At 69.6% G+C, this 56,732-nt stretch carries 49 protein-coding genes and 1 pseudogene (1 of these 50 running past the window's edge); 27 read left to right on the plus strand and 23 right to left on the minus strand.

What is annotated here, in order from left to right; translation table 11 throughout:
* The 13 genes and pseudogenes from rfbD to rfaD form a co-directional block, all read left to right on the plus strand.
* The coding region (gene rfbD, locus HNQ01_RS13000) for a dTDP-4-dehydrorhamnose reductase (protein ID WP_173805877.1) at positions 1-738 on the plus strand (738 nt) is incomplete at its 5' end.
* Position 739: 1 nt separating this feature from the next.
* Positions 740-1,627: a glucose-1-phosphate thymidylyltransferase RfbA gene (rfbA, locus tag HNQ01_RS13005; protein WP_173805878.1), complete on the plus strand. Its 888-nt coding sequence runs from the start codon at positions 740-742 to the stop codon at positions 1,625-1,627.
* A gap of 22 nt (positions 1,628-1,649) precedes the next feature.
* Positions 1,650-2,201: a dTDP-4-dehydrorhamnose 3,5-epimerase gene (gene rfbC / locus HNQ01_RS13010; protein WP_173805879.1), complete on the plus strand. Its 552-nt coding sequence runs from the start codon at positions 1,650-1,652 to the stop codon at positions 2,199-2,201.
* 120 nt (positions 2,202-2,321) lie between these two features.
* Positions 2,322-4,328 (plus strand): SLBB domain-containing protein, encoded by a 2,007-nt coding sequence (locus HNQ01_RS13015; RefSeq protein WP_173805880.1) that lies wholly within the window; start codon positions 2,322-2,324, stop codon positions 4,326-4,328.
* Between the two features lie 14 nt (positions 4,329-4,342).
* A complete protein-coding gene (locus HNQ01_RS13020) occupies positions 4,343-5,485 on the plus strand; it encodes a GumC family protein (RefSeq protein ID WP_173805999.1) in 1,143 nt (380 codons plus the stop codon).
* A gap of 8 nt (positions 5,486-5,493) precedes the next feature.
* On the plus strand, positions 5,494-6,822 hold the full coding sequence (locus HNQ01_RS13025) for a flippase (RefSeq protein ID WP_173805881.1): 1,329 nt from the start codon (positions 5,494-5,496) through the stop codon (positions 6,820-6,822).
* Positions 6,819-7,481 (plus strand): acyltransferase, encoded by a 663-nt coding sequence (locus tag HNQ01_RS13030; RefSeq protein ID WP_217427534.1) that lies wholly within the window; start codon positions 6,819-6,821, stop codon positions 7,479-7,481. The genes HNQ01_RS13025 and HNQ01_RS13030 overlap by 4 nt, the downstream gene beginning before the upstream one ends.
* Entirely contained in the window at positions 7,478-8,518 is a 1,041-nt protein-coding gene (locus tag HNQ01_RS13035) for a glycosyltransferase family 2 protein (RefSeq protein ID WP_173805882.1), read from the plus strand. The genes HNQ01_RS13030 and HNQ01_RS13035 overlap by 4 nt, the downstream gene beginning before the upstream one ends.
* Positions 8,515-9,720 (plus strand): hypothetical protein, encoded by a 1,206-nt coding sequence (locus HNQ01_RS13040; protein ID WP_173805883.1) that lies wholly within the window; start codon positions 8,515-8,517, stop codon positions 9,718-9,720. The genes HNQ01_RS13035 and HNQ01_RS13040 overlap by 4 nt, the downstream gene beginning before the upstream one ends.
* The gene (locus tag HNQ01_RS13045) at positions 9,717-10,736 is read left to right on the plus strand and encodes a glycosyltransferase family 4 protein (RefSeq protein WP_173805884.1); all 1,020 of its coding nucleotides are present in this window, start codon (positions 9,717-9,719) and stop codon (positions 10,734-10,736) included. Before HNQ01_RS13040 ends, HNQ01_RS13045 begins: the two co-directional genes overlap by 4 nt.
* Positions 10,737-10,743: 7 nt before the next feature.
* Positions 10,744-11,847, plus strand: a pseudogene (locus HNQ01_RS13050) (glycosyltransferase family 4 protein); the annotation flags it as partial.
* Between the two features lie 48 nt (positions 11,848-11,895).
* Complete coding sequence (gene rfaE1, locus HNQ01_RS13055; protein ID WP_286180762.1) at positions 11,896-12,855, plus strand: D-glycero-beta-D-manno-heptose-7-phosphate kinase; 960 nt, start codon at positions 11,896-11,898, stop codon at positions 12,853-12,855.
* Positions 12,852-13,871, plus strand: coding sequence for an ADP-glyceromanno-heptose 6-epimerase (rfaD, locus tag HNQ01_RS13060; protein WP_173805887.1), 1,020 nt, complete (start codon positions 12,852-12,854; stop codon positions 13,869-13,871). The genes rfaE1 and rfaD overlap by 4 nt, the downstream gene beginning before the upstream one ends.
* A gap of 152 nt (positions 13,872-14,023) precedes the next feature.
* Here the strand turns inward: rfaD and HNQ01_RS13065 are convergent, their stop codons facing one another.
* The 4 genes from HNQ01_RS13065 to xdhA form a co-directional block, all read right to left on the minus strand.
* Positions 14,024-14,701: a sugar transferase gene (locus HNQ01_RS13065; protein ID WP_353621699.1), complete on the minus strand. Its 678-nt coding sequence runs from the start codon at positions 14,699-14,701 to the stop codon at positions 14,024-14,026.
* 567 nt (positions 14,702-15,268) lie between these two features.
* Entirely contained in the window at positions 15,269-16,069 is an 801-nt protein-coding gene (xdhC, locus tag HNQ01_RS13070) for a xanthine dehydrogenase accessory protein XdhC (RefSeq protein ID WP_286180763.1), read from the minus strand.
* A complete protein-coding gene (xdhB, locus tag HNQ01_RS13075) occupies positions 16,066-18,402 on the minus strand; it encodes a xanthine dehydrogenase molybdopterin binding subunit (RefSeq protein WP_173805889.1) in 2,337 nt (778 codons plus the stop codon). The genes xdhC and xdhB overlap by 4 nt, the downstream gene beginning before the upstream one ends.
* Positions 18,399-19,949 carry a xanthine dehydrogenase small subunit gene (gene xdhA / locus HNQ01_RS13080; RefSeq protein ID WP_173805890.1) on the minus strand — a complete coding sequence of 517 codons (1,551 nt, stop codon included), beginning with the start codon at positions 19,947-19,949 and terminating at the stop codon, positions 18,399-18,401. The genes xdhB and xdhA overlap by 4 nt, the downstream gene beginning before the upstream one ends.
* Positions 19,950-20,020: 71 nt before the next feature.
* On the opposite strand from xdhA, the gene HNQ01_RS13085 reads away from it, so the two are divergent.
* The 11 genes from HNQ01_RS13085 (at position 20,021) to erpA (ending at position 30,014) form a co-directional block, all read left to right on the plus strand.
* Complete coding sequence (locus tag HNQ01_RS13085; protein WP_173805891.1) at positions 20,021-21,028, plus strand: LysR family transcriptional regulator; 1,008 nt, start codon at positions 20,021-20,023, stop codon at positions 21,026-21,028.
* Positions 21,025-22,362: a guanine deaminase gene (gene guaD / locus HNQ01_RS13090; RefSeq protein WP_173805892.1), complete on the plus strand. Its 1,338-nt coding sequence runs from the start codon at positions 21,025-21,027 to the stop codon at positions 22,360-22,362. The genes HNQ01_RS13085 and guaD overlap by 4 nt, the downstream gene beginning before the upstream one ends.
* Positions 22,363-22,430: 68 nt before the next feature.
* On the plus strand, positions 22,431-23,972 hold the full coding sequence (locus tag HNQ01_RS13095) for an ABC transporter ATP-binding protein (RefSeq protein WP_173805893.1): 1,542 nt from the start codon (positions 22,431-22,433) through the stop codon (positions 23,970-23,972).
* The gene (locus HNQ01_RS13100; protein WP_173805894.1) at positions 23,959-25,032 is read left to right on the plus strand and encodes an ABC transporter permease; all 1,074 of its coding nucleotides are present in this window, start codon (positions 23,959-23,961) and stop codon (positions 25,030-25,032) included. Before HNQ01_RS13095 ends, HNQ01_RS13100 begins: the two co-directional genes overlap by 14 nt.
* Positions 25,029-25,949, plus strand: coding sequence for an ABC transporter permease (locus HNQ01_RS13105; protein ID WP_173805895.1), 921 nt, complete (start codon positions 25,029-25,031; stop codon positions 25,947-25,949). The genes HNQ01_RS13100 and HNQ01_RS13105 overlap by 4 nt, the downstream gene beginning before the upstream one ends.
* Before the next feature lie 71 nt (positions 25,950-26,020).
* Entirely contained in the window at positions 26,021-27,187 is a 1,167-nt protein-coding gene (locus HNQ01_RS13110) for a BMP family ABC transporter substrate-binding protein (protein ID WP_173805896.1), read from the plus strand.
* A 201-nt stretch (positions 27,188-27,388) separates the two neighbouring features.
* On the plus strand, positions 27,389-27,817 hold the full coding sequence (gene rplM, locus HNQ01_RS13115; protein WP_173805897.1) for a 50S ribosomal protein L13: 429 nt from the start codon (positions 27,389-27,391) through the stop codon (positions 27,815-27,817).
* 10 nt (positions 27,818-27,827) lie between these two features.
* On the plus strand, positions 27,828-28,220 hold the full coding sequence (gene rpsI / locus HNQ01_RS13120; RefSeq protein ID WP_173805898.1) for a 30S ribosomal protein S9: 393 nt from the start codon (positions 27,828-27,830) through the stop codon (positions 28,218-28,220).
* A 173-nt stretch (positions 28,221-28,393) separates the two neighbouring features.
* A complete protein-coding gene (locus tag HNQ01_RS13125; protein ID WP_173805899.1) occupies positions 28,394-29,107 on the plus strand; it encodes a DUF6776 family protein in 714 nt (237 codons plus the stop codon).
* Positions 29,108-29,165: 58 nt separating this feature from the next.
* The gene (locus HNQ01_RS13130) at positions 29,166-29,594 is read left to right on the plus strand and encodes a bactofilin family protein (protein ID WP_173805900.1); all 429 of its coding nucleotides are present in this window, start codon (positions 29,166-29,168) and stop codon (positions 29,592-29,594) included.
* A 42-nt stretch (positions 29,595-29,636) separates the two neighbouring features.
* The gene (gene erpA, locus HNQ01_RS13135) at positions 29,637-30,014 is read left to right on the plus strand and encodes an iron-sulfur cluster insertion protein ErpA (protein WP_173805901.1); all 378 of its coding nucleotides are present in this window, start codon (positions 29,637-29,639) and stop codon (positions 30,012-30,014) included.
* 54 nt (positions 30,015-30,068) lie between these two features.
* On the opposite strand, the gene HNQ01_RS13140 is transcribed toward erpA, so the two are convergent.
* Together HNQ01_RS13140 and HNQ01_RS13145 are read right to left on the minus strand one after the other, a co-directional pair.
* Positions 30,069-31,193: an anhydro-N-acetylmuramic acid kinase gene (locus tag HNQ01_RS13140; RefSeq protein ID WP_173805902.1), complete on the minus strand. Its 1,125-nt coding sequence runs from the start codon at positions 31,191-31,193 to the stop codon at positions 30,069-30,071.
* Positions 31,190-32,608, minus strand: coding sequence for a M23 family metallopeptidase (locus HNQ01_RS13145; protein ID WP_353621700.1), 1,419 nt, complete (start codon positions 32,606-32,608; stop codon positions 31,190-31,192). Before HNQ01_RS13145 ends, HNQ01_RS13140 begins: the two co-directional genes overlap by 4 nt.
* A 238-nt stretch (positions 32,609-32,846) precedes the next feature.
* On the opposite strand from HNQ01_RS13145, the gene tyrS reads away from it, so the two are divergent.
* Positions 32,847-34,070, plus strand: coding sequence for a tyrosine--tRNA ligase (gene tyrS / locus HNQ01_RS13150; RefSeq protein ID WP_173805904.1), 1,224 nt, complete (start codon positions 32,847-32,849; stop codon positions 34,068-34,070).
* Between the two features lie 107 nt (positions 34,071-34,177).
* On the opposite strand, the gene HNQ01_RS13155 is transcribed toward tyrS, so the two are convergent.
* The 8 genes from HNQ01_RS13155 to HNQ01_RS13190 form a co-directional block, all read right to left on the minus strand.
* The gene (locus HNQ01_RS13155; RefSeq protein ID WP_173805905.1) at positions 34,178-35,149 is read right to left on the minus strand and encodes a tripartite tricarboxylate transporter substrate-binding protein; all 972 of its coding nucleotides are present in this window, start codon (positions 35,147-35,149) and stop codon (positions 34,178-34,180) included.
* A gap of 202 nt (positions 35,150-35,351) precedes the next feature.
* Positions 35,352-36,620: a phenylacetate--CoA ligase family protein gene (locus tag HNQ01_RS13160; protein WP_173805906.1), complete on the minus strand. Its 1,269-nt coding sequence runs from the start codon at positions 36,618-36,620 to the stop codon at positions 35,352-35,354.
* Positions 36,621-36,701: 81 nt separating this feature from the next.
* Entirely contained in the window at positions 36,702-37,514 is an 813-nt protein-coding gene (locus HNQ01_RS13165; protein ID WP_173805907.1) for an ABC transporter ATP-binding protein, read from the minus strand.
* Positions 37,515-37,578: 64 nt separating this feature from the next.
* Complete coding sequence (locus HNQ01_RS13170) at positions 37,579-38,907, minus strand: ABC transporter substrate-binding protein (RefSeq protein ID WP_173805908.1); 1,329 nt, start codon at positions 38,905-38,907, stop codon at positions 37,579-37,581.
* Positions 38,908-38,961: 54 nt separating this feature from the next.
* The gene (locus HNQ01_RS13175; RefSeq protein ID WP_173805909.1) at positions 38,962-40,026 is read right to left on the minus strand and encodes a branched-chain amino acid ABC transporter permease; all 1,065 of its coding nucleotides are present in this window, start codon (positions 40,024-40,026) and stop codon (positions 38,962-38,964) included.
* Positions 40,027-40,050: 24 nt separating this feature from the next.
* Positions 40,051-40,980, minus strand: a complete 930-nt coding sequence (locus HNQ01_RS13180; protein ID WP_173805910.1) for a branched-chain amino acid ABC transporter permease — start codon at positions 40,978-40,980, stop codon at positions 40,051-40,053.
* A gap of 22 nt (positions 40,981-41,002) precedes the next feature.
* Positions 41,003-41,815 (minus strand): ABC transporter ATP-binding protein, encoded by an 813-nt coding sequence (locus HNQ01_RS13185; protein WP_434801503.1) that lies wholly within the window; start codon positions 41,813-41,815, stop codon positions 41,003-41,005.
* Positions 41,812-43,749, minus strand: coding sequence for an AMP-dependent synthetase/ligase (locus HNQ01_RS13190; RefSeq protein ID WP_173805911.1), 1,938 nt, complete (start codon positions 43,747-43,749; stop codon positions 41,812-41,814). Before HNQ01_RS13190 ends, HNQ01_RS13185 begins: the two co-directional genes overlap by 4 nt.
* A gap of 174 nt (positions 43,750-43,923) precedes the next feature.
* On the opposite strand from HNQ01_RS13190, the gene HNQ01_RS13195 reads away from it, so the two are divergent.
* The gene (locus tag HNQ01_RS13195) at positions 43,924-44,670 is read left to right on the plus strand and encodes a Crp/Fnr family transcriptional regulator (protein ID WP_173805912.1); all 747 of its coding nucleotides are present in this window, start codon (positions 43,924-43,926) and stop codon (positions 44,668-44,670) included.
* On the opposite strand, the gene HNQ01_RS13200 is transcribed toward HNQ01_RS13195, so the two are convergent.
* Entirely contained in the window at positions 44,647-45,663 is a 1,017-nt protein-coding gene (locus HNQ01_RS13200; RefSeq protein WP_173805913.1) for an AAA family ATPase, read from the minus strand. The two genes, HNQ01_RS13195 and HNQ01_RS13200, sit on opposite strands and share 24 nt — an antisense overlap.
* A 172-nt stretch (positions 45,664-45,835) precedes the next feature.
* Here HNQ01_RS13200 and HNQ01_RS13205 point away from each other — a divergent pair, with 172 nt between their 5' ends.
* Positions 45,836-47,620: a diguanylate cyclase domain-containing protein gene (locus HNQ01_RS13205; protein ID WP_173805914.1), complete on the plus strand. Its 1,785-nt coding sequence runs from the start codon at positions 45,836-45,838 to the stop codon at positions 47,618-47,620.
* On the opposite strand, the gene gspF is transcribed toward HNQ01_RS13205, so the two are convergent.
* The 8 genes from gspF to HNQ01_RS13245 all read right to left on the minus strand — a co-directional run.
* Positions 47,613-48,839, minus strand: coding sequence for a type II secretion system inner membrane protein GspF (gene gspF, locus HNQ01_RS13210; protein WP_173805915.1), 1,227 nt, complete (start codon positions 48,837-48,839; stop codon positions 47,613-47,615). The two genes, HNQ01_RS13205 and gspF, sit on opposite strands and share 8 nt — an antisense overlap.
* Positions 48,840-48,854: 15 nt before the next feature.
* On the minus strand, positions 48,855-50,270 hold the full coding sequence (gene gspE / locus HNQ01_RS13215) for a type II secretion system ATPase GspE (RefSeq protein ID WP_173805916.1): 1,416 nt from the start codon (positions 50,268-50,270) through the stop codon (positions 48,855-48,857).
* Positions 50,271-50,302: 32 nt separating this feature from the next.
* Positions 50,303-52,522, minus strand: coding sequence for a type II secretion system secretin GspD (gene gspD / locus HNQ01_RS13220; RefSeq protein ID WP_173805917.1), 2,220 nt, complete (start codon positions 52,520-52,522; stop codon positions 50,303-50,305).
* A gap of 2 nt (positions 52,523-52,524) precedes the next feature.
* Entirely contained in the window at positions 52,525-53,442 is a 918-nt protein-coding gene (gene gspN, locus HNQ01_RS13225) for a type II secretion system protein N (protein ID WP_286180764.1), read from the minus strand.
* 20 nt (positions 53,443-53,462) lie between these two features.
* Entirely contained in the window at positions 53,463-53,978 is a 516-nt protein-coding gene (gspM, locus tag HNQ01_RS13230) for a type II secretion system protein GspM (protein ID WP_173805918.1), read from the minus strand.
* Positions 53,979-54,004: 26 nt separating this feature from the next.
* A complete protein-coding gene (gspL, locus tag HNQ01_RS13235) occupies positions 54,005-55,234 on the minus strand; it encodes a type II secretion system protein GspL (protein ID WP_173805919.1) in 1,230 nt (409 codons plus the stop codon).
* A gap of 103 nt (positions 55,235-55,337) precedes the next feature.
* Positions 55,338-56,336 carry a type II secretion system minor pseudopilin GspK gene (gene gspK / locus HNQ01_RS13240; protein WP_286180765.1) on the minus strand — a complete coding sequence of 333 codons (999 nt, stop codon included), beginning with the start codon at positions 56,334-56,336 and terminating at the stop codon, positions 55,338-55,340.
* 20 nt (positions 56,337-56,356) lie between these two features.
* Positions 56,357-56,732, minus strand: the end of a protein-coding gene (locus HNQ01_RS13245) for a PulJ/GspJ family protein (RefSeq protein ID WP_173805920.1). It continues 395 nt past the right edge of the window; only the last 376 of its 771 coding nucleotides appear in the window; the start codon falls outside the window, past its right edge; its stop codon occupies positions 56,357-56,359.

Genomic DNA, 56,732 nt, shown 5'->3' on the forward strand with positions numbered 1-56,732 from the left:
GCTGCCGTCCGTCCGGACCTGATCGTCAACGCCGCGGCGCACACCGCGGTCGACAAGGCCGAGAGCGAGCCCGAGCTGGCGCGCGCGATCAACGCGACCGCCCCGGGCGTGCTGGCGCGCTGCGCGGCCGAGACCGGCGCCTGGCTGGTGCACTACAGCACCGACTACGTCTTCGACGGCTCGGGCGATGCTGCCCGCGACGAGGAGGCCGCTACCGGCCCCTTGAGCGTCTACGGCCAGACCAAGCTGGAGGGCGAGCAGCTCATCCGCGCCAGCGGCTGCCGGCACCTGATCCTGCGCACCAGCTGGGTCTTTGCGGCGCGCGGCGGCAACTTCGCCAGGACCATGCTGCGTCTGGCGGGCGAGCGCGAACGCCTGACCGTCATCGACGACCAGATCGGTGCGCCCACCGGCGCGGACCTGCTGGCCGACCTGACCGCGCAGATGGCGCGCCAGGCCATGAACAGCGAGATCGACCTCTCCGGCGTCTACCACGCGGTGGCCGCCGGCGAGACCAGCTGGCACGGCTACGCCAGCTTCGTCATCGAGCACGCCCGCCAGAAGGGACGCGAGCTCCAGGTCCGGACCATCGACCCGGTGCCCACCAGCGCCTTCCCGACGCCGGCCAGGCGCCCGCACAACTCGCGCCTGTCGACGCAGAAACTCCAGCAGGTCTTCGGCCTGCGGCTGCCGCCGTGGCAGCAGGGTGTCGACCGCATGCTCACCGAGATCCTCTGACATGAACACTCCTCGCAAGGGCATCATCCTGGCCGGCGGCTCCGGCACCCGGCTGCACCCGGCCACGCTGGCCATCAGCAAGCAGCTGCTGCCGGTGTACGACAAGCCGATGATCTACTACCCGCTGACCACGCTGATGCTGGCCGGGATCCGCGACATCCTGATCATCTCGACGCCGCAGGACACGCCGCGCTTCGAGGCGCTGCTGGGCGACGGCAGCCGCTGGGGCCTGAACCTGCAGTACTGCGTGCAGCCCAGCCCGGACGGCCTGGCGCAGGCCTTCATCCTGGGCCGCGAGTTCGTCGGCGGCGCGCCGAGCGCCTTGGTGCTGGGCGACAACATCTTCCACGGCCACGACCTGCAGCAGCTGCTCAACAGCGCCACCAGCCGCGAGACGGGCGCGAGCGTCTTCGCCTATCACGTGCATGACCCGGAGCGCTACGGCGTGGTCGCGTTCGACGACAAGAAGCGCGCGCTGAGCATCGAGGAAAAGCCCAAGGTCCCGAAGAGCAACTACGCGGTGACGGGCCTGTACTTCTACGACAGCCAGGTCTGCGACATCGCCGCGAACATCGCGCCCAGCCCGCGCGGCGAGCTGGAGATCACGGACGTCAACGCCGAGTACCTGCGCCAGGGCAGCCTGAGCGTGGAGATCATGGGCCGGGGCTACGCGTGGCTGGACACCGGCACGCACGACAGCCTGATGGAGGCGGGGCAGTTCATCGCCACGCTGGAGAAGCGCCAGGGTCTGAAGGTGGCGTGCCCGGAGGAGATCGCGTGGCGCCGCGGCTGGATCGATGCCGAGCAGCTGGAAAGGCTGGCCGCGCCGATGCTGAAGAACGGCTACGGGCAGTACCTGAAGAAGGTGCTCGCCGAGCAGGTCTTCTGAGCCGGGAAGGAAGGACCAGGACATGAACATCATCCGTACCGCCATTCCCGACGTGCTGATCCTCGAGCCGAAGGTGTTCGGCGACGCACGCGGCTTCTTCATGGAGAGCTGGAACCAGAAGGTCTTCGACGAGGTGGTGGGCCACCCGGTCCGCTTCGTGCAGGACAACCACTCGCGCTCGAGCCGCGGCGTGCTGCGCGGCCTGCACTACCAGCTGCCGCCGCATGCGCAGGGCAAGCTGGTGCGCGTGGTCTCCGGCTCGGTCTTCGACGTCGCGGTGGACCTGCGCCGCGGCAGCCCGACCTTCGGCCAGTGGGCCGGCGTCGAGCTGACCGGCGAGAACCACCGCCAGTTCTGGATCCCGCCGGGCTTCGCGCACGGCTTCGTCGTCACCAGCGAGACGGCCGACTTCCTCTACAAGACCACCGACCTGTACGCGCCGCAGTGCGAGGGCGCGGTGCGCTGGGACGACCCGACGGTCGGCATCGCCTGGCCCGAGCTCGGCATGGCGCCGCTGCTGTCGGCCAAGGATGCGGTGGCGCCGCTGCTGGCGGACGCGCGGCATTTCGACTGAGTCCGATTCGGCCTGCTGATGAGCGGACATCGGTACCGACTCGTATTTGCGACCTCCTACAATCTGCGCGCCCCCGGTGTTCGGCGGCGCGCAGATTTTTGTGTGACATCCCCCATGCACATGCCTGATTTCCGTCTGATCCCGCTTCGCGTCGGCGCCCTGGCGCTGGCCTGCGCGGCCCTGTCTCCTCTTGCCCAGGCGCAGCAGTCCGGTGGCGACACCGGCGCGGCGGCCTCCAGCGGCCCGATCCGGCTGCGCAGCACGCCGGCGAACGCGGGTGCGACCGCGCCGGCCCAGGAGCGTCTGGAGCGCCTGGAGGCGGACCAGATGGATGCGGCCGAGGCCTACTGGGCCACGGAGAACCCCGGCGAGTCGGCGTCCGGCCGCACGGGAGCGGGCAGCGCTTCGACCCGCGCGGGCACGTCGCTGCGCCAGCCGGCGGCGCCGGCTCCGCTCGACGAGTTCGAGCAGTACGTGCGCCGGCTCAACACCAGCATCGTGCAGCCGGCGGGCGAGTCGGGGACGGCGACCCCGCCGCCGCTGATCCGCCGCTTCGGCTCGGAGCTCTTCTCCGGGCGCAACAGCTTCGATGCGGCCGAGAACAACGCCCAGGTGCCGGCCGACTACGTGGTCGGCCCAGGGGACGAGCTGCAGATCAGCCTGTGGGGTTCGGTCGATGCGGACCTGAAGGTCGTCGTCGACCGCAGCGGGCGCATCAGCATTCCTCGCGTCGGCACGATGATGGTCTCGGGCACCCGCTATGCCGAGCTGCCGGAGGCGATCTCGCGCCGTGTCGGCCAGGTGTTCCGTAACTTCCAGCTCAGCGTCTCGCTGGGCCAGGTGCGCACCGTGCGTGTCTATGTCACCGGCTACGTCAAGCGGCCCGGGGCCTACACCGTCAGCAGCCTCTCCAGCCTGGCCAATGCGCTGATGCGCAGCGGCGGCCCCACCAGCTCCGGCACGATGCGCTCGATCGAGCTGCGCCGCGGCCAGGAGGTGGTCACCCGCTACGACCTGTACGACCTGCTGCTGCGGGGGGACCGCAGCGCCGACCGCACCGTCCAGGCCGGCGACGTGATCCATGTCGGTCCGATCGGCACGCAGGTGGCGATGATCGGCAGCGTCAACAAGCCGGCGATCTTCGAGCTGCGCAGCGGCGAGAAGATTGCCGACGTGATCACGCTGGCAGGCGGCTTCACGGCGGTCGCCGACCGCACGCGCCTGGCGATCGAGCGGCTCAACGATCGCGCCAGGAACCGCATCACCCAGCTCGCCCTGCCGGACGAGCAGTCCCAGGCACCGCAGAGCGGCGACGTGCTGCGCGCCTTCAGCGCCGTCGACGCGACCCAGCCGGTCGCGCGCCAGAACAAGCGCGTGCGCATCGAGGGCGAAGTGGCCAAGCCGGGCGAGTATGTGCTGCCGCCGGGCGTCACCACCCGCATGGCCCTGGGGCTGGCCGGTGGCGTCACGCCGAACGCCTACATGTTCGGCACCGAGTTCACCCGCGAAAGCGTGCGCCAGACGCAGCAGCAGAACTACGACCGTGCGCTGCGCGACATGGAGATCGAGTTCACCCGCGCATCGGCGACGCAGCGCGCCATCAACGCCGACGAGGCCGCGACCTTCGAGCAGCGCAGCGCCGCCACCGCCCGGCTGATCGAGAACCTGCGTCGCGTGCGTCCGACCGGCCGCATCGTGCTGCAGCTGCTGCCGGGTTCGACCGAGCTGCCCGACCTGCCGCTCGAGGACGGTGACCGCCTCTACATTCCGCCGCGCCCGACCACGGTCGGCGTCTTCGGATCGGTCTTCAACAGCGGCGCCTTCCTGCTCGAGCAGGGCCGCACCATCGGCGACTTCCTGAGCCAGGCGGGCGGACCGACCCGCGGCGCCGATGCCGGCAGCACCTTCGTGCTGCGCCCGAACGGCAGCGTGCTGAGCCAGCTGCAGCGCTCGTCGTTCTTCGGCATCGTCGGCGGAATCAACGGCACCAAGGCAGAACCCGGGGATACCATTTTCGTGCCGGAGATGATGAACAAGACCACCTGGGTCCAGGATCTGAAGGAATGGACGCAGATCATGTACCAGTTCGGCATCGGCGCCGCGGCGTTGAAGACGCTTCAGAATTGAGACCGATCGTGACGATGCAATCCCATTCTTCGGCGACCGGCGTGCCCGTGGTTCCCGATCAGCTGGCGGCCGAGACGGTGACGCTGCATGAGCTATTCCTCGCGGTGGCGCAACGCTGGCGGCTGATCGTCGTCACGACCGTGCTGTGTGCTGCCGCCGCGCTGGGCGTGGCTTGGTGGCTGCCGCCCGTGTTCACGGCGACCACCATCATCCTGCCGCCGCAGCAGCAGGGCAGTGCGGCCAGTGCCGCCTTGAGTTCGCTGGGTGCACTGGCCGGGCTGACGGGGGCCTCGATCCGCAACCCAGCTGAGCAGTACGTGGCCCTGATGACAAGCACGACCGTGATGGACCGCATCATCAAGCGCTTTGACTTGCTGAAGGTCTACGACGAGGAGTATCGCGTCGAGGCGCGCAAGGCGCTGGCCAAGAACCTCGCCATCAGTGTCGGCAAGAAAGACAACCTAATCACCATCGAGGTGGATGACCACAGCCCGCAGCGGGCCACGGACATGGCCAATGCGCTGGTCGAGGAGTTGCGCCACATGACCAATACGCTGGCCGTGACGGAAGCGCAGCAGCGTCGTGTTTTCTTCGAGAGTCGTCTCAATGAAGCCAAGGACAAGCTGACCCAGGCCCAGCAGGCGCTCCAGGCCAGTGGCTACAGCCCCGATGTGCTGCGTGCCGAACCCAAGGCGGCGGCTGAAGGCTATGGGCGCCTCAATGCCGAACTCATGGCGGCGGATATCAAGCTGCAGGCGCTGCGTCGCATGTGGACTGACAGTGCGCCGGAAGTGCAGCTGCAGCAGGCGGTGGTGGCCTCCCTGCGGCAGGAGTTGAGCAAGTACCAGCAGAGCAGCAGTGCCAATGCCGGCGCTGGTACCGGCTCAGGCGCCGGTGCTGACTACATCTCCAAGTTTCGGGAGTTCAAATACCATGAAACGCTGTTCGATCTGCTGTCGAGGCAGTACGAGGCCGCACGGGTGGACGAAAGCCGGGAAGGGGCGGTGATCCAGGTGGTGGATGTGGCAACCATCCCCGAGAAGAAGAGTAAGCCCAAGCGGGCCCTGATCACGGTCGGGGGAGCGCTGGCCGGTTTGCTGTTCAGCGTGCTCTGGGTGTTTGCTTGGCGGGTCGTCTCGCCTGCCCGTTCCGACTGAGACGTTCCGTGGCACGCCGCAAGCTCATCGAGAATGTGCTGTCGCTGGGGGCCGTGCAGCTCGCCAGCCACCTGCTGGCCTTCCTGACGCTGCCCTATCTGGCGCTGAGGCTGGGGGTGGATGGCCTGGGCCGCATGGCATTTGCCCTGTCCATCGCGCAGATCATGGTCGTGCTGACCGACTACGGCTTCAATCTGAGCGCCCCGAAAGAGGTGTCCATCCACCGCGACGATCCGGATCGGCTGGCCGAGATCTGGTGCTCTGTGACCCTGCTGCGCGTCCTGTTCGTGCTGGCCGGTCTGATGAGCATCATGCTGGCCAGTCTGGTGGTTGACCGGTTGAGCGCGGAGCTGGACCTGCTGTTGCTGGCCTATACCCTGGTCGTCGGCAACGTGCTGTTTCCTCAGTGGCTGTTTCAGGGTCTGGAGCAGCTCAAGCTGGTCAGCCTGATCCAGGTGATGTGCCGCATGGCCGTCCTGGCGGGTATCTTTGCGCTGGTCAAGGGGCCCGGTGACACCCACTGGGCGGTCTGGCTGCAATCCGCTGGTACCTTGCTGGGCGGGCTGCTGGTCATCCCGCACACCCGGCGTGCGCTTCGGTCGGGGCGCCTGCGGTGGCCGTCGCAGCAGACGCTCATGCACCATCTGCATGATGGTTGGCATGTCTTTCTGTCAACGGCGTCCATCAACCTCTACACCAGTTCGAACGCCTTCTTCCTTGGCATGCTGACGACCCCGGTTCAGGTCGGCTACTACCATGTCGCCGAAAAAATGATCAAGGCGGTGCTGACGCTGTACGGCCCGGTGGGCAATGCCGTCTACCCCCACATTTCCCGCCTGGTGGTGGATAACCCGGTGGCGGCGCTGGCGTTCAACCGGCGTCTGCTGATTCGCCTGCTGCTGGCCGGCGGGCTGGTCATCGGGGTGGGCCAGTGGCTGGCGCCCTGGTGCGTCGATCGCCTGTTCGGGCCAGCCTATGCACCGGCGGTGCCTGTGCTGCAGGCATTTGTCTGGATGCCGCTGTTCAGCGTCGTGGCACACGCGATGGGCATCTTGACCATGATCCCGTTTGGTTTGCATGCCTTGTTCAGCAAGGTGCTGGTGGCGGCCGTGGTGGTGGATTTCATCGTCTTCATTCCCTTGGTGCATTTTCAGGGTGCGCTGGGGGCGGCCTGGGCCAATGTGACGGTGGAGTGCTTCGTGGCCATGACCGCCGCCGTGCTGCTGCATCGCCGCCAGCTCAATCCGCTGACCAGCCGGCTCATGGGCGATGCGATGTCGGATGCGGCGGCGGCCCCCATATCCGGCACGACCTCCGGCACAAAGCGATCGTCATGATGCTGGGCAAACTTGGCCGTTTCGCCCGGCGTCACCTGGATCATGAACGAGGGGGCTGGTTTCTGTGGCTGCTTTGCGGGCGGCTGGTCGTAGCGTGTCGCAGCGCCTTGGCCCGCTGGATGCTGCGTGCCCCTGGCCTGATGCTGGGGGGGGCTGCGAACATCCGTGGCAGTCGCCACATCGAGTTCGGCCGGCAGATCTTCATCAACGGCCCGGTGTGGATCGAGGCCGTGTCCCGCTATGGCGACCAGCGCTTCCAACCGCACATCGTCATCGGCGACCGGGTCTGCCTGTCGTCCGGCGTCCATGTGAGTTGCATCGACCGCGTGCGAATCGACCAGGGCGTGCTGATGGGCAGCCACGTGTACATCTCTGACCATGGGCATGGCTGGTACGGTGGAGCCGGGTCGGCCTCGCCCATGACGCCGCCTGCGGAGCGGTTGCTGGGCGGCGGCGGGCCTGTTCACATCGAAAAGAATGTCTGGATCGGCGACAACGTCGTGATCGTCGGTCCTGTGGTCATCGGCGAGGGGGCTGTGATCGGAGCGAATTCGGTGGTCCGCAAGGACGTTCCCGCCTTTGCCATCGCAGTCGGTGCACCTGCTCGCGTCATACGAAAATACGCCAGAGAATCTGGTTTGTGGGAATCCATAAAATGACTCAGCGTCCTTTCTTTTCTATTTGCATCCCGGCCTACAATCGGGCCAGACACCTGCGACCGTTGCTGGATTCCTTGTTTTCCCAGAATTTTGATTCGTTCGAGATCGTGATTTGCGAAGACGTTTCGCGCGAGCGTCCGTTGATTGCCGAGATCGCCTCCGAATATTCTCTTCGGTATCCGGGGAAGCTGGTCTATCTGGAGAATCCAGTCAATCTGGGATATGACGCCAACATCAGGAATCTCGTCAGTCATGCGCGTGGAGAGTTCTGCTTCTTCATGGGCAATGATGACCTGATGTGCCCCGGTGCGCTGGCGCATGTGCATGAATTGATCGGGCGACAGCCTGACATCGGCTTGGTGCTGAAGAGCTATTCCTGGTTTGACGCCACACCGGATGCGGTGAACCAGACCATTCGGTACTTCACGGAGGAAACACTTCTGTCGGCGGGTGCGGAAGCCATTGGGTTCTGCTTTCGGCGTGCAGGGGTCATCTCTGGCTACATCGTGCATCGCGACCTGGCACACGCCTGTGCCACCACGGAATTCGACGGATCTCTTTATTACCAGATGCACCTGACCGCGTCTGTCCTGCTGAAGAAGAATGCCGTCTCAACGCCCATGGTCCTGGTTCTGTGCCGCAACGGTGAGCCGCCTGAATTCGGCAACAGCGGATCTGAAAAAGGCAAGTACACCCCGGGCGTCTACACGCCGCAGGCCCGCCTCAACATGGTGGGTGGCGCCATCGGAATCATTCGTTCATTGGCGGAAAAAACTGGGGTTGATCTGGTTGGTGTGGTGATCAAGGATTATGCGAATTACTTTTATCCCTATATCAAGGACCAGTTGAATCTTCCTTTGCGGGAATATTTGAAGCTGTACCGATGTTTTTCCGAGATGGGTTTCGGAAAATACCCTCTGTTTCATTTCTATTTTGTTGTTTGCTACGTCCTGGGTGAGCGTCGTTTTGATGCCTTCACGCGCTGGATCCGCAATGCGCTCGGTCGATCTCCCCACTTCGGGGTTGCCAAGCGATGAAACTGATCGATCGTGCGACCTCGTCGCGATATGTGCTCTGGGTCTCGCTGCTGTTGATCATTTATCTGTCCTATCGATATCCATTTCAGATAAATTTCTCAGGGACCAGCGAAACCTATTCTGATACACCGCTGCCGTTGCAGCTGTTTAAGTACGGGTTTGCTTTTCTATTCTGCTTGTTCTTGCTCCTGATCTGCCGGCCAAGCCGATTGCCGGCCGATTATGTGGTGTATCTGTGCGTCGTCTATTTTCTGGCGATCTGTGCCATTGTGAAGGCGACTGTGCTTGGCGAGGGCAGCATGGTCGAGTCGGCCATCTGGCCGCTGGTTGCCAGCGTGTTCGTGTTTTATTCAGGGCCCGTCTCCATCACGCAGATGAGTAGTTACATCGGCATCGTCTACGCCTACGCCCTCGCCTGGGATCTGCTGCAGATTGCCTTGTTTTTCTTGACGGGCCGGCTTCCTGCCTTGGCGTGGAGCGGCACGTTCTCCGTGCGCTTTGGAAGCTTTCTGGACGATCCGAATGGTTTTTCGGCCTTGTGCTTCCTGTTTCTGGGCTGGGCATACCACCAGCCGGCAGGTTGGCGCAAGACAGTGCACACCTCGCTCGTCGTGCTGATGATTCTGGCCTCCCAGTCGCTGACTTCCATCGGGTTTCTCGGCCTGATCGGACTGGTGTGGGGCGCGCGCCTCCTGCTTGCGCTGCGCGGGTGGTTGTTCTTTGCGGCGGTCTTTACCGTCGTCGTGCTCGCGGGGTTGCTTTATGTGGGGACACATGACCTGTTGATGGCCATCTATGAAATCAAGGAAGGCAGCATCAGCGACCATGTCGCGTTCAAGGTTTCCGACATCTATGATCGTGGATTGCTGGAGAATCTGTTTGGATCCGCAGGCTTCATTTTCTATGAGGCTTGGTGGGTTCAGGGCATGGTGAATTTTGGCATCGTGTGGGTCACTTTTTTCTTTCTGAGCTGCGCTTATCCCCTGTATGTCGTGGCTTCGCGTTGGTCGGCTGCTAGGCAGCCGACCAACAAGGCGGTCTATTTGGGCATGATGCTGTTCATGGCGTTTCTGATGCTGGGGGGGGTCAATCTGCCGTTCTACACGATTTTCCCCGTCAATTTTGTTTACTACATGCTTGTCTTTCTGCTGTTGTCCCGTCGGTTGGGGGCTGAGTCGTCTGTCCGGATGGTATTTGCATGACGTGTGTCTACGATACTCGCTGGTGTGGCGAGCATGGAATCGGGCGTTTTGCCCGTGAAATCGCGGCCCATATACCCCATGTGGCGCTGGAATCGCCGGGGCTGCCGATGTCGGCGACGGACCCGGTGCGTCTTTCGCGTTCTCTGGCGTCCGTTCGGGAGCCGGGGGCCTGGTTTCTGTCACCTGGCTACAATGCGCCGCTGTGGGCCGCCATGCCTTATGTTTTGACGGTGCATGACCTCAACCACATCGACCGCCCCGAGAACAGCAGCTTTTTGAAGCGAATTTATTATCAGACCGTGCTGCGGTCCCTGTGTGCCCGTGCGCGGGCCGTATTGACCGTGTCCGAATTTTCCAGACAGCGCATCATCGACTGGTTCAGTTTGTCGCCCGACAAGGTGTTCACGGTCGGCAATGGAGTGTCATCGGTCTTTGTGCCGGACGGTGTTCGCCATTTGCCAGGGTATCGCTACGTCTTGTGCGTCAGCAACCGGCGGGGACACAAGAATGAGTTGGGGGCCTTGCGTGCATTTGCAACTGCCGGCTTGCCTGGGGATGCCCGTCTGGTCTTCACTGGAAACCCGGATCCTGCGCTGATGGCCCATGCCCAATCCCTGGGAGCGGCCGATCGGGTGGTCTTTTCTGGGCGTGTCAACGAGCAGGAACTGGCGGCCTTGTACCGCGGTGCATTGATGCTGCTGTTCCCCTCTTTCTATGAAGGATTTGGCTTGCCGATCGTCGAGGCGTTTGCCAGTGGCATACCGGTCATTTCCTCCTGTGTGACCTCCATGCCGGAAATCGCGGGGCAGGCCGCTTTGCTGGTGGACCCACATGCACACGAGGAAATCGCCGGCGCCATCCGGCAACTGCACGATGATGAACCCCTGCGCCGGCAATTGATCGAGCGAGGGCTGGACCGTGTGGCTGCGTTTTCATGGGCCGCTGTGGCGGCGCGTGTTCGGGATGCCATTCGCGTCGTCGATGTGCGCCCGGATCAACCACTGAACTGGAACTGATATGAACCGGATTGCGATCGTGCATGAATGGTTCACGACCATGGCGGGCTCCGAGAAGGTCGTGGAGCAGATCTGCCACCTTTACCCGGAGGCCGATGTGTTTGCGGTGTTTGCCGACCCGGACATGGTCAGCCGCACCCGCTTTCTGCAGGGCCGCCGCCTGCGCACGACCTTCATCCAGGATCTGCCCAAGGCTCGCACCGCCTTTCGCTCCTACCTTCCACTGATGCCACTGGCCGTCGAGCAACTGGACCTGTCGGGCTACGACCTGGTCATCTCCAGTGCCCATGCCGTGGCCAAGGGCGTGCTGACCGGCCCGGATCAGCTCCACATCAGCTACGTGCATTCCCCCATCCGCTATGCGTGGGATCTGCAACACCAGTACCTGCGCGAATCCGGTCTGGACCGCGGGCTCAAGGGCTGGATCGCCAAATGGATGCTCCACAAGATCCGGCTGTGGGATTACCGGACGGCGGCGGGTGTTGACCATTTTGTCGCTAACTCCCGGTTCATCGGTCGGCGCATCCACAAGGTCTATGGGCGCAGCGCCGATGTGATCTACCCGCCTGTGGACGTGGATGCGTTCGAACTGTGTGCGGACAAGGATGACTACTACCTCACCGCCTCCCGGCTCGTGCCCTACAAGCGCATGGACCTGATCGTTCAGGCGTTTGCGCAGATGCCCGACAAGCGCCTGGTGGTGATCGGCGACGGACCCGAGATGCCCAAGCTGAAGGCTGCGGCGGCACCGAACATCGAACTGCTGGGCTACCAGGAGTTCTCGGTGCTCAAGCATCACCTGCAGTGCGCACGGGCTTTTGTGTTCGCGGCGGAAGAGGACTTCGGGATCACGCCAGTCGAGGCGCAGGCGTGTGGCACGCCCGTGATTGCGTTCGGTCGAGGCGGTGCGCTGGAAACGGTCGTGATGTCGCCGGACCCTGCGCAGGCCACGGGGGTCTTTTTCCCGGAGCAGACCGTCGAGTCGCTGGTGGAGGCTGTTCGTGTGTTCGAGTCTCATCCTGAGGGATTCCGGCCAGAGGTCTGTCGCCGTCACGCAGAGCGCTTCTCGGTCGATCAGTTCCGCCAGTCCTTCTCAGCCTATGTCACCGCACGAGTGACCGAATTCCGAGAATCTTTGCGCTGAAATCAGCCAAGTATGATGCAACCTTCTTCTGTCATTTCGCTGAGCAGTGCCCGCGTCCTCGTCGTCGGCGACGCCATGCTCGACCGCTACTGGTTCGGTTCCGTCGAGCGCATCTCGCCGGAGGCACCGGTGCCGGTGGTGCGCGTCTCGCGCGAGGAGGAGCGCCTGGGCGGTGCGGCCAACGTCGCGCTCAACGTCAAGACGCTGGGCGCGCAGTGCACGCTGCTGACGGTGGTGGGCGACGACGAGCCGGCGCGCTCGCTGCGCCGTCTGCTCGAGGCCCAGGGCATCACCACGGTGCTGGGCAGCGACCCGAAGCTCTACACCATCGTCAAGCTGCGGGTCATCGGCCGCTCGCAGCAGCTCATCCGCGTCGACTTCGAGAACCAGCCCGAGCACGAGGTGCTGCAGCAGATGCTGGCCGACTACGAGCGGGTGCTGCCGGACCACGACGCGGTGCTGTTCTCCGACTACGGCAAGGGCGGCCTGACCCACATCCCGCGCATGATCGAGCTGGCGCGCGCCGCCGGCAAGCCGGTGCTGGTCGACCCCAAGGGCAGCGACTACAGCCGCTACAAGGGCGCCACCACGCTCACGCCCAACCGCGCCGAACTGGCCCAAGTGGTCGGCCAGTGGCGCGACGAGGCCGACCTGCACCGCCGCGCGCACGCGCTGCGCGAGGAGCTCGGCCTGGACGGGCTGGTGCTGACCCGCTCGGAAGACGGCATGTCCCTGTTCGAGAAGACGGCCGACGGCCAGCCGACGCATTTCCAGGTGCCGGCCCAGGCGCGCGAGGTCTTCGACGTGACCGGCGCGGGCGACACCGTCATCGCGACGCTGGCGGCGCTGCTGGCCTGCGGCATGAACCTGCGCGACGCGGTGCCGCTGGCCAACCGCGCCGGCAGCATCGTCGTGGGCAAGTTCGGCACCGCCAGCTGCAGCTTCGAGGAACTCTTCGGAAAGGAAACGGCATGAGAGTCGTCGTCACCGGCGCGGCCGGCATGATCGGCAGCAACCTGGTCCACGGCCTGAACCGCCTGGGCGCGAAGGAGGTCATCGCGGTCGATGACCTGACCGACGGGCCCAAATACCGCAACCTGCTCGGCAGCACGCTGGCGGACTACTTCGACAAGGACGAGTTCTACGCGCGCTTCGCCGCCGGCGAGCTGGGCAAGATCGACGCGATCCTGCACGAGGGCGCCTGCTCCGACACGATGGAGCATGACGGCAGGTTCATGCTGGAGAACAACTACCGCTGCTCGAAGACGCTGCTGGACGCGTGTCTGGCGCAGGGCACGCGGCTGCTCTACGCCAGCTCGGCCGCCACCTACGGCGCCAGCGAGACCTTCCGCGAGGAGCCGGCCTTCGAGGCGCCGCTGAATGTCTACGGCTACTCCAAGCTGCTGTTCGACCAGGTGGTGCGCCGCTACCTGCCGACCCTGCGCTCGCAGGGCGGCACGCAGGACGGCCAGGTCGTGGGCTTCCGCTACTTCAACGTCTACGGCCCGCGCGAGCAGCACAAGGGCCGCATGGCCAGCGTGGCCTTCCACCACTTCAACCAGTTCCGCCAGAACGGCCAGGTCAAGCTCTTCGGCGAGTACAACGGCTATGCGCCGGGCACGCAGTCGCGCGACTTCGTCTTCGTCGACGACGTGGTGGCGGTCAATCTGTGGTTCCTGCAGAACCCGGACAAGAGCGGCATCTTCAACCTCGGCTCAGGCCGGGCGCAGCCCTTCAACGATGTGGCGCATGCGACCGTCAACGCCTGCCGCGCGCTCGACGGCCTGCCGGCGCTGACGCTGGACGAGCAGATCGCCCAGGGCCTGGTGAGCTACATCGACTTTCCCGACGCCCTGCGCGGCAAGTACCAGTGCCTGACCCAGGCCGACCTGACCCGCCTGCGCGCCACCGGCTGCGACCACGCCTTCAGCGACGTGGCCGGCGGCGTGGCGAGCTACGTGCGGTGGCTGGCCTCGAACCCCCTGATCTGAGGGGTGGGGCGGCGCCGCGTCTTAAGCGCGGCACAAGCCGTGGCCGGTGGCCTGCGATGCACATCCTGATGCATCTCGGGCTTGAAATGAAAAAGGCGCCGATGGCGCCTTTTTCATTTGAGGTCGATGGTGGTCGACGATGACCGGGGGCGTCAGTAGGCGCCCTTGCGACCGAACATCACGCCGACGGTGCGCATGATGATCGACAGGTCGGTCCAGACGTTCCAGTTGTCGACGTAATGGCGATCGAGGTTGACGCGCTCGTCGTAGCCGATGTCATTGCGGCCGCTGACCTGCCACAGGCCGGTCAGGCCAGGCCGCACGCTCAGGTAATGATCGCGGGCGGCGTCGTAGTAGCGGTCCAGTTCCAGCTGCACGATCGGGCGCGGGCCGACGATGCTCATCTCGCCGCGCAGCACGTTCCAGAGCTGCGGCAGCTCGTCCAGGCTGGTCTTGCGGATGAAGCGGCCGACGCGCGTGATGCGCGGATCGTTCTTCAGCTTGAAGTCGCGTTCCCATTCGGCGCGTGCCTGCGGATCGCTCTCGAGCAGATGGCGCAGCACCTCGTCGGCGTTGGGCACCATCGAGCGGAACTTGTAGCACTGGAACTCGCGGCCGTCGCGGCCGATGCGGGTGTGGCCGTAGATGACCTGCCGGCCGGTCGTCATGCGCACGGCCAGCGCGATGCCCAGCATGATCGGCGCGAACAGCGCCAGCATCACAAGCACGCCGACCAGGTCGAAGAGACGCTTGGCCGCTCGCTCGAGCATGTTCAGTCCGACCCGGCCGCGTTCGAGCATGCCGTGGGGGGCGGCGTCGCGTGGCGCCACCGCGCAGGCAGCCGGTTTCGGCGGGGAAGAAGGGTGGCTGGAGGCTGACCGGGAGTCGGTTGCAGGCATTCGCGACAAGACCGTCATCGATGCTTCGCTGTGTGGATGCATGCCTTCCTTCCTGGGTCAGATGTGATTAGGGTAACTGCGGACCATTCTAGGGGGGGGGTCAGGTGCCGATCAGCGACCTGCTTGTGACAAAATGCACAAGAGATTGCCGTCGCAATGTTGCAACTGTTGCTTCCTTGATACCCCTGGCTGCCGAGTCGTGAGTTGCAAGATCGAGGCCTGATTGACGCCTGCGGTTCGGCCTTCCCGTGATGGAGTGCCTGTCCTGCTCGAGGTTCCCTCGGGGGCAGGGTGCGTCACCTTAACTGGATTCGCCGGAAGTCAATCGCAGGTGATGCTTTCTGGCGACAGTCGCGACGACGGAGCCATTCTAGGTGAACCGAGTTGGTGCCTGTGTAGGACATCAGGCTCCGATCAGGCGCGCCGAGCTGACGTTTTTGCAACTATGGGCGCAGCAAATCGTATCCGCCCCGGGCTTGATCAGAATTGCAATTTCGGTCAGAGGCTCAGCAGCTGAGCCACGACGCCCACCGCCAGCACCGCCGGCTCCTTGCCGGCGATGCCGGACAGGCCGATCGGGCAGGTGAGGCGGCCGAGCTGCGCCGCGCTCAGCCCCCGTGCCTCGAAGCGCGACAGGAAGCGCGCCCGCTTGGTCGCGCTGCCGATCAGGCCGCAGAAGGCGGCGTCACCCCGGCGCAGGATGGCCTCGGTGATCGCCTCGTCGAGGTCGTGGCGGTGCGTCATGACCAGGAAGACGGTGCCGGGGGCGGCCTGCGCGACCTCCATCTCGGGCGCGTCGCTGACGATGGGCGTGATGTGCGGCTGCTGGAGCGGATCGTGCGGCGGGAATTCGTCCGGACGCGCGTCGACCCAGTCGACGCGGCAGTCGATGTCGGTCAGCAGCTTCACGACCGCGCGGCCGACATGGCCGGCGCCGTGCAGCTGCAGCTGGAAGCGCGGCGGCGGCAGCGTCCAGGCCTCGAGCGTCTCCCGCGTCAGATGTGAGAGCTGCAGCTTCACCCGCCCGCCGCAGCACTGGCCGAGCGCCGGACCGAGCGGCAGGTCGAGTTCCTGGGGCGGCGCGTCCGGGCGGGCGAGCCTCTGCCGCGCCGCCTCGATCGCCTTCCATTCCAGATGGCCGCCGCCGATGGTGCCGAGCACCTCGGCCGGCGTGACCAGCATGCGCGTGCCGGTCTCGCGCGGCGCCGAGCCCTGGTGCGCGGCGATCAGCACCTCGACGACCGGCGTGCCCTCGGCGAGCCGGGCGCGGGCCGCGGCCTGCAGGCGCAGCATGATCATCCGCGCTGCACCGCCGCCAGCGCGTCCAGGATGGCCTCCCCGGTCGCCGGCGCCCGCAGCGGCGGATCGACACGGTGCCCGCCCACGGCCGACACCGCATCCCGGATCGCCAGGAAGACGCTGAAGGGAAGCAGCAGCGGCGGCTCGCCGACCGCCTTGCTGCGGTGGATGCTGTCGGCCGGGTTGCGGTGGGCGAACAGCCGCACGTCGAGCGCGCCGGGCGCCAGCGGAATGTCGTTGGCGGTCGGGATCTTGTAGGTGCTCGGCGCGTGGGTCAGCAGCAGGCCCGCGGCGCGCGAGCCGTCCATCGGCTGCCAGCGCAGCTCCTCGGTGGTCAGCCAGCCCATGCCCTGCACGAAGGCGCCCTCGACCTGGCCGATGTCCAGCGCCGGGTTCAGCGAGGCGCCCACGTCGTGCAGCACGTCGGCGCGCAGCAGCCGCCACTCGCCGGTCAGCGTGTCGACGATGACCTCGCTGAGCGCCGCGCCGTAGGCGAAGTAGAAGAAGGGCCTGCCCTGCAGCCGCTCGCGGTCCCAGTGCAGGCCGGGCGTGGCGTAGAAGCCGTCGCTCCAGAGCTGGATGCGCGCGGCATAGGCCTGCGCGACCAGCTCGGCGAAGGCCAGCGCCTGCGCGCCCGCCGTCACCTGGCCGCCGGCGAACTGCACCGCCTCGGGCGCCACCTGCCAGCGCGCCGCGACGAAGGCCGCCAGGCGGTCGCGGATCTGGCGCGCCGCGTCCTGCGCGGCCTTGCCGTTCAGGTCGGTGCCGGTGGAGGCGGCGGTGGCGGAGGTGTTGGCCACCTTGTGCGTGTCGGTGGCGCTGACCCGCACCCGCTCGAAGGGGATGCCCAGCTCGTGCGCCACCACCTGCGCGACCTTGGTGTTCAGGCCCTGGCCCATCTCGGTGCCGCCGTGGTTCACCAGCACCGAGCCGTCGGTGTAGACATGCACCAGCGCGCCGGCCTGGTTGAAGTGCGCGACGTTGAAGCTGATGCCGAACTTCACCGGCGTCAGCGCCAGGCCCTTCTTCAGCACCGGACTGGCGGCGTTGAAGGCGGCGATCTCGGCGCGGCGCGCGTCGTGGCGCGCGCGCGCGGCCAGCTCGTCGACCAGCGGCGCGAGGATGTTGTCCTCGACCGTCTGGCCGTAGGGCGTGACGTTGCGCTCGGTCGTGCCGTAGAAGTTGGCGCGGCGCACCGCCAGCGCGTCGAGCCCGAGCCGGCGCGCCACCTCGTCCAGGATCACCTCCACCGCCAGCGCGCCCTGCGGCCCGCCGAAGCCGCGGAAGGCGGTGTTGCTCTGCGTGTTGGTGCGAGCGCAGTAGCCGCGCAGGTCGACCGCGGGCAGCCAGTAGGCATTGTCGAAGTGGCACAGCGCGCGGGTCATCACCGGCGCCGACAGGTCGGCCGAGGCGCCGGCGTTGGATACCATCTCGACGTCCGCGCCCAGCAGGCGGCCGGCGTCGTCATGGCCGACGACGTAGCGGAACTCGAAGCCGTGGCGCCGGCCGGTGATCAGGAAGTCGTCGTCGCGGTCCGGGCGCAGCTTGACCGGGCATTGCAGCCGGTGTGCGGCCAGCGCCGCGCAGGCCGCGAACAGCGCCGACTGCGACTCCTTGCCGCCGAAGCCGCCGCCCATGCGCCGGCACTGCACCTGCACCTGGTGCGCCGCCAGCCCCAGCGCGTGCGCGACCACGTGCTGCATCTCGGTCGGATGCTGGGTCGAGCTGTGCACCAGCAGGCCGTCGTTCTCCTGCGGCAGCGCGTAGGCGATCTGGCCCTCCAGGTAGAACTGCTCCTGGCCGCCGAGGCTGAAGCGGCCCTCGAGCCGGTGCGGCGCGGCAGCGATGGCCGCGGCCGCGTCGCCGCGCTGCAGGTGCATCGGCGGCACGACGTACTGCTGCAGCCGGTGCGCCTCCAGCGGGTCGAGCACCGCCGGCAGCGGCTCGATCGTGGCGACCTGCGCCGCCAGGGCTGCCGCGCGCCGCGCCTCGCCGCGGGTGCGGGCGACGACCAGGAACATCGGCTGGCCGCGCCAGTGCACCGTGCCCTCGGCCAGGATCGGGTCGTCGTGCACGATCGGGCCGCAGTCGTTGACGCCGGGAATGTCGGCGGCCGACAGCACCGCGACCACGCCGGGCATCGCGCGCACCCTCGCCAGGTCGAGCGCGACCAGCCGCCCGTGCGCCAGCGGCGACAGGCCGAGCGCGCCATGCAGCGTGCCGGCGACCTCGGGCAGGTCGTCGATGTAGGGCGCGCGGCCCGTGACGTGGAGCGTCGCGGATTCATGCGGGCGCGAGGTGCCGATGACGGGCGAGGTCGTGCTCGTGCTCATGCGCGGAACTCCCGGACCTGGGTGGCGCTGGCCGGCAGCGGATCGTCGGGCCGGGTCTCCAGCCAGAGCCGGCGCAGCAGGTTGGCGCTGACCGCCAGCCGGTAGCGGGCGCTGGCGCGCAGGTCGCTCAAGGGGTGGAAGTCCTGTGCCAGCGCGGCCTGCGCTGCCTGCAGCGCCGCTTCGTCCCAGGGGCGGCCGAGCAGCGCGGCCTCGGTCTGCGCCGCGCGCTTCGTGATCGCCGCCATGCCGCCGAAGGCCAGCCGCACCGCGGCGATCCGGCCATCGGCGTGCAGCCGCAGCGCCGCGGCCAGCAGCACGGTGGAGATGTCGCTGTCGAAGCGCTTGCTGATCTTCCAGGCGCGCAGCTGCGTGCCCTCAGGCGACGGCGACACGACCAGCCGCTCGACGAACTCGCCCGGCGCGAGCGCGTTCTTCATGTAGTCGAGGTAGAAATCCTCGAGCGCCAGCGTGCGGGTGTCGTGCCCGCGGCGCAGCACGATGCGCGCGTCCAGCGCGATCAGCACCGGTGCGCCATCGCCGATCGGCGAGCCGTTGGCGATGTTGCCGCCCAGCGTGCCGGCATGGCGCACCGGCGGCGAGGCAAAGCGTCGCCAGACTTCGGTGAGCGCCGGCCAGCGCGCCGCCAGCGCCGCCCAGGCGTCCTCCAGCGAGGCGGCGGCGCCGATGTTCAGCGTGCCGTCGGCGTCGGTCGCGATGCGGCGCAGCGCGGTCACGCCGCCGGTCCAGATCAGCCGCCCGAGTTCGCGGAACTGCTTGTTGACCCACAGCGCGATGTCGGTGCCTCCCGCCAGCAGCCGCGCCTCGGGATGGGCCAGGCGCAGGGCAGCCAGCTCGTCGAGGGTGCGCGGAGCGTGGAACGCTGCACCGGCATGGACGTGACTTCGTGGGTCCCCGCCTTCGCGGGGATGACGGCTGTCCATGTCGTCACCCTCGCGCAGGCGAGGGCCCACGCCCGCCTGCAGCGCATCGAGCTGCGCGCGCAGCGCGGCGCGGTCGATCGGCGCGTCGGGCAGCTCGAACATGCGCTCGGCCGCGTCGACGATCGGGCGGTAGCCGGTGCAGCGGCACAGGTTGCCGGCCAGCGCGTCGGCGATGGCCGGGCGCTCGGGGCGGGTGCCGGCGGCCGCGTGCGCCTCGCGCAGCGCGGTCATCGTCATGACGAAGCCGGGCGTGCAGAAGCCGCACTGCGAGCCGTGGCACTCGACCAGCGCCTGCTGCACCGGATGCGGCTGCGGCAGGTCTTCCACGGTGAGGACGGCGCGGCCGTCGAGCGTGGGCAGGAAGCTCAGGCAGGCATTGACGTTGCGGATCGCCACGCCGCCGGGCGCGGCGTCGTCGCGCTCGGCCACCAGCACGGTGCAGGCGCCGCAGTCGCCCTCGTTGCAGCCTTCCTTGGTGCCGGTGCAGCGCGGGCGGGCGTCCTCGCGCAGCCAGTCGAGCAGCGTGCGCGTGGGCGACACGCCTTCAAGCGCAACGGCGCGGCCGCGGTGGACGAAGCGGATCGGTCGGGGCGAGATCTCGGGCATGGGCCGGAACATACCCCAGCACGCGCCGCATGACATGCGTGTTAAGTGATGACCTGCATGAGAATGAACGTATGACACAGCGTGCCGTTTTCGACACCATCGAGCTCCATCTCGTCAGGGTCTTTCACACCGTGATCTCCGAACGCAGCGTCTCGCGTGCCGCGATGCGCCTGTCCTCCACGCAGCCGCAGGTCAGCGCGCAGCTTCGCCGGCTGCGTGCGCTGATCGGCGACCCGCTGCTGGTGCGCGCCGGCGCCGGCATGGTGCCCACCGAGATCGCGCTGCAGCTGATGGCGCCGGCCGAGACGCTGCTGCGCAGCGCCGAGCAGCTCTTCGGCGGCAAGGCCGGTGCCCGCGCCTTCACGCCCGGCGCGGCCGAGATCGAGTTCCGCATCGCCGCCAGCGACTACCTCGACCCGCTGTTCCTGCCGATGCTGGTGGCGCGGCTGCGCCAGCAGGCGCCGCGCGCGCGGCTGACCATCCATGCGCTGTCGGCCGAGTTCGACTACCGCGCCCGGCTGGCGCGCGGCGAGGTCGATCTGGTGATCGGCAACTGGCTGGAGCCGCCGGCCGAGCTGCACATCGGCCGGCTGTTCTCCGACGAGATCGTCTGCCTGGTCGGCGCCGGCCATCTGGCGGCGCGCCGGCCGCGCGAGTGGACGCTGGAGCGCTATCTCGCCGCCGACCATGTCGCGCCGACCGCGCTGCACACCGGCGGCCACGGCGTGATCGACGAGCATCTGGCGCGCCAGGGCCTGCACCGGCGCATCGTCGTGCGCAGTCCGCATTTCGCGCTGGTGCCGACGATGCTGGCGCACAGCGACGCGCTGGTGCTGACCACCGGCCGGCTGTTCTGCCAGCGCCATCTGGGCACGCTGCCGCTGCGCATCGTGCGCTGCCCGGTCGACTTTCCCTCGCTGACCTACTACCAGCTCTGGCATGAGGTCACGCACGGCGCGGCCTCGCTGCGCTGGCTGCGCGAGACGGTGCGCGATGTCGCGCGCCGGCTGCCGGCGCCGGGCCTGTCCGCGGCCGCCGATCCCGTCCCCGTTCCTGTTCCCGCCTCTCCGTCCGCATGACTGCTGTTCCCGACCGCCTGGCGCTGCGCGCCGACCTGCTCGACTTCGACGCCGATCCCGGCTGGGCCGCGCCCGACCCGGCCACCGGCCTCGTGCCGGGCGTGCGCTGGCGGCCCGACCACTGGCTGCTGGTCGAGGCCGGGCGCATCACCGGCGTCCAGCCGGCCGCGGCCTTCACGCCGGACGCCGCGGTCTGGTCGGTCGAGGACCAGCGCGGCCGGCTGCTGATGCCCGGCTTCATCGACACCCATGTGCACAGCCCGCAGCTCGACGTCATCGCCAGCTACGGCACCGAGCTGCTCGACTGGCTGGAGACCTACACCTTCCCGGCCGAGATGCGCCACGCCGATCCGGCGGTGGCCGCCGCCGGGGCCGAGCTGTTCCTCGACGCGCTGCTGGCGCACGGCAGCACCAGCGCGGTGGTGTTTCCGACGGTGCATGTCAGCTCGACCGAGGCGCTGCTGGCCGGCGCGCACCGCCGCGGCATGCGCCTGGTCACCGGCAAGGTGCTGATGGACCGCCACGCGCCCGAGGGCCTGCGCGACGACGTGACGGGCGCCGAGCGCGACAGCCGCGACCTGATCCGCCGCTGGCACCAGCGCGGCCGGCTGGCCTATGCGATGACGGTGCGCTTCGCGCCGACCAGCACGCCCGGGCAGCTGGCGATGGCCGGCCGGCTGATGAAGGAGGTGCCCGGCCTCTACATGCAGACCCATGTGGCCGAGAACCGCGCCGAGGTCGCCTGGGTGGCCGAGCTGTTCCCCGAGGCGCGCAGCTACCTCGACGTTTACCACCGCGCCGGGCTGCTGAACGAGCGCGCGGTGCTGGCGCACGGCATCTGGCTCGACGACGCCGACCGCGCGCTGCTGGCCGACACCGGCGCGCAGATCGCGCACAGCCCCAGTTCCAACCTCTTTCTCGGCAGCGGCCTGATCGGCTGGCCGGAGCTGGAGGCCGCGGGCGCGCGCGTCTCGCTGGCCAGCGATGTGGGCGGCGGCACCAGCCTGTCGATGCTGCGCACGCTGGCCGACGCCTACAAGGTGCAGGCGCTGCGCGGCGTGCGCCTGACCGCCTGGAAGGCGCTGCACGGCGCCACGCTCGGCGCGGCCGAGGCGCTGGGCCTGAGCGGCGAGATCGGCCGCCTCGAGCCCGGATGCCTGGCCGATCTGGCGCTGTGGGACTGGTCGCGCGGTCTGGTGCCGCGCCACCGCGATGCGCGGGCGCGACAGTTGCATGAACGCGTCTTTGCCTGGATGACACTCGGTGACGAGCGGAACCTGGCGGTGACCTGGGTCGCCGGTCGCGCTCTTTTCCGGCGCGCGCCGATCCGCTGACGACAGTTTTTGTGACAATGCGCACCGTTTTTGTGCCGCACGCCTGACCCGACCCGGAGTCCTTCCCGATGACCGCTCCACCCCGCCTGGAACTCCTGGGCATCACGAAGCAGTACCCTGCGGTGCGCGCCAACGACGGCGTGGCGCTGACGGTCGCGCCCGGGCAGATCCATGCCGTGCTGGGCGAGAACGGCGCGGGCAAATCGACGATGATGAAGATCATCTACGGCGCGGTGAAGCCCGATGCCGGCGAGATCCGCTGGAACGGCCAGCCGGTGCAGATCGCCAGCCCGGCGCATGCGCGCCAGCTCGGCATCAGCATGGTCTACCAGCACTTCTCGCTGTTCGACACGCTGACCGCGGCCGAGAACGTCTGGCTGGGCCTGGACCGGTCGATGTCGCTGGCGCAGGTGAGCGAGCGCATCCGCGCGGTCTCGGGCGAGTACGGGCTGGAGGTCGATCCGCTGCGGCCGGTGCATTCCTTGAGCGTGGGCGAGCGCCAGCGCGTCGAGATCGTGCGCGCGCTGCTGACCGACCCGAAGCTGCTGATCCTCGACGAGCCGACCTCGGTGCTGACGCCGCAGGCGGTCGAGAAGCTCTTCGTCACGCTGCGCCGGCTGGCCGACACCGGCTGCTCCATCCTCTACATCAGCCACAAGCTCGACGAGATCCGCGCGCTGTGCCACCACTGCACCGTGCTGCGCGGCGGGCGGGTCACCGGCGAGGTCGATCCGACGCAGGAGACCAACGCCTCGCTGTCGAAGCTGATGATCGGCGCGGAGCCGCCGGCGCTGCGCAGCCGGCCGGCCGCGCCCGGCGAGGTGGTGCTCGCGGTCGAGGGGCTGGACCTGCCGCAGGCCGATCCGTTCGGCACCACGCTGTCGCGGCTGGCGCTGCAGGTGAGGGCCGGCGAGATCGTCGGCATCGCGGGCGTGTCGGGCAACGGCCAGCAGGAGCTGATGGCCGCGCTCTCGGGCGAGGACCGGCGCGCGCCGGCCGGCTCGGTGCGGCTCTCGGGCCAGGACATCGCACGCGCCACGCCGGCGCAGCGCCGCAGCCTGGGGCTGCACTTCGTGCCCGAGGAGCGCCTGGGCCGCGGCGCGGTGCCGACGCTGTCGCTGGCGCACAACCTGCTGCTGACCCGCACCGAGAACGTCGGCCCCGGCGGCTGGCTGAAGATGGGCGCGATCCGCGCGCAGGCGGCCGAGCTGATCGGGCGCTACAACGTCAAGGCCGGCGGCCCGGACGCGGCGGCGAAGTCGCTCTCGGGCGGCAACCTGCAGAAGTACATCGTCGGCCGCGAGATCGACGCGCGCCCGAAGCTGCTGATCGTCAGCCAGCCGACCTGGGGCGTGGACGTCGGGGCGGCGGCGCAGATCCGCCAGGCCATGCTGGCGCTGCGCGATGCCGGCTGCGCGCTGCTGGTGGTCAGCGAGGAGCTCGACGAGCTGTTCGAGATCAGCGACCGGCTGCTGGTGATCGCGCAGGGGCGGCTCTCGCCCTCGATCGCCACCCGCGACGCCACCATCGAGCAGATCGGCGCCTGGATGTCCGGCCTGTGGCAGGGCGACATGAAGAACACCAAGGAGGGCAGCGATGCTCAGGCTTGAGGCACGGCCGCAGCCGTCGAAGGCGATGTCGCTGGCGTCGCCGCTGATCGCGCTGCTGCTGACGACGATCATCGGCATCGCGCTGTTCGCGCTGCTCGGCAAGGATCCGGTGAAGGGCCTGCAGGTCTTCTTCGTCGAGCCGCTGAAGGACGCGCGTGCGCTGTCCGAGCTCAGCGTCAAGGCGGTGCCGCTGGTGCTGATCGCGCTGGGGCTGGCGGTGTGCTTCCGCTCCAACCTGTGGAACATCGGCGCGGAGGGGCAGTTCATCGTCGGCGCGCTGGCCGGGGGCTGGGTGGCGCTGCAGGCGCAGCCCGACTCCTCGCGCTGGATCGTGCTGGCCATCCTGGCCGCGGGCCTGCTGGGCGGCATGGCCTGGGCGGGCATCACCGCGCTGCTGCGCGACCGCTTCAACGCCAGCGAGATCCTGGTCAGCCTGATGCTGGTGTATGTCGCCGAGATGTTGCTGAGCTACCTCGTCTACGGGCCGTGGAAGGACCCGCAGGGCTTCAACTTCCCGCAGACCATCACCTTTCTCGCGCCGACGAAGGTGCCGCGGCTGTTCGACGGCCTGCGCGCCAACATCGGCGTGCTGATCGCGCTGGCGGCGGTCGGCGGCTTCACCGCCTTCCTGTTCCGCACCTACCGGGGCTTCGCGCTGCAGGTCGGCGGCCTGGCGCCGGCGGCGGCGCTGTACGCGGGCTTCTCGTCGCGCGGCGCGCTGTGGACGGCGCTGCTGGTGTCGGGCGGCATGGCGGGCCTGGCCGGCGCGCTGGAGGCCGCCGGCCCGCTGGGCCAGCTCACGCCCTATGTGCCGGTGGGCTACGGCTTCGCGGCGATCATCGTCGCCTTCGTCGGCCGGCTGCATCCGGTGGGCATCGTCTTCTCGGCGATGCTGATGAGCATGTTCTACATCGGCGGGGAGCTGGCGCAGTCGCGCCTGGGCCTGCCGAAATCGCTGACCGGCGTGTTCCAGGGGCTGCTGCTGTTCACGCTGCTGGCCTGCGACACGCTGATCGCCTATCGCGTGCGCTGGGGCGCCGCAGGAAAGGGTGCCCGATGAACGAGTTCGCGCTGCTGCTGGCGGCCACGCTGAATGCCGGCACCGTGCTGGCGATCGCCGGCCTGGGCCTGCTGATCAACGAGCGCGCCGGCGTGCTCAACCTCGGCGCCGAAGGGATGATGCTCGTGGCGGCGATCGCCGGCTTCGCCGTCTCGGTGCACACCGGCAACGACTGGCTGGCGTTTGCAGCCGGCGCGGGCGCGGGCGCGCTGATGGCCGCGGCCTTCGGCGTGCTGGTGATCTGGCTGAACACCAACCAGTACGCCACCGGGCTGGCGCTGAGCCTGTTCGGCAGCGGCTTCTCGGCCTTCGTCGGCATCCGCTACACGCAGGAGAAGCTCGCCGAGCGGCCGAAGTTCGAGATCCCCGGCCTGGCCGACATCCCCTTCGTCGGGCCGGCCTTCTTCAGGCACCACCCGATGGTCTACCTGACGATCGCGCTGATGCTGGCGCTGGCCTGGTTCCTGTACCGCTCGCGCGCCGGGCTGGTGCTGCGCGCGGTGGGCGAGTCGCCGGAGTCGGCGCATGCGCTGGGCTATCCCGTGCGGCGCATCCGGCTGCTGGCGGTGATGGCGGGCGGCGCGCTGTGCGGCGTGGCCGGCGCCTACCTGTCGGTGATCTACACGCCGCTGTGGGTCGAGGGCATGACCGCCGGCAAGGGCTGGATCGCGCTGGCGCTGACCACCTTCGCCACCTGGCGGCCGGCGCGGGTGCTGCTGGGCGCCTACCTGTTCGGCGGCGTGACGATGCTGCAGTTCCACCTGCAGGGCGAGGGCGTGCAGCTGCCCAGCCAGCTGCTGACCGCGCTGCCCTATCTGGCCACCGTCGTCGTGCTGGTGCTGATCTCGCGCAACCCGGCGTGGATCCGCGCCAACATGCCGGCGTCGATCGGCAAGCCTTTCTTCCCGGGATCCTGAGCCGGATCCGATAATCCCCCGCCTGCTGATCCAGGCACAACACGACCGACAGACTCTCAACAGGAGAACCCATGTCCAAGCTCTCGAAGCGCGCGCTGCTCCAGGCCTCCGGCTGGGCCGCGCTGGCCGCCGCCGCCGCGCTGGCCGGATGCGGCAAGAAGGAGGAGGCCGCACCGGCTGCTCCTGCTGCCGACGCCGCCTCGGCCACCGCTTCCGCTCCGGCCAGGCCCGAGCCGCTGAAGGTCGCCTTCGCCTACGTCGGCCCGGTCGGCGACGCGGGCTGGACCTATGCGCACGACAGCGCCCGCAAGGCCGTCGAGGCCGAGTTCGGCGACCGCATCGTCACCACCTTCGTCGAGAACGTGCCCGAGTCGGCCGATGCCGAGCGCGTGATCCGCGACCTCGTCGGCCAGGGCAACAAGCTGGTCTTCGGCACCACCTTCGGCTACATGGAGCCGATGCTGAAGGTCGCCGCCGACAGCAAGGACGTCAAGTTCGAGCATGCCACCGGCTACAAGACGGCCGAGAACATGCGCACCTACGACAGCCGCACCTACGAGGGCGCCTACATGGCCGGCGTCATCGCGGGCAGCATGACGAAGTCGAACACGCTGGGCGTGGTCGCCTCGATCCCCATCCCCGAGGTGATCCGCAACATCAACTCCTTCACGCTGGGCGCGCAGAGCGTCAACCCGAAGGTCAAGACCAAGGTCGTCTGGGTCAACAAGTGGTTCGATCCCCCGAAGGAAGGCGAGGGCGCGCAGAGCCTGATCTCCGGCGGCGCCGACGTGCTGTTCCAGAACACCGACTCCAGCGCCGTGCTGCAGAAGGCCGAGGAGAAGGGCAAGCTGGCCTTCGGCTGGGATTCGGACATGAGCAAGTTCGGCCCGAACGCGCACCTGGCCTCGTCGGTCATCAACTGGACGCCCTACTACAAGAAGGCGATCAAGGACACGATCGACGGCACCTGGCAGACCGGCGGCGTCTGGTGGGGCGTCAAGGAAGGCGCGATCGACCTGGTGTCGATCTCCGACAAGGTGCCCGCCGAGGTCAAGGACAAGGTGGCCAAGATCAAGGCCGGCCTGACCGACGGCAGCTTCGTGATCTGGAAGGGCCCGATCGTCGGCCAGGACGGCAAGGAGCTGCTGGCCAAGGACGCGGCGGCCGACGACAAGTTCCTGTCGGGCATCAACTTCTACGTCAAGGGCGTGGAAGGCAAGCTGCCGAGCGGCAACTGAGGCCCGCTCTGACCCGGCCGCCGGGTCAGGCATCACCCAAAGCCGGCGAGTCGTGCTAGACTCATCGGCTTTTCCGCCATTGGTTGCGCGGGAAAGACGGGCCGGAAGGTCCGACCGGAGGCCCGAGAGGCTGCGTTCACAAGCAGCGCCGAGGGCCACGGCACCAGCAACCAGCAGACCCCTGAAGCAAAGAGATTTGCCATGAAGACTTTCAGCGCCAAGCCGGCCGAGGTCGTGCATGAGTGGTTTGTGATTGACGCAACGGACAAGGTTCTCGGACGGGTGGCCAGCGAAGTCGCCCTCCGCCTGCGCGGCAAGCACAAGGCCATCTACACGCCTCACGTGGACACCGGTGACTACATCGTCATCGTCAACGCGGACAAGATCCGCGTGACCGGCAACAAGGCCGATCAAAAGGTGTACTACCGCCACACCGGTCATCCGGGCGGCATCTACGGCACCAAGTTCAAGGACCTGCAAGCCAAGCACCCGGGCCGCGCCATCGAGAAGGCGGTCAAGGGCATGCTGCCGAAGGGCCCGCTGGGCTACGCGATGATCAAGAAGCTGAAGGTCTACGCGGGCACCGAGCACCCGCACACCGCTCAGCAGCCCAAGTCGCTGGACATCTGAGGAGCCGACAATGATTGGTGATTGGAACTACGGCACGGGCCGTCGCAAGTCGTCGGTCGCACGTGTCTTCATCAAGAAGGGCACGGGCCAGATCACGGTCAATGGCAAGCCGGTCGAGCAGTACTTCGGCCGTCAGACCTCGATCATGATCGTCAAGCAGCCGCTGGCGCTGACCAACAATGTCGAAGCCTTCGACATCAAGGTCAACGTGCACGGTGGCGGCGAGTCCGGCCAGGCCGGCGCCGTCCGTCACGGCGTGACCCGCGCTCTGATCGACTATGACGCAGGTCTGAAGTCCGAGCTGAGCAACGCCGGCTTCGTGACCCGCGACGCTCGTGAAGTCGAGCGTAAGAAGGTCGGTCTGCACGGCGCGCGTCGCCGCAAGCAGTTCAGCAAGCGCTGATCCGCCTCGCTGCAGCGATCCGCTCCGGCGGATCCTGCCGCCCTCGAAAGGCCACCCTCCGGGTGGCCTTTTGCATTGCGCGCGCGCCAAGGCCTGTCGGGCGTGACCGCACTGGAACTCTGTCGTATCGTTCGGCTCCTGCAACAGGATGTTGCTCGTGATCGGAATATCGGATGCGATGGAAACTGCTGCGCCGCCGGCTGTCGGTGAGCGCTCCCCGGGTGACGGTGCGCAGCCGGCTGCCCTGGCCGCTGCGCTGGCTGGCGCTGGTGCTGATGATGGCCGGCTCGGCCGCGATGGCGGTCTGGGCCGTCGAGAGCGGCCGGGAGGCCGGTGCGCTCGAGCCGCAGGCGCGCGCCGAGCTCGTCGGTCTGCGCGAGGAGGTGCGCCGGCTGCGCGAGGAGCATGAACGCGCCGTCTCGGTGGCCAATGCCGCCGACAGCCTGCTCAAGGCCGCCCAGGCGACGCAGGAGGCGCTGGCGGCACGCGTCAAGGCGCTCGAGGCCGAGAACCTCGCGCTGACCCGCGATCTCGGCTTCTTCGAGAAGATGATGCCGGCGTCCGGCGACAAGCGGCCGCTGTCGGTGCGCGGATTGCAGCTTCAGGCCGACGGTCCGCAGCGTCTGCGCTACCAGGCCCTGCTGATGCTCGCGGTCGGGCAGCCGGCGGGCCTGAAGGGACGCTACGATCTGGTACTCACCGGGACACAAGACGGGCGGGCCTGGACCCAGGCGCTGTCGCGGCCGGATCAGCGCATCGACATCAGGCAGTACCAGCGCCTCGAGGGCCTGGTCGAGCTGCCCGCAGGTGTCCAGGTGAGGCAGCTGGAGATCCGGGTTCTCGATGCGGGGGGCAAGCTGCTGGCATCCGAGATCGCCCGGCTCTGAATGACATGACGACACAGGCCGGCGAAGCGCGCCGCCTGACCCAACCAGGATCCATTCCATGTTCAGTTCGAAGAAGCAGCCCGCGATCCGCAGCCTGATCGGCGAGGGCACCACCATCCAGGGCACGCTGAGCTTCAGCGACGGCCTGCGCATCGACGGCGAGGTCCAGGGCGACGTGGTGGCCAGCGCCAACGACACGAGCATCCTGGTCATCAGCGAGAAAGCCAGGGTCACCGGCACGGTCAAGGCCGGTCATGTCATCATCAACGGCACGGTCGTGGGTCCGATCGAGTCGAGCGTGCTGCTCGAGCTGCAGCCCAAGGCGCACATCAAGGGCGATGTGGTCTACGAGGCGCTCGAGATGCACCAGGGTGCTACCATCGAAGGCGCCTTGCATCCGCTGTCCAAGGGCGCTCGCGGCGACGCCGCGGCGGCCGACGACAAGCCTGCCCTGAAGCTGCTGGCCACGGGCAACGACAAGAAGTGACCTCCGTCCGCCCCGAATTCCCTGCCTAACCGGAACCTCCCGATGAGCGCCGTTGCCGAAACCCTCGACACCACCACCTCCTCCGATCTGCCCGCACCGATCATCTTCACCGACAGCGCTGCCGCGAAGGTGGCCGATCTGGTCGCCGAGGAAGGCAATCCCGACCTGAAGCTGCGCGTGTTCGTGCAGGGCGGCGGCTGCTCGGGCTTCCAGTACGGCTTCACCTTCGACGAGATCGTCAACGAGGACGACACCCAGATGTCGAAGAACGGCGTGACGCTGCTGATCGACGCGATGAGCCTGCAGTACCTGGCCGGCGCCGAGATCGACTACAAGGAAGACCTGAACGGCTCCCAGTTCGTCATCAAGAACCCGAACGCGACCACCACCTGCGGCTGCGGCTCGAGCTTCTCGGTCTGAGCGGACGACGCCTGATCCTTGCGCGCAGGCCGCCTTCGGGCGGCCTGCGTCGTTTCAGGCCGGATGCAGCGCGCCGAGGATGCGCGGGCCGCGTGCGCCGGTCACCGCCGGCTCGCCGGCCGGGCGACGGTGCACCTGCATGCTCGCCAGCCAGGCGAAGGCGGCCGCCTCGACCTGCATGACCGGCAGGCCGCGCGCGTCGGTCGGCCGCACCGGCAGGCCGGGCAGCAGCGCCTGCAGGCGCTGCATCAGCCGGCCGTTGAGCGCGCCGCCGCCGCACACCAGCAGCTCGGTCGCGTCCGCGGCCTCGCGGCGCACGTCGTCGGCGATGGCGCGGGCGGTCAGCTCGCACAGCGTGGTCTGCACGTCGACCGGCGCCAGCGGACCGCCGGCGGCCAGCCGGGGCTGCAGCCAGTCGGGCCGGAACAGGTCGCGGCCGGTGCTCTTGGGCGCCGGCAGGCGGAAGAAGGGCTCGTCGAGCAGCCGGGCCAGCAGCTCGGGATCGGCGCGGCCCTGGGTCGCCCAGGCGCCGTCGGCGTCATAGGCGCAGCCCTGGTGCCGCTCGATCCAGTGGTCCATCAGCGCGTTGCCGGGACCGCAGTCGAAGCCGCGCGGCGGCAGGCCGGGGCGCAGCACCGTCAGGTTGGCGATGCCGCCGATGTTGACGATCGCGCGGGCCCGGCCGTCTCCGCCGAAGACGCCCTGGTGGAACATCGGCACCAGCGGAGCGCCCTGGCCGCCGGCGGCGACATCGCGGCTGCGCAGGTCGCAGACCACGTCGATGCCGCTCAGCTCGGCCAGCAGCGCGCCGTTGAGCAGCTGCACCGTGTAGCCGCAGCCGTCGTGCAGGCCGGGCTGGTGGCGCACCGTCTGGCCATGCGCACCGATCGCCCGGACCGACCGGGCCGGCGGCGCGTCCTCGGCCTGCAGCAGCAGCGCGACCACGTCGGCGTAGGCGCGGGCCACCGCGTTGGCGGCCAGCGCGCTGCGGTGCAGCTCGTCCGGGCCGCTGGCCTGCAGCGCCATCAGGCGCTCGCGCAGCGCCGGCGCGAAAGGCTGGTGGGCATGGACGATCACGCCCTGCCAGGCGCCATCGGCGCCGAGGCGGCACAGCACGCCGTCGACCCCGTCGAGCGAGGTGCCCGACATCAGGCCGACGAAGAGCTCGCCGGCGCTCATTCCATGCGCTGGCGGCGCGGCACCGAGGCGCTGGCCGAGCGGGTGGCCTGATCGCGCTCGGCGCTGGCGAGCTGCTCCTGTAGCTTGCGCGACAGCACGTCGAAGCGGGCCCGGCCGGCGGTCGACAGCTCGGTGGCCTGCGCGGCGCGGGCGATCTGCATCGGGTCGACCTGCGCGCCCTTGACCTTGAACTCGAAGTGCAGGTGCGGGCCGGTGGCCCAGCCGGTCGCGCCGACCGCGCCGATGGTGTCGTTCTGGCTGACCGACTGGCCCTTGCGCACGTCGATGCGGCTCAGGTGGGCGTAGACGGTGGCGCGGTCGCCGCTGTGCTTGATGACGATGACGTTGCCGTAGCCGTTCTGCACGCCGGCGAAGTCGACCACGCCGTCGCCCACGACGCGCACCGGCGTGCCGGTCGGTGCGCCGTAGTCGACGCCCAGGTGGGCGCGCCAGGTCTGCAGGATCGGGTGGAAGCGCATCGCGAAGCCGGAGGTGACCCGCGAGAAGGCCAGCGGCGAGGCGAGGAAGGCCTTGGCCTTGCTCTTGCCGTCCGGGCTGAAGTAGGTGCCCTTGGTGCCCGGCTCCTGGAACCAGACCGCCTCGTGGGTCTCGTTGCCGTTGACGAAGCGCGCGGCCAGCACGCGCCCCGACGAGGTGCCCCAGGTGACCGGCTCGCCGTCGGCGGTCATCGCCTCGTAGACGACCGAGAAGTGGTCGCCCTTGTGCAGCTCGCGGCGGAAGTCGATGTCGCTGCCGAACATTTCGGCGATCTGGCTGGTGACCGCATCGGGCAGGCGCGCCTCGTCGGCGGCGGCGAACAGCGTCGAGCTGATCGTGCCGGCGCCGGTGCGGGTCTCGATCTTCATCGGCAGCTGCTCGCTGACGGCCTTCAGGCCGGCATCGTCGCGGCGCACGGTAATGCGGGTGAAATGGGTGCCGACCTGCGCGCTGTCGGAGGCCGGACCGCGCACGACCAGCTCCTGCAGCTGGCCGCCGCCCGGGGTCGACTCGGTCACCGCCTGCAGCATCTTGCCGGGCCTGCCCGAAAGGATGGTGCGGGCCACCGCATCGGTGCGCAAGAATTGCGCCGCCTCGGTGTCGGACACGCCCAGACGACGCAGCAGCGTGTCGGCGGTGTCGGTCGAGCGCGTCAGGTCGGTGCGATGCAGAAGCATCTCGTACTCGGCCAGCGCCTCGGCCTGCTCGTCGAGGCCGGTCGGCGTGACCGTCTCGACGACGGTCTGCACGTTCTTCGGCGTGGAGTCGATCATGCTCAGAGGCGCCACGCCGAAGGCGGTGACGCCGCTGAAGGTCAGGATCGCGGTGACGATCGCGCTGAAGGTCTTCGGATGTCGACGGATCGTGAGATCGGCGTGCGCCAGTTGCAGGCGCACCTTTTCACCCAGGTTGTTCACGAGCTGCTGTTCTATGTTCTGGGAGTCCGCTTGTGGCGGCATTCCCGGATTGACGTCCCGGACCCTGGTTCTCCCTCCGAGATCGCCGTCTGCCCGCTGCTCGTGCCGGCTGTGACTGACGCTCTAGAATCCGGGGCCCACTCTCGCTGTCGTTGGTGTCTCTTGTCTTGATCTGCGAATCCGGGCCAGTATACCCACGCACTTCGAAGTTACGAACCAATAACCCCCCGTTTCACTCATGCGCCAAGATTTAACCGAAATCGAAGATTCAGTGCGTCACGCGCTGGATGTCACGTTGCGCGGCTGCGAAGAACTGCTGCCGCAGCCGGAGTGGGTGGGGAAACTGCAACGCTCGCAGCGCACCGGGCAGCCGCTGCGCATCAAGCTGGGCCTGGATCCGACGGCCCCGGACATCCATCTGGGTCACACCGTGGTCCTGAACAAGATGCGCCAGCTGCAGGATCTGGGTCACCAGGTGATCTTCCTGATCGGCGACTTCACCTCCACGATCGGCGACCCGTCGGGCCGCAACACGACGCGTCCCCCTCTGACGCCCGAGCAGATCAAGGTCAACGCGGAGACCTACTACCGCCAGGCCAGCCTGGTGCTGGACCCGGCGCGCACCGAGATCCGCTACAACTCCGAGTGGTGCGACCCGCTGGGCGCGCGCGGCATGATCGGTCTGGCCAGCCGCTACACGGTGGCGCGCATGATGGAGCGCGACGACTTCACCAAGCGCTTCAAGGCCGGCACGCCGATCTCGGTGCACGAGTTCCTCTACCCCCTGATGCAGGGGTATGACTCGGTCGCGCTGAAGTCGGATCTGGAACTCGGCGGCACCGATCAGAAGTTCAACCTGCTGATGGGCCGCCACCTGCAGCAGGAGTACGGCCAGGAGCCGCAGTGCATCCTGACGATGCCGCTGCTCGTCGGCCTGGACGGCGTCGAGAAGATGTCCAAGTCCAAGGGCAACTACATCGGCATCAGCGAGCCGGCCAACGCGATGTTTGCCAAGCTGCTGTCGATCAGCGACGACCTGATGTGGACCTACTTCACGCTGCTGAGCTTCCGCAGCGAGGCGGAGATCGCGGCGCTGAAGGCCGAGGTCGAGGCCGGGCGCAACCCGAAGGATGCCAAGGTGATGCTGGCCAAGGAGATCACCGCGCGCTTCCACGGCGCGGCGGCGGCGGACGGGGCCGAGCAGGACTTCCAGAACCGCTCGAAGGGCGGCATTCCGGACGACATCCCGGAGATCGCGCTGTCGGGCGCACCGCTGGGCATCGGCGCGCTGCTGAAGCAGGCGAACCTGGTGGCCTCGTCCAGCGAGGGCCTGCGCATGGTCGAGCAGGGTGGGGTGCGCATCGACGGCGCGGTCGTCAGCGACAAGGGCCTGAAGGTCGAGGCCGGCACCTTCGTCGTGCAGGTCGGCAAGCGCAAGTTCGCCAAGGTCACGCTGGGCTGAGACCTGAGGCACCTGAGACAAAAGGGGCCGCATTCGCGGCCCCATGCTCAGTCCTGGCTGGCCTCCGGCCCGGCTGCGGGCAGCAGCCAGTGCCGGAGCCGGTGCCTTCAGTCGGCGTACTGGCCGGCGGCCTTGATCGCCGGACCCCACTTGGCGATCTCGGCCTCGACGAACTTCTTGTGCTCGGCCGGGTTGACGCGGGCGTCGCCGACGATCACCGCGCCCAGCGCTTCCTCGCGCTTGTGGAACTCGGCGTCCTTCAGCGCGGTCTTCAGCGCGCCGTTGACCTTGTCGAGCACCGCCTTCGGCGTGCCCTTGGGCGCGTACAGGCCGTGCCAGATCGTGACGTTGAAGCCCTTCAGGCCGGCCTCGTCGAGCGTCGGCAGCTTCGACAGCGCCGGGATCGACAGGTGCTTGGTCGTGGTCACGCCGTAGGCCTTGACCTTGTTGCCCTCGATCTGCGAGAGCGTGTTGGTGGTCTGGTCGCACATCAGGTCGACCTGGCCGCCGATCAGGTCGGTCATCGCCGGGCCGGTGCCCTTGTACGGCACGGTGGTCATGTCGACCTTCATGCTCTGCTGGAACAGCAGGCCGCACAGGTGCGAGGCCGAGCCCAGGCCGGCGTTGGCCAGGTTGATCTTGCCCTTGTTGGCATCGACCCACTTGGCCAGCTCGGCGAAGTTGTTCGCCGGCATCGTCGGGCGCGCGATGAGCGTCATCGGCACCTCGTTGATCAGGCCCAGGTACTCGAAGTCGTTGAGCGCGTCGTACTGCAGCTTGCGGTACAGCGCCGGCGCGGTGGCCATCGCGACGTGGGCCAGCAGCAGCGTGTAGCCGTCCGGGCTGGCCTTGGCAACCTTGGTGTGGCCCAGCGTGCCGCCGGCGCCGGCGACGTTCTCGATGATGACCTGTCCACCCAGCGGCTTGCGGATCGCCTCGGCCAGGTCGCGCGCGACCTTGTCGGTCGGGCCGCCGGCCGCGAAGGGCACGACGATGGTGACCGGCTTGTCGGGATAGTTCTGGGCGGCGGCGCCAAGGGCCATCGTGGCGAGGGTCACGGCCGTGAGCAGACGCTTCATGGAGTCTCCGGGGTCTGTGGTCTGGATTGTCCGCAAGGACGGGGGGACGGTGCGCCCGGTCTTGCCGTGGACCGGCCGCGGCGGGAGACCGGGGGCGCGAGCGGATGGTAGCCGGCCGTGCCGGCCCTGGTATCTCGGAAACTACTTAAGGCCGTCAGCTCGTGTCAGCGTGCCGGGCGTGCGCCGTCCTCCCGCACCGGGCTCAGCGGTAGCTGCGCCGGTCCTCGATGACCCGCCCGTCGTTGGGCAGCCGGCCCGGCGCGACCAGCTCGACCGTCGCGCGCAGCTTGGTCACGTCGCGCACCGTGTCGGCCAGCTGCGCGGCCAGGCCCTCGGGCGCCTGCGCGCACTCGACCTGCAGCGTCATGCGGTCGTCGGCCATCTCGCCCTCGACGACCAGCCGCGCGCGGCCGAGGCCGGCCTGACCGTGGCGGCGCATCACCTCGGCCACCTGCGACGGATGCACGAACATGCCGCGCACCTTGGTGGTCTGGTCGGCGCGGCCGAGCCAGCCGCGGATGCGCGGCGCGGTGCGCCCGCTCGGGCAGGGGCCGGGCAGGATGGCCGACAGGTCGCCGGTGCCGAAGCGGATCAGCGGGTAGTCCGGGTTCAGCGTCGTCACCACCACCTCGCCGACCTCGCCGTCGGGTACCGGGTCGCCGGTGCCGGGGCGCACGATCTCGACGATCACGCCCTCGTCGACCACCAGGCCCTCGCGCGCGGCCGTCTCGTAGGCGATCAGGCCGAGGTCGGCGGTGGCGTAGCACTGGTGGCCCTGCACGCCGCGTTCGGCCAGCCAGTCGCGCAGGCTGGGCGGGAAGGCCTCGCCGCTGACCAGCGCCTTCGTGAGCGAGCCGAGGTCGGTGCCGGTCTCGGCGGCCTTCTCGACCAGGATCTTCAGGAAGCCGGGCGTGCCGATGTAGCCGTGCGGGCGCAGCTCGGCCATGGCCTGCAGCTGCAGCTCGGTGTTGCCGACGCCGCCGGCGAAGACCGCGCAGCCCAGCGCGTGCGCGCCGGTCTCCATCATCGAGCCCGCCGGCGTCAGGTGGTAGCTGAAGCTGTTGTGGATCAGGTCGCCGGCGCGGAATCCGGCGGCGAAGATCGCGCGCGCCATGCGCCAGTAGTCGCGTCCGGCGCCTTCGGGCTCGTAGATCGGGCCGGGCGACTGGAAGACCCGCAGCGCGCCGCGCCCCGGGCCCTGGCCGCGCCAGCCGATCGCGGCGAAGCCGCCGAAGGCGTCCTGCGCCCGCTGCGCCTTCTGCCGCTCGAGCAGCTCGCCCTTGCGGATCACCGGCAGGCGCGCCAGCGCGGCGCGGTCGGTCACCGCGGCGGCATCGATGCCGGCCAGCAGCTCGGCGAAGGCCGGCGTGCCTGCCTGCGCATGCGCCACCTGGGCCGGCAGCGCCGCGAACTGCGCCGCCTCGCGTGCGGCCGGGTCGCGGGTTTCCAGTGCGTCGTAGAACTCGCTCACGGCGCAGCCTTTCTTTCTCGGGGTGAAGAGAGGAGGGGGAGAAGGGGGCGGGGTGCGGGCCGCGGCAGCGCGGCCCGTGCCTCAGGCCAGCCAGCGCTTGCGGCGCTTGTAGCTCTTGACGTCCTTGAAGCTCTTCCTGTCGCCACCGCCCATGCCGAGGTAGAACTCCTTGACGTCCTCGTTCTCGCGCAGGGCCCGGGCCTCGCCGTCCATCACGATGCGGCCGTTCTCGAGGATGTAGCCGTAGTCGGCGTACTTCAGCGCGATGTTGGTGTTCTGCTCGGCCAGCAGGAAGGTCACGCGTTCCTTGGTGTTCAGATCCTTCACGATCTCGAACACCTCCTCGACGATCTGCGGCGCCAGGCCCATCGAGGGCTCGTCGAGCAGCACCATCTTCGGGTTGGCCATCAGCGCGCGGCCGATCGCGCACATCTGCTGCTCGCCGCCCGAGGTGTAGGCGGCCTGGCTGGCGCGGCGGGTCTTGAGCCGGGGAAAGTAGTTGTAGACCTTCTCCAGCGTCTCGGCCACCGCCGCCTTGCCGTCCCGGCGGGTGTAGGCGCCGGTCATCAGGTTCTCCTCGATGGTCAGGTGCGCGAAGCAGTGCCGGCCCTCCATGACCTGCACCACCCCGCGCTCGACCATGTCGGAGGGCGAGAGCCGCTCGATGCGCTCGCCGCGCAGCTCGATCGAGCCCTTGGTGACGTCGCCGCGCTCGCCGGCGAGCAGGTTGCTCACCGCCCGCAGCGTCGTCGTCTTGCCGGCGCCGTTGCCGCCGAGCAGCGCCACGACGCGGCCTTCGGCCACCTGCAGCGACACGCCCTTGAGCACCAGGATCACATGGTTGTAGATCACCTCGATGCCGTTGACGTTCAGGAGGATGTTCGGAGTGCTCATGGGACGGGTCGCTTCGATGTCGCTTCGGGTTGGCGGAGGGCGCGGCCGTGCGGCCGCTCGGCGATCAGGACTGGCAGTCCTCGGGCTTGCGGCGCTCGATCTTCTTCTCGGCGGCGTACTTGTCGGCGGCGGCCTTGACCATCGGCTTGAGGATCATCTCGTCGGCCTGCAGCCAGTCGGAGGTGAAGCCCCACTTCTTGCCGTCCCAGGTGTGCACCCGCACCCAGCCGGCGCCGACGTGGTCGACGCAGCTGGTCGAGACCGGACGCATCACGCCGGCGAAGCCCATGCCGTCGAGCTTCTTCTGGTCGAGCGCGAGGTTCTCCAGGCCCCAGCGGACCTGCTCGCCGGTCATGACCTTGCCCTTGCCGAAGCGCTCCTGGGCGCGCTTGACGCCCTCGACGCCGAGCATCGCCGAGATCATGCCGCGCATGTACAGCACCGAGCCGACCTCCTCCTTCGGCCCGGTGCCCTCGCCCTTGGCGTGGACCTTGGCCAGGATGTCCTGCGTGACCTTGGACTCGGGCTGCGCGCCGTGCTGCATCGCCGCGGCGTTGTAGCCCTTGGCGGCGTCGCCGACGTCCTTCACGTCCGGCTCGGCGCCGGCCCACCAGACGCCGTACATCTTCTCGCGCGGGTAGCCGGTGGCGACCGCCTCCTTCAGCGCGGTCGAGTTCATCACGCCCCAGCCCCACAGCAGCACGTAGTCCGGGCGGTTCTGGCGGATCTGCAGCCAGGTCGACTTCTGCTCGACGCCGGGCGCCGTCACCGGCAGCATCTGCAGGTCGAAGCCGTGCATCTTGGCGCGCTCCTGCACCAGCGGGATCGGCTCCTTGCCGAAGGGCGAGTCGTGGTAGACGAGGGCGATCTTCTTGCCCTTGAGCTTGTCGAGGCCGCCTTCCTTCTTGGCGATCTGCTGGATCAGCGCGTCGGCGGCGATCCAGTAGGTGCCCAGCAGCGGGAAGTTCCACTTGAACACGCCGCCGTCCTGCGACTCCGAGCGGCCGTAGCCGGCGGTGATCAGCGGGATCTTGTCGGCGGGCGCCTTCTCGGTCAGCGCGAAGGTGATGCCGGTCGACAGCGGCTGGAACACGGTCGCGCCCTTGCCCTTCAGCCGCTCGTAGCACTCGACGCCGCGGTCGGTGGCGTAGCCGGTCTCGCATTCCTCGAACGAGATCTTCACGCCGTTGATGCCGCCGCTGGCATTGACCAGCTTCAGGTAGTCCACATAGCCGTTGGCGAAGGGCACGCCGTTGGGCGCGTAGGGGCCGGTGCGGTAGACCAGCACCGGGAAGAACTGCTCCTTGGCCTGCGCGAACGCGGCCGGTGCGGTGGTCGCGCCGGCGACGGCGGCGACGATCGAGGCGGCAAGGGCGAGCGACTTCAGCTTCATGGGGACCTCCGTGTCAGCAGGAGTGGGGAAACATGCGGGGGGGACAGGCGGGACTCAGTGCGGGAAGGGCCACAGGCGCAGCTTCTCCTTGCCGATCGACCACAGCCGGGCCAGGCCGTGCGGCTCGACGATCAGGAAGAAGACGATCAGCGCACCGAAGATCATGTATTCCAGGTGCGAGGCGGTGGCGGTGGAGATCGGCACGCCCAGCCAGGCGGGAATCTGGTTGAGCAGGATCGGCAGCACGACGATGAAGGCGGCGCCGAAGAAGCTGCCCATGATCGAGCCCAGGCCGCCGATGATGATCATGAACAGCAGCTGGAAGGAGCGGTCGATCGAGAAGGCCGCCGGCTCCCACGAGCCCAGGTGCACGAAGCCCCACAGGCCGCCGGCCACGCCGACGATGAAGCTCGACACCGCGAAGGCGCTCAGCTTGGCCCAGACCGGGCGGATGCCGATGACCGAGGCCGCCACGTCCATGTCGCGCATCGCCATCCACTCGCGCCCGGCGTTGCCGCGCACCAGGTTCTTGGCCATCAGCCCGAACACGCACAGGAAGGCCAGGCAGAACAGGTACTTCTGCGTGGGCGTCTCGATCGGCAGGCCCAGGACCTGCAGGCCCGAGACGCTGACCGAACCCGACGAGGAGTCGTTGGTGAACCACTTGATGCGCAGGAAGCTCCAGTCGATGAAGAACTGCGCCGCCAGCGTCGCCACCGCCAGGTAGAGGCCCTTGATGCGCAGCGACGGGATGCCGAACAGCACGCCCACCACCGTCGCGCACAGCCCGCCCAGCAGCAGCGCGGCGATCACCGGCATGCCGTCGATGCGGACGAAGAAGTTGTAGGCCGCGTAGGCGCCCACCGCCATGAAGCCGCCGGTGCCCAGCGAGATCTGGCCGCAGTAGCCGACGAGGATGTTCAGGCCGAGCGCGGCCATCGACAGGATCAGGAAGGGAATCAGGATGGCGCGGAAGAGATACTCGGGCGCCAGCATCGGCACGACCGTCGCGGCGAGCGCGACGAGCAGCACGATGCCGAGGCGGTCCTGCGCGATCGGGAAGATCTGCTGGTCCGAGGCGTAGCTGGTCTTGAACTGGCCGTTCTCGCGGTAAAGCATGGGATGGGTCTCCTCGGGTGGGGCTCAGACGCGATCGATGATCTTTTCGCCGAACAGGCCCTGCGGCCGCAGCAGCAGGAAGACGAGCGCCAGCGCGTAGGCGAACCAGATCTCGATGCCGCCGCCCACCATCGAGCCGATGTAGACCTCCGAGAGCTTCTCGCCCACGCCGATGATCAGCCCGCCGATGATGGCGCCCGGCACCGAGGTGAGGCCGCCCAGGATCACCACCGGCAGCGCCTTCAGCGCCACCAGCGACAGCGAGAACTGCACGCCCAGCTTGGAGCCCCAGATGATCCCGGCCACCAGCGCGACGAAGCCCGCCACCGACCAGACGATGACCCAGATGCGGCTGAGCGGGATGCCGATCGACTGCGCGGCCTGGTGGTCGTCGGCCACCGCGCGCAGCGCCCGGCCGGTGGCGGTGTACTGGAAGAAGGCCGCCAGGGCCGCCACCAGGCCTGCGGCGATCAGCGCGGCGTAGAGGTCCTCCTGGCCGACCAGGATGCCGCCCTGGAAGACGTTCTCCAGCAGGAAGATCGGGTCCTTGGGCAGGCCGACGTCGATCTTGTAGATGTCCGAGCCGAACAGCGTCTGGCCGGCGCCGTCGAGGAAGTGGGTCACGCCCAGCGTGGCCATCAAGAGCGTGATGCCCTCCTGGTTGACCAGCTTGCCCAGCACCCAGCGCTCGATCACCCAGGCCACCACGACCATGACGGCCATCGCGGCGACGAAGGCCAGCAGGTTGCCCAGCAGCTTGCTCTCGATGTGCAGCGCCGCGGGAATCCATTCGGAGAAGCGCGCCATCGCCAGCGCGGCGAACAGCACCATCGCGCCCTGCGCGAAGTTGAAGACGCCCGAGGCCTTGAAGATCAGCACGAAGCCGAGGGCGATCAGCGAATACAGCATGCCCGTCATCAGGCCGCCGATCAGGGTTTCGAGGAAGAATCCCATGTTGCGTGTCTCCCGGTGCGGTTCAGTGGCTGGTGCCGAGGTACGCGCGGATGACGTCCTCGTTGCCGCGCACCTCGTCAGGCGTGCCGTCGCCGATCTTCTTGCCGTAGTCGAGCACGACGACGCGGTCGGAGATGTCCATCACGACGCCCATGTCGTGCTCGATCAGCACGATCGTGGTGCCGAACTCCTCGTTGACGTCGAGGATGAAGCGGCACATGTCCTGCTTCTCCTCGACGTTCATGCCGGCCATCGGCTCGTCGAGCAGCAGCACCTTGGGCTCCATCGCCAGCGCGCGGCCGAGGTCGACGCGCTTCTGCAGGCCGTAGGGGAGCCGTCCGACCGGCGTCTTGCGGAAGGCCTGGATCTCGAGGAAGTCGATGATGTGCTCGACGTGCTCGCGGTGCGCGCACTCCTCGCGCTCGGCCGGGCCCCAGCGCAGCGCCTGAAGGAAGAGGTTGCTCCTCATCTTCATGTTGCGCCCGGTCATGATGTTGTCGATCACGCTCATGCCCTTGAACAGCGCCAGGTTCTGGAAGGTGCGCGCGAGCCCCATCTCGGCGACCTGGCGGCGGTTCATGTGGCCGAAGGTCTGGCCGCGGAAGGTGATGCGGCCCTCCTGCGGCACGTACACGCCGTTGATGCAGTTCAGCATCGAGCTCTTTCCCGCGCCGTTCGGGCCGATGATCGAGCGGATCTCGTGCTCGCGCACGTTGAAGCTGATGTCGGTCAGCGCCTTGACGCCGCCGAAGCGCAGGCTGATGTTGCTGACGTCGAGGATGACGTCGCCGATCTTCTTGCCTTGGGTGTCGCTGGTGCCGTTCATGCCGTTCATGCCGCTCTCCGGACCGCGGGAAAGGTCTTCGCGTCGATGATCTTCAGCGTCGCCGAGACGCTGCCGCTGCGGCCGTCCTCGAACTTGACCGCCGTCTCGATGAACTGCTCGGACCGGCCGCCGTACATCGCGTCGATCAGCACCCGGTACTTGTCGGCGATGGCGCCGCGCTTGACCTTGCGGGTGCGGGTCATCTCGCCGTCGTCGGCGTCGAGCTCCTTGTGCAGCACCAGGAAGCGGTGGATCTGGCTGCCGGCGAGCATCTCGTCCTGCGCCAGGTCGGCATTGGTCTTCTCGACGCACTCGCGCATCAGCTCGAGCACCTCCGGCTTGCCGGCCAGGTCGGTGTAGCCGGCGTAGGGCAGGTTGCGCCGCTCGGCCCAGTTGCCGGCGGCCTCGACGTCGAGGTTGATGAAGGCGCAGACCCGGTCGCGGCCGTCGCCGAAGGCCACCGCCTCCTTGATGAAGGGATAGAACTTCAGCTTGTTCTCGACGTACTTCGGGGCGAACATCGCGCCGTCGTGCACGCCGCCCCTGATGCGGCCGACGTCCTTGGCGCGGTCGATGATCTTCAGGTGGCCGGTGGCGTCGATGAAGCCGGCGTCGCCGCTGTGGTACCAGCCGTCCTTGGTCAGCACCTCCTCGGTCGCCTTCGGGTTCTTGTAGTACTCCTTCAGCAGCCCCGGCGACTTGATCATGATCTCGCCGGACTCGGCCAGGCGGATCTCGACGCCGTCGCAGGGCACGCCCACCGTGTCGGCGCGCGCCTCGTTGTCGGGCTGCAGGCAGACGAAGACGGCGGTCTCGGTCGAGCCGTAGAGCTGCTTCAGGTTGATGCCGATCGAGCGGTAGAAGGTGAACAGGTCCGGGCCGATCGCCTCGCCGGCGGTGTAGGCCACGCGCACCCGGCTCAGGCCGAGCGTGTTGCGCAGCGGGCCGTAGATGCACAGGTCGCCCAGGCGGTACTTCAGCCTGTCCATGAGGCCGACCGACCGGCCGTCCATCAGGTCCGGGCCGACGCGGCGCGCATGGTCCATGAAGGTCTTGAAGAGGTGCTTCTTCAGCGCGCCGGCGTCCTCCATGCGGATCGTCACGCTGGTCAGCAGGCCCTCGAAGACCCGCGGCGGCGCGAAGTAGTAGGTCGGGCCGATCTCCTTCAGGTCGATCGTGACGGTGGCGGCCGATTCCGGGCAGTTGACGACATAGCCGCAGGCCAGCCACTGCGCGTAGCTGAAGATGTTCTGGCCGATCCAGGCCGGCGGCAGGTAGGCGAGCACCTCCTCGGCGGCGGTGAGGCGGTCGAACTTCGCGCCGGCCTGCGCGCGGTCGATCAGCGAGCGGTGGGTGTGCACCACGCCCTTCGGATTGCCGGTGGTGCCGGAGGTGAAGAACATCGCCGCGACATCGCCGGGCTGCACCGCCTCGGCGGCCCGCTCGAGCACGCCGGCCGCGCCGCTGCCGCCGGCGGCGAGCAGATCGTCGATCGAGGCCAGGCCCGGCTCGTCGTACTTGCGCAGGCCGCGCGGATCGTCGAACCAGATGTGCGCCAGCAGCGGGCACTGCTCGCGCACCTCGAGCAGCTTGTCGACCTGCTCCTGGTCCTCGACCACCGCGAAGGCGACCTCGGCGTTGTTCAGCGGGAAGACGTATTCCGCCGCGGTCGCGTCCTGATAGAGCGGCACGGGAATCGCGCCCAGACACTGGGCGGCCAGCATCGCCATCGTCAGGCGCGGCCGGTTGTCGCCGACCACCACCAGATGCTGGCCGCGCTGCAGGCCGGCCGCGGCCAGGCCGGCGGCCATGCGGCCGACCTCGTCGGCCAGCTGGCGCCAGCTGCGGGTCTGCCAGATACCGTATTCCTTTTCCCGGATGGCGTCTGCATCGGGGCGCTGCCGGGCGTGCTCCAGCAGCAGGCGCGGGAAGGTCGAGCTCACCTTGGCGTCTCCTCGTCCTTGTTGTCGGGTGGGCGGATCGGCCCTCTCGCCACGCGATCGGTCCGTCCTTGTCTCCGGGAGGCATGGTAAGTCCGGGTTTGACGCCAGGATGTCGGCCTGACGACAATCCTAGGGACTCTCCCAAGCGGAGTTTCCCGATCTGGAGGAATCCCGATGAGCCTGACGACGCTGCGCGAACGCTCGCGCGCACCGACCAGCCGCGAGCTCGACGGCATCGCCTGGCTGCAGCCGCTGTCGGCGTCGCACCGGCGGCTCGCGCTGGGCTCGCTGCGCGTGGTGCAGGCCGATGCGGGCGAGGTGCTGTGCCGCACCGGCCGGCCGGCGTCCTACTGGTTCGGCGTCATCGACGGCCTGCTGAAGATGAGCGGCGACGCCGGCGACGGCGCCGCGCCGCTGACCTTCACCGGCGTGCCGCCCGGGGCCTGGTTCGGCGAGGGCACGCTGCTCAAGGGCGAGGCCTACCGCTACAACATCGAGGCGCTGCGCCGCTCGGTGGTGGCCGGCATCACGGCCGAGGTCTTCCACGAGCTGCTCGCGCACAGCCTGCCGTTCAACCGCTTCGTCGTCAACCAGCTCAACGAGCGCCTCGGCCAGTTCATCGCCGCGCGCGAGATCGACCGCATCCACGATCCCGACTCGCGGGTGGCGCGCAACCTCGCGGCGCTGTTCCATCCGGTGCTGTACCCGGGCGTCGGCGAGGTGCTGCGCATCACGCAGCAGGAGCTGGGCTATCTGGTGGGCCTGTCGCGCCAGCGGGTCAACGAGGCGCTGCGCACGCTGCAGGCGCAGGACCTGATCCGCATCGACTACGGCGGCGTGCGGGTGCTGGACCTGGCGGCGCTGCGCGCCTACCGCGGCCAGCCCCGGGGATCGGCCTCAGTGGACGAAGCCGATCGGTGAGTGCCGCCCGGCGCCGGCGTCGGGCAGGTCGGCCGCCAGGATCGTGGTGCGCCGCGCCAGCTTGGCGTTGCCGAAGGCGGTCATCCAGGCTCGGCGCATCTCGCGCGGGGCCATCTCGGCGAAGCGCTCGAGCACCGCCTCCGACGGCGTCTCGTCGAAGCGCCGGCCCCAGTCGTGCGAGGCGCGGATCGAGGCGTGCAGCCGCAGCGCGATGCGCCGGGCGGCGGCCGCGTCCGGCCGCTCGATCTGGTGGATGTTGACCCGGTTCAGGATCGGGTCGGGAATGGCGCGCTCGTCGTTGGCGGTGGCGACCCAGATGACCTGGCTGGCGTCGATCGCGACCTCGGCGAACTCGTCGGTGAAGCTGTGCGCGGTGTCGTGCTCGAGCAGGCTGTAGAGCGAGCCCAGCGGATCGTAGGCCTGCTCGCCGCCGGCCTTGTCGATCTCGTCGACGACGATGACCGGGTTGGCGTAGGCGCCGTCGACCAGCGTCTCGAAGACCTTGCCGGGCCGCGCGCCCTTCCACTGGCTCGACGCCCCCGACAGCACCCAGCCGGCGGTCAGCGAGCTCATCGGCACCATCCCCATTCCGGTGCCCAGCAGCCCGGCCAGTGCCCTGGCGAAGTGCGTCTTGCCCACGCCCGGCGGGCCCAGCAGCAGCATCGGCGTGATCTCGAGCGCATCGCCGCTGTCCTCGCACAGCGCGATCTGGCGGCGCACGTCGTCGAGCACCGCGTGGAAGTTGGGCAGCTCGTCGTAGAGGTGCTCCATCGCCGGCAGGCCGGCGGGCTTGACCTGGAAGCGCTCGGGGCCTTTTTCCAGCATGCGCTCGTAGGTGGCACGCAGGTTCTCGTGCTCCTTGCCGGCGAGCTTGCCGAGGCGCCGCTCGACCTCGTCGAGCCGGTAGACGGAGCGCATCCGCGCGATCGGGATCGCTCCGCGGGGAGAGTCCGCACCCGAGGTGCAGACCAGTTCCGTGCGTGGGGCCAGCATGTCAGTCTCCTGAAGATCCGGGAATCCGGGAACCTGTGCTCGAGACAAGCATGCCGCAGGCCAGGGGGCGATGTCACTCGGGGATGCTCCCCCAAGCGAGGGCTGATCCGCGGACCGGCGCCGCCGATCCTGTCCGAGAGTGTCAGGCGGTGAAAGAGGGTGGGGGACGGGCGTGATCGCATCGGGGGACAGGACGGAAGCCGGATGGCCGGCAGGGCTGCGGGCCGCGCTGCGGTGCCTGCTGCTCCTGCTGGCGCTGCTGGCCGGCCTCGGGGCCGTGCGGGCGCAGACCGCCAGCCCGCCCGAGGTGCTGCGGCTGGACTCGCGCGACGGGCCGGCCCCCGACCTCTGGCGCCACCTGAGGGTGCTGCGCGACGACGCCGGCCGGCTCGACTTCGACACGGCCCGGGCCCTCGCCGGCCAGGCGCAGGCGGCCGGGACGCCCCGGGCCAACTTCGGCGAATACCCCGGCACGCTCTGGATCTTCCTGGACCTCGAGGTCGGCGCGCAGGCCGCGGGCGAATGGCTGCTCGACGTCGCCTATCCGGCCCTCGACGAGGTGGACCTGCAGCTGCTGCGCGACGACCGCCCGGTGACCCTGCTGCACACCGGCGACCGCCTGCGCGGCAGCGCGCGTGCGCTGCTCGCGCGCACCCACCTGCTGCCGCTGTCGCTGCAGGCCGGGCGCCACCGGCTGGTGCTGCGGGTGCACACCTCCGGCAGCCTGATCGCGCCGCTGCAGCTGGTCGTGCCCGAGGTGCACCGCCGCAGCGAGGAGCGCGCGCAGCTGGTGCAGGGGCTGGCGGCCGGCGTGATGCTGTCGCTGCTGCTGTACAGCCTGGCGCAGTGGTACAGCCTGCGCGACCGCATGTTCGTCTACTACGGCCTGAGCGTGCTGAGCCTGGGGCTGTTCCAGATCGCCTTCCACGGCATCGGCATGCAGCATCTGTGGAGCGAGCATCCCGATCTGGCCGAGCGGCTGCCGCCGGTGTGCGTGCTGCTGGGCATCACCGGCACCTTCCTGTTCGTCGACCGGGCGCTGGGGATCGCGGAGGTGCTGCCGCGGCTGTCGCGGCTGATGCATGCCGGCGGGCTGGTCTGCGCCGCTGCGGCGCTGCTGGTGCTGTGCGACCTGCTGAGTTACCGCGACGGGCAGCGCATCGCCAAGGTCCTGGGCCAGCTGCCGACGCTGCTGGCCCTGCCGGTGGCGTGGCGGCGCTGGCGCCAGGGCGATGCGGCGGCCGGCTACCTGCTGGCGGGCTGGACCGTCTACACCTCCGGCGTGCTGGTGCTGGCGCTGCTGATCAGCGGCCGGCTGCCGGCGACGCCGCTGGTGCTGCACGGCTTCCAGATCGCGTCGCTGACCGAGATGGTGATGTGGCTGGTGGTCACCGGCGTGCGGGTCGCCGCGCTGCGGCGCGCGGCCGAGCAGGTGCGCCATGACGGCGAGCGCCTGCGCCGGCTCGCCGAGACGGACGCGCTGACCGGGCTGCTGAACCGGCGCGGCCTGCAGCAGGCGGCCGGCCCGGCGCTGGCGCGCGCCCGGCCCGGCCACGCGACCGCGCTCTTCCTGCTCGACCTCGACGGCTTCAAGCCGGTCAACGACCGCTTCGGCCACCAGGCCGGCGACCAGGTGCTGGCCGAGGTCGCGCGCCGGCTGCAGGCCCAGGTGCGCCAGAGCGATCTGGTGGCCCGCATCGGCGGCGACGAGTTCGTCGTGATGGCCACCGGGCTGCCGGACGAGCCGGCGGCGCTGCGGCTCGGGCAGGCGCTGCTGGACGCGATCGCGCCCGACATCGAGGTGGTGCAGGGCCCGCCCTGCCGGGTCGGCGCGACGATCGGCCTGGCGATGGTGCCGGCCGACGGACACGACATCGCCGTGCTGCTCGAGCGCGCCGATCAGGCGATGTACGCGGGCAAGCAGGCCGGCAAGCGGCAGGTGCGGCGCTTCACCTGACGAAGGTGTTGAGCTGGATGATCGGCAGCAGCACCGCCAGCACGATCACCATCACCACGCCGCCCATGCCGACGATCAGCAGCGGCTCCAGGATGGTCGCGGTCTGCATCGCGCGGCGCTGCACCTCGGCGCCGAGCTGGGTGGCGGCGCGCTGCAGCATCAGCGGCAGCTCGCCGGTCTGCTCGCCCAGGCGGGCGAACATCGCCAGCAGCCCCGGAAAGCGCTTCTTCGCCGCCAGCGCCGAGGCCAGCGGCGCGCCTTCGCGCACCTGCACCAGCGCCTCCATCGCGTCGGCGCGCATCGCGCGGTTGGACAGCGTCTCGGCCGCGGCCTGCAGCGCCTTCAGGATTGGCACGCCCGAGCCGGCCAGCATCGCCAGCGTGCCGGCGAAGCGCGCCGCGTTGTAGCCGCGCGCGAGCCGCCCGACCAGCGGCAGGCGCAGCATCGCCGCATCGAGCCGCTCGCGGGTGGCCTCGTTGCGGCGCGCCAGCAGCAGCGCGCCGCTCGCGCCGACCAGGGCCAGCAGCAGCGCCCAGCCCCACTGGCGCAGGAAGGCGCTGAGCGCCAGCATCGCGCTGGTCAGCAGCGGCAGCGCCTTCTTGCTGCCGGCGAAGACCTGCGCGACCTGCGGCACCACGTAGGTCACCAGGAAGATCACGATGACGACCGCCACCACCGAGACGATGGCCGGATACAGCGTCGCGCCGATCAGCTTGGCCTTGAGCGCCTGGCGCTCCTCCAGGTCGTCGGCCAGGCGCTCGAGCACCCGGCCGAGCTGGCCGCTCTGCTCGCCGGCAGCCACCACCGCGCGGTAGACCTCGTCGAACTCGCGCGGCGCGCCGGCCAGCGCACGCGCGAAGGGCGATCCGGCATTGACCTCGGCGCGCAGGTGCGCGAGCAGCTCGCGCTGGCGCGGGTCCTCGGCCTCGTCGGCCAGCGCGGTCAGCGCGCGCTCCAGCGGCAGGCCGGCGGCCACCAGGCCGGCGAGCTGGCGCGTCCAGACCGCCAGCGCGGTGGCGTCGAAGACGCGCCGGCGCAGCCGCGAGGCGGTGCCGCCGCTGCCGCCGCCCTCGTCGGCGGCCGACACCGGCTGCACGTCGAGCGGCACCAGCGCGCGTGCACGCAGCTGGGCGCGGATCGCGCGGGCGCTGTCGCCCTCGAGCAGACCGTTCTGGGTCTTGCCGCTGGCGTCGAGCGCCTCGAATCGGTAGGCAGGCATCAGGCTGGATTCCGGTCAGTCCCGCGTCACCCGCAGCAGCTCTTCCATCGAGGTGATGCCGGCGGCCACCAGCCGCTCGCCGTCCTCGCGCATCGAGCGCAGGCCCGCCCCGCGCGCCGCGGCGATCAGCTCGGACTCGGGCGCGCGCGCATGGATCAGCGCCTGCACCCGCTCGTCGACCGTCATCAGCTCGTAGACGCCGGTGCGGCCCTTGTAGCCGCTGTGGCCGCAGTGGTCGCAGCCGACCGGATGCCAGCGGCCGTCCGCGCCCTGGCGGCGGCAGTGCGTGCAGAGCTTGCGCACCAGGCGCTGCGCCAGCACGCCCAGCAGCGACGACGACAGCAGGAAGGGCTCGATGCCCATGTCGGTCAGGCGGGTCACCGCGCTGGGCGCGTCGTTGGTGTGCAGCGTCGCCAGCACCAGGTGGCCGGTCAGCGAGGCCTGCACCGCGATCTGCGCCGTCTCGTGGTCGCGGATCTCGCCGATCATGATCACGTCCGGGTCCTGGCGCAGGATGGCGCGCAGCGCCTTGGCGAAGGTCAGGTCGATCTTGGCGTTGACCTGCGTCTGGCCGATGCCGGCGAGCTCGTACTCGACCGGGTCCTCGACCGTCAGCACGTTGGTGGTCGAGGTGTCGACCTGGCCGAGCGCGGCGTAGAGCGTCGTCGTCTTGCCCGAGCCGGTCGGGCCGGTGACCAGCACGATGCCGTGCGGCTGGGCGATCTGCCGGGTGAAGCCCGCCAGCGTGTCGCCCTGCATGCCGAGGCCGGTCAGCGAGAACTTCGCCTCGCCCTTGTCGAGCAGGCGCAGCACCGCGCGCTCGCCGTGCACGCCCGGCAGCGTCGAGACGCGCACGTCGATCGCCCGCCCGCCGATGCGCAGCGAGATGCGCCCGTCCTGCGGCAGGCGCTTCTCGGCGATGTCGAGCTCGGCCATGATCTTCAGCCGGCTGATGAGGGCCGCGTGCAGCGCCTTGTTGGGCTGCACGATCTCGCGCAGCGTGCCGTCGACGCGGAAGCGCACCGCCGACGAGCGCTCGTAGGGCTCGATGTGGATGTCGCTGGCACCGTCCTTGGCGGCCTGCGTCAGCAGCGCGTTGAGCATGCGGATGATGGGCGCGTCGTTGGCGGCCTCCAGCAGGTCCTCGACCGCCGGCAGGTCCTGCATCATGCGGCTGAGATCGACCGCGCTCTCGACCTCGCCGACGACCGCCGCGGCGCTGGACTCGCCGCCGGCATAGGCCTGGGCGATGCGCTGCGCCAGCCGCTCGGGCGCCTCCAGCTCGACCGCATCGACCGCGTGCAGGCGCAGGACCTCGGCCAGCGCGGCGCGCGGCGCCTGGGCGTCGGCCCACAGCACCAGGCGCTCGCCGTCGTCCTCGAGCAGCAGGCGCTGCGACTTGGCCCAGGCGTAGGGCAGGGGATGGCGCACGGGACGGGCTCCTTGGCTGGACGTGAGCGGCTTCAGGGCCGGGAGCCGCTGGCGGCCGACGGCGCCGACGCGGGCGCGGCCGCTCGCGCGGGCACGGCCGGCAGCACCGGCGACTCGTTGATGTTGCCCAGCGTCGCCGAGGGCACCGGCTGGCTGGTCTGCTGGCGCGCGCGGATCGCCTCGTAGCGGTCGAGCGTCAGCGCGGTGGCGTCCTCCTGGGTGCGCATCACCACCGGGCGCAGGAAGACCAGCAGATTGGTCTTGACGCGCTTGCGCGAGCCGGACTTGAACAGGTTGCCCACCAGCGGGATCGAGGCCAGGCCGGGCACCCGGTCCTCGCCGTCGCCGTACTCGTCCTTCAGCAGGCCGCCGAGCACCATGATCTGGCCGTCGTCGACCACGACGGTGGTCTCGATCGCGCTCTTGTCGGTGGTCGGGCCGCTGGTGGTGCTGGTGCTGACGACGCTGGAGTTCTCCTGGTAGACCTGCATGCGCACCGTGCCGTTCTCGCCGATCTGCGGCTTCAGGCGCAGCGTCAGGCCGACGTCCTTGCGCTCGATGGTCTGGAACGGGTTGGCCGAGTTGCTGCTCGAGCCGGTGCCGGTGAAGCTGCCGGTGACGAAGGGCACGTTCTGGCCGATGACGATCTTGGCCTCCTCGTTGTCGAGCGCGACCAGATTGGGCGTCGACAGCACGTTGGCGCCGGCCTCGGACTCCAGGAAGCGCGCCAGCGCGCCCAGCGTGTAGACGCCGTTGATCGCCTGGATCAGGCCGATGTTCAGGCCGTTGCCCAGCAGGCCGGAGGCGCTGCCGCCGCTGGCCAGCGCGGCGCCGGCGGTGGTCGACAGGTCGAGGATGTTGCCGGTCTTGCTGCCGTAGTTCGTGCCGGCGACCAGGCCGTACTTGTCGCCGTTCTTGCCCAGCAGGCCCTGCCACTGGAAGCCGAACTCGGCCGTCTTGCTCGCGTCGATCTTGACGATCATCGACTCGACGTAGACCTGGGCGCGGCGGGCGTCGAGCTGGTCGATGACGGCGCGCAGCTGGCGGTACATCGGCTCCGGTGCGGTGATGATCAGCGCGTTGGTGGCCGGGTCGGCCTGGATGAAGCCGCCGGTCGACGGGCTGGCCGCGGCGCTGACCGGGCTGGTCGACTGGGGCGAGGCGGTGCTGCCGGACTGGCCCGTCATCGCGGCGATGCCGCCGCCCTGCGCCAGGCCCGCGCCCGAGCCGCCCGAGCCGCCCGACAGCCCGCCGGAGGCCTGCCCGCCCGCGCTGCCGCCGCCGGCGCCATAGGCCGCGCGCAGCACGGTGGCCAGGCGGGTCGCGTCGGCGTTCTTCAGGTAGACGACCCGGATGTTGCCGGCCGCCTCGGCGCCGGTGGCCGGCTGGTCGAGCTTGGCGATGACCGAGCGCACGGCGGCCAGCCGCGCGGCGTTGGGTGCGCGGATCAGCAGCGAGTTGGTGCGCGCGTCGGCCAGCACCGAGACCGCGCCGCCGGTGGTGGCCGGCGCCGCGCCGGGCGTGCCGCCGGCCGAGCTGTCGGCGAAGCGCTGCACCATCTGCGCGATGTCGGAGGCCACCGCGTGCCGCACCGGCACCACCTCGACGTCGGTGGCCGCCGGCGTGTCCAGCGCCGCGATGATCTTGGCGATGCGCTGCAGGTTGTCGGCGTAGTCGGTGATGACCAGCGTGTTGTTGCCGGGGTTGGCGTTGATGGTGTTGTTCGGCGTGATCAGCGGGCGCAGCACCGTCACCAGGTTGTTGACGTTCTCGTGCTTCAGGCTGAAGACCTGCGTCAGGATCTGGTCGCCGCCGCGCACCACCTGGCCGACCGAGACGGTGCCGGTCTGCAGCTTGGCCTCGGCCTCCGGCACGATCTTCAGCAGCCCCGAGACCTCGACGATGGTGAAGCCCAGGCCGCGCAGCGCGGACATGAAGTTCAGGAAGGCCTCGCGCTCGGTCAGCGGCTGCTCGCTGTAGAGCGTCATCTGCCCGCGCACCCGCGGGTCGACGACGATCTGGCGCTTGACGATCGCCGCCATCGCGCGCGCGACCGCGTCGATCTCGGCGTTGACGAAGTTGACCGTCACCTTCGGGCCGCTGCTGGCGGCGGCGGCGGCGGCGCGGCGCGCGGCGCCCTGCTGGGCCTGCGCGTCGGCGGCCGGGAGGGCGAGACCGCCGATCGCGGTCAGGCCGGCCAGGGCGGCGGCCAGCAGGCGCTGCGGCACGGGGGGGCGGAGGCACGGCTTCATGGTCATCCGATCGAGAGCAGGGACCGCGCGCCCTGGCGCCGTCCGATGATGTTGAGCAGGTTGTCGAGCGCGGGGCGCTCGGCCTCGCGCGCGCTGGCCTCGCCGCGCAGGCGCAGGCCGCCGGCACCCCAGCTGCCGCTGGCGCCGAGCTGCAGCGGTCCGTCGAGGGTCTCGAGCTGGACGGCGGCGGTGCCGGCCTGCGCCGCATCGCTGCCGACCGTCAGCCGGTAGCTGCCCAGCCGCGGCAGCGTCGTCAGCCGCGACGACAGGTCGCGCATCTCCAGCGTGGCCGAGCCGTTCATCGCGAAGCGGCCGCGCGCCCAGGCCAGCTGCAGGCCGTGCGCGTCGAGCTGCATCGAGCCGCCCGGGCGCATCGTGTTGAACGGCGTGCCCAGGCCGACCAGCCAGGCGGCCGGCCACTGGCCGACGCGGCTGCCGCCCTGCGCGGGATCGGGCAGCACCTGCACCTCGATCCGGCCCAGGCCGGGGCGCACGCCCAGCCGCGGCTCGCCGGCCAGGCAGCAGTCGTGGCGCAGCGCGAGCTGCGCCGACAGCCCCGACAGGCTCAGCCGCCAGCCGATGCGCCCGGGCAGGGCCATCGCGTCGCGGCTGCCGGGGCCGGCGGTCAGCACCAGCACCGCGTCGCCCGACCACAGCGTGCCGCGCGCGTCGGCCAGCACCACCCGGTCGCGCGTGGCGGCCGCGACCGCCCGCGCCAGCCACGGCGCCGGCGCGGCCACCGGCAGCACGACCAGCGCGCCGCACAGCGCGCCGGCCGCGGCCCAGTGCCGGCTGGCGCGCGCCTGCGCGACCCAGCCGCTGCCCGAGCGCATCAGCGTGTCGCCGAAGGCCGAGGGCGGTCCGGCGCTGGGCTGGTAGGTCGGGCGCCAGCGCGGCATCTTCGGTTCGGGTCGGCCCATCGTCCTGGCTCCGCCCGGTCTCACTGCGGCGGCGCCAGCGTCAGCACGACGCTGCCGCTGTAGCCGTTGCCGATGCGCCCGAGCTGGGCCTCGACGACACGCGCCCGCGCGGCGCTGCGCACCTCGTCGAGCCAGGCCGCCAGCGCCGCCGGCTCGATCGCGGTGAACTGCACGGTGATGCGCTCGCCGCTGCCCTGCAGCTTCGCCACCGCGCCCAGGCGCTGGGTGGCCGACTGCAGCGCGGCTTCGGCCTGGGGCGGCGCCACCGGCGGCTGCGCGCGCAGCTCGCCGGCCTCGGCAGCCAGATGGCGCATGCGCGCGAGCCGGGTGTCGATCTCGGCCAGCCGTGCCGGCGCGCTCGACAGGCTGCGCAGCGCCGGCGCGACCGCCACGCTCCACAGCAGGAACAGGCCGAGCGCCAGCGCGGCCAGCCCGAGGCCGACGCGCTCGCGCGGGGCCAGCGTCAGCCAGCGCTGGCGCAGCGGCTCGGCCTGGCGGCGCAGGGTCTCGAACGGGGAGGGGGAGTCCTTGGGCATCGTCTCGTCGGTCGGCGGGAAGGACTTCAGCGGCGCTCGGTGCGGGCGCGGCCGAGCGTGACCTGCTCGCCGCCGCCGTCCAGCAGCCAGCCGGCCGGCGCCAGCGTCGAGCGCATCTGCTCGAGCTGCTCGGGCGGCAGGCCCGGCGCGCCCAGGCGCAGCTGGCCCGGCTCGAAGGCGATCGTCTGCGGCGCGCGGCCCTCGGGCCAGACGCTGGCGGCGACCTGCAGCAGCGTCTCGAGGTCGCCGTCGCCGGCGCGGCCGGCACGGGTGCGCAGCATCTCGTTCTCGCGCTCCATCTGCACCGGCGCGTCGAGCACCGCGCGCACCTGCGGATGGGTGCGCGTCAGGATCTGGGTCATCTCGGTGCGGCGGTCGCGCAGCTCGCGCTCCTGCAGCCAGGCCCAGGCGTTCAGTCCGGCGATCTGCGCCGCGACCAGCCCGACCAGGCCGAGCCGCACCGGCCGCCAGCCCGGCGTCATGAAGCGCCGCCAGGCCTCGCGCAGCTGCGCCAGCCCGCGGTGGCGCGGCGCCAGCTCGAACTGGCGCAGGTTCCACGGGCTCTGCGCGGCCGCCAGCAGCAGGTCGGCCTGGCCGGTGACCTGCACCGGCTGGCCGAGCCAGCGTTCGGCCGGCGCGGCCGCGGCCGGCTCGGCGGTCCACATCGTGTCGCCCGGCAGCGGCTCGGGCAGCAGCGCGCGCGACAGCGAGCCCGCCAGCGGCCAGGTCGACACGCCCTGCGCGTCGACCCAGCTCAGCCGCGGCTGCGGCGGCTCGTCGAGCGGATCGGCATGGAAATGGCCGCGCGCCAGCGTGTCGGGCCACAGCGCCGGCACGATGCGGTCGACCGGCCGGCCGGCGCCCTCGACCAGCGCGAGCTGCGCGACGAGCCAGTCGCGGTCGGTCACCGCCAGCCAGCCGGGCTCGCCCGCCTGCGCGTCCGGCGCGGCGGCCAGGTGCAGCGTGTCGGTCTCGTCGAGCAGCGCCTCCTCGGCCAGGCCGGCCAGCGCCGCGCGCAGCCGCGCCGCCGGCGCCTTCGGCCAGTCGAGACGGTGGAAGGCCACGTCGGTGATGGCGCAGACGGCCACCGTCGTGCCGGCCTGCGGCAGCAGCGCCGCGGCGCAGCGGCCCTCGGACTGCACGGTGCGGCCGTCCGGACTCAGCACCCAGGCCAGTTCGGGCGCGGGCGCCGCGGTCGTGCGGGTCTGCGGATGCAGGCGCGGACGGGCGGGCAGCTGGATGACGAGCAGGCTCATTCGGGATGGGAAGGATGTCGGGCCGATTGTAGGGGGGCGGGCCGGGGCGAACTGTGACCGGGCGTGGTATCTGCCTCGTGAACCGGTGCCCTGTCGCCCGCCGCTACGGCTGCAGCGCCGCCTGCAGTTCGCGCGGGTCGGTGAGCCGGCGGGTCGACAGCAGCCGCACCTCGCGCCCCTGGCGCTCGATCAGCGAGCGCTGCGCGATCACCAGCGCGTCGAGCCGCAGCACGCCGCTGACGACGAAGAAGCTGCTGTTGACGCTGACGCGGCGCGCATCGGTCAGCGCGCGCTCGCCCAGCACCCGCTTGGCGTCGTCGGGCGAGCGCAGCGGCTCGCGCAGCCGCGCCTGCACCAGACGCTGCGCGCCGGCCAGATCGGTGCCGGGCAGGACGGCCGCGATGACCTCCTTCGGCGCGGTGTTCAGGTTGACCGGCGTCTCGCGCGGCAGCAGCACGACATAGGGCCGCAGCGTGCGCACCACCGGCTCGGACAGGCCCAGCCAGCCGAGCTCGTCGGCCGAGGGCGGCATCAGCGGCAGCGCGCTGCCGTTCTCGACCGAGCCGGTCTCGGTCTCGGTGGCGCCGCCGGGCGTGGCGCGGCGCAGCGCCAGCGCCAGCCGCTGCGCGACGTCGCCGCCCAGGCCGAGGTACTCGCACAGCCGCGTCAGCGTCTGCAGCTCCGGCGGGCTGACCTTGCCCTGCTGCACCAGATTGCGCAGGTTGTAGCGCGACTGCGCATCCTCGATGCGGCCGGAGAGGAAGGCGTCGGGCATGCCCTCGGCCATCTTGCTGTCGGCGGCCAGGAAGGTCGACAGGCGCGCCTCGGCCAGCGGCGCGGCCCAGGGCTCGTTGAGGTGGTCGGTGCCGCCGCTGCGTGCATCCTCGCGCAGGATCATGCGCGACCAGTCGAGCGCGCCCTGCAGCAGCCACTGCGCCTGCGTCTGCACCCGCTCGGCCGACTCGACCTGCAGCGCGCGCCACTGCTGCCACAGCATGCCCGCGGCCAGCGTCGCCACCACGGTGACCAGGATCATCGCGGTCAGCAGCGCCGCGCCGCGCTGGGCGGGCGGGCGGCGGCCGCTGGAGAGGGGCATGCGCATGTGCGTCGGTCCCGGGCGCTTCAGGGGTGGATCAGCCGCAGGTCGCGGGTCAGCGTGCCGCTGGCGGTGCCGTTCTCGCCGAAGCGCAGCATCACCCGCAGGCCGTCGGGCAGCGCGTCGTGCACCTGGTTGACCACCGCCGCCGGCTGCACGCTGCCGGACTCGACCGGCGGCGCCAGCGGCGGGCCGCCGGGCCCGCGCGAGGCGCCGCCCTCGGGCGGTGCGGCCGCGGCCGGATCGGGCGTCGCGCCGCCCTGCGGCGTGGCCACGTCGCCGCTGGACTGGGCGTTGCTCCAGCTGTTGCTGCTGATGTGGAAGACATGGAGCTGCCACTGCTCGACGCCCTGCAGCATCGCCAGCGTGCCGGCCTCGCTGCCCAGCAGCTGGTAGCTGCGC

It is taken from the genome of Sphaerotilus uruguayifluvii (assembly GCF_013294065.1).
GTDB classification, from domain to species: domain Bacteria; phylum Pseudomonadota; class Gammaproteobacteria; order Burkholderiales; family Burkholderiaceae_C; genus Sphaerotilus; species Sphaerotilus uruguayifluvii.

Bases quoted from the DNA above. Each gene is read 5' to 3' on its own strand.
- rfbA (WP_173805878.1), top strand. From the start codon at position 740: ATGAACACTCCTCGCAAGGGCATCATCCTGGCCGGCGGCTCCGGCACC.
- rfbC (WP_173805879.1), top strand. From the start codon at position 1,650: ATGAACATCATCCGTACCGCCATTCCCGACGTGCTGATCCTCGAGCCG.
- HNQ01_RS13015 (WP_173805880.1), top strand. From the start codon at position 2,322: ATGCCTGATTTCCGTCTGATCCCGCTTCGCGTCGGCGCCCTGGCGCTG.
- HNQ01_RS13020 (WP_173805999.1), top strand. From the start codon at position 4,343: ATGCAATCCCATTCTTCGGCGACCGGCGTGCCCGTGGTTCCCGATCAG.
- HNQ01_RS13030 (WP_217427534.1), top strand. From the start codon at position 6,819: ATGATGCTGGGCAAACTTGGCCGTTTCGCCCGGCGTCACCTGGATCAT.
- HNQ01_RS13035 (WP_173805882.1), top strand. From the start codon at position 7,478: ATGACTCAGCGTCCTTTCTTTTCTATTTGCATCCCGGCCTACAATCGG.
- HNQ01_RS13040 (WP_173805883.1), top strand. From the start codon at position 8,515: ATGAAACTGATCGATCGTGCGACCTCGTCGCGATATGTGCTCTGGGTC.
- HNQ01_RS13045 (WP_173805884.1), top strand. From the start codon at position 9,717: ATGACGTGTGTCTACGATACTCGCTGGTGTGGCGAGCATGGAATCGGG.
- rfaE1 (WP_286180762.1), top strand. From the start codon at position 11,896: ATGCAACCTTCTTCTGTCATTTCGCTGAGCAGTGCCCGCGTCCTCGTC.
- rfaD (WP_173805887.1), top strand. From the start codon at position 12,852: ATGAGAGTCGTCGTCACCGGCGCGGCCGGCATGATCGGCAGCAACCTG.
- xdhC (WP_286180763.1), bottom strand. From the start codon at position 16,069: ATGATCATGCTGCGCCTGCAGGCCGCGGCCCGCGCCCGGCTCGCCGAG.
- xdhB (WP_173805889.1), bottom strand. From the start codon at position 18,402: ATGAGCACGAGCACGACCTCGCCCGTCATCGGCACCTCGCGCCCGCAT.
- xdhA (WP_173805890.1), bottom strand. From the start codon at position 19,949: ATGCCCGAGATCTCGCCCCGACCGATCCGCTTCGTCCACCGCGGCCGC.
- HNQ01_RS13085 (WP_173805891.1), top strand. From the start codon at position 20,021: ATGACACAGCGTGCCGTTTTCGACACCATCGAGCTCCATCTCGTCAGG.
- guaD (WP_173805892.1), top strand. From the start codon at position 21,025: ATGACTGCTGTTCCCGACCGCCTGGCGCTGCGCGCCGACCTGCTCGAC.
- HNQ01_RS13095 (WP_173805893.1), top strand. From the start codon at position 22,431: ATGACCGCTCCACCCCGCCTGGAACTCCTGGGCATCACGAAGCAGTAC.
- HNQ01_RS13100 (WP_173805894.1), top strand. From the start codon at position 23,959: ATGCTCAGGCTTGAGGCACGGCCGCAGCCGTCGAAGGCGATGTCGCTG.
- HNQ01_RS13105 (WP_173805895.1), top strand. From the start codon at position 25,029: ATGAACGAGTTCGCGCTGCTGCTGGCGGCCACGCTGAATGCCGGCACC.
- HNQ01_RS13110 (WP_173805896.1), top strand. From the start codon at position 26,021: ATGTCCAAGCTCTCGAAGCGCGCGCTGCTCCAGGCCTCCGGCTGGGCC.
- rplM (WP_173805897.1), top strand. From the start codon at position 27,389: ATGAAGACTTTCAGCGCCAAGCCGGCCGAGGTCGTGCATGAGTGGTTT.
- rpsI (WP_173805898.1), top strand. From the start codon at position 27,828: ATGATTGGTGATTGGAACTACGGCACGGGCCGTCGCAAGTCGTCGGTC.
- HNQ01_RS13125 (WP_173805899.1), top strand. From the start codon at position 28,394: ATGCGATGGAAACTGCTGCGCCGCCGGCTGTCGGTGAGCGCTCCCCGG.
- HNQ01_RS13130 (WP_173805900.1), top strand. From the start codon at position 29,166: ATGTTCAGTTCGAAGAAGCAGCCCGCGATCCGCAGCCTGATCGGCGAG.
- erpA (WP_173805901.1), top strand. From the start codon at position 29,637: ATGAGCGCCGTTGCCGAAACCCTCGACACCACCACCTCCTCCGATCTG.
- HNQ01_RS13140 (WP_173805902.1), bottom strand. From the start codon at position 31,193: ATGAGCGCCGGCGAGCTCTTCGTCGGCCTGATGTCGGGCACCTCGCTC.
- tyrS (WP_173805904.1), top strand. From the start codon at position 32,847: ATGCGCCAAGATTTAACCGAAATCGAAGATTCAGTGCGTCACGCGCTG.
- HNQ01_RS13155 (WP_173805905.1), bottom strand. From the start codon at position 35,149: ATGAAGCGTCTGCTCACGGCCGTGACCCTCGCCACGATGGCCCTTGGC.
- HNQ01_RS13165 (WP_173805907.1), bottom strand. From the start codon at position 37,514: ATGAGCACTCCGAACATCCTCCTGAACGTCAACGGCATCGAGGTGATC.
- HNQ01_RS13170 (WP_173805908.1), bottom strand. From the start codon at position 38,907: ATGAAGCTGAAGTCGCTCGCCCTTGCCGCCTCGATCGTCGCCGCCGTC.
- HNQ01_RS13175 (WP_173805909.1), bottom strand. From the start codon at position 40,026: ATGCTTTACCGCGAGAACGGCCAGTTCAAGACCAGCTACGCCTCGGAC.
- HNQ01_RS13180 (WP_173805910.1), bottom strand. From the start codon at position 40,980: ATGGGATTCTTCCTCGAAACCCTGATCGGCGGCCTGATGACGGGCATG.
- HNQ01_RS13185 (WP_434801503.1), bottom strand. From the start codon at position 41,815: ATGAACGGCATGAACGGCACCAGCGACACCCAAGGCAAGAAGATCGGC.
- HNQ01_RS13195 (WP_173805912.1), top strand. From the start codon at position 43,924: ATGAGCCTGACGACGCTGCGCGAACGCTCGCGCGCACCGACCAGCCGC.
- HNQ01_RS13200 (WP_173805913.1), bottom strand. From the start codon at position 45,663: ATGCTGGCCCCACGCACGGAACTGGTCTGCACCTCGGGTGCGGACTCT.
- gspF (WP_173805915.1), bottom strand. From the start codon at position 48,839: ATGCCTGCCTACCGATTCGAGGCGCTCGACGCCAGCGGCAAGACCCAG.
- gspD (WP_173805917.1), bottom strand. From the start codon at position 52,522: ATGAAGCCGTGCCTCCGCCCCCCCGTGCCGCAGCGCCTGCTGGCCGCC.
- gspN (WP_286180764.1), bottom strand. From the start codon at position 53,442: ATGGGCCGACCCGAACCGAAGATGCCGCGCTGGCGCCCGACCTACCAG.
- gspM (WP_173805918.1), bottom strand. From the start codon at position 53,978: ATGCCCAAGGACTCCCCCTCCCCGTTCGAGACCCTGCGCCGCCAGGCC.
- gspL (WP_173805919.1), bottom strand. From the start codon at position 55,234: ATGAGCCTGCTCGTCATCCAGCTGCCCGCCCGTCCGCGCCTGCATCCG.
- gspK (WP_286180765.1), bottom strand. From the start codon at position 56,336: ATGCGCATGCCCCTCTCCAGCGGCCGCCGCCCGCCCGCCCAGCGCGGC.